The sequence below is a fragment of the Paracoccus sp. NIOT.M2S5SZ12 genome, assembly GCF_057748165.1.
The window spans coordinates 1-40,882 of the sequence record NZ_JBYLFR010000024.1 but is presented as its reverse complement, the minus strand read 5'-3'; the positions used below and the strand labels follow the sequence as shown (position 1 = coordinate 40,882).

Genomic DNA, 40,882 nt, shown 5'->3' with positions numbered 1-40,882 from the left:
TGCGGTAGCGGGCGGGCTTGGGCTTGCTCATGCTGCCCATCTAACCGCATGGATTCACCAAGTGAATCCTTCACGGGGAGAGTTCTGCAACAACGCCCCGTTAAAGCACGGTCCCCAGCACGATCACCGTGATCAGCGCGATGACCGGGATCAGCACCGCGACCACGAAGATGTCGGGATAGCTTTTCCTGTGGGTCAGCCCGGTGATGGCCAGCAGCGTGATGACCGCGCCGTTATGCGGCAGCGCGTCGAACCCGCCCGAGGACAGCGCGGTGACGCGGTGCATCAGTTCCATGCTGATCCCCTGGTCGCGGCCCATCGTGGCGAACTGTTCGCCGAGCGTATTCAGCGCGATGGACATGCCGCCCGAGGCCGATCCGGTGATGCCGGCCAGCACGTTCACCGCCACCGACAGCGACGCCACAGGGTTGTTCGGGAACAGGCCCAGCACCCCGTCGCGGATCAGCGCAAAGGCCGGCAGCGATGCGATGACGGCGCCATAGCCCACCTCGGACGCGGTGTTGAAGATCGGCAGCAGTGAGCCCATCGTGCCTGCGTTCACGCTTTCACGCAGATCTGCGAAGCGGCGCCAGTTGAGCGCGATGGCCAGCAGGATCGAGGCGACCAGCGACACGATGATCGCCCAGATGCCCGCGACCGAGGATAGCGTCGTCTCTCCATATTGGGGTTCGGCCAGATAGTCGGCGCTGATGTTCGGGAAGACGAACCAGGTCAGGACCGCGTTCAGCACGATCACCGACACGACGGGCAGGATGGCCAGCGCGAAGGGCGGCAGGTCCGCATCCTCGGGCAGGGTCGCGTCGGCGGCGGTGACGGGGTGGTCGCCGTAACCCTCGGCCCCGGCGGCGCGGGCGCGGCGGTTCAGCCACATCGTGCCGCCCGCCAGCATGATGATCCCTGCCAGCGTGCCCAGGACCGGCGCGGCGAAGACGTTCGTGCCGAAGAACGGCATCGGAATGGCGTTCTGGATCGCGGGCGTGCCTGGAAAGGCGGTCATGGTGAAGGTGAAGGAGCCAAGCGCGATGGCGGCGGGCAGCAGCCGCTTGGGGATGTCGGCGCGGCGGAACAGCGCATTCGCAATCGGATAGACGGCGAAGGCCACCACGAAGAGCGACACGCCCCCATAGGTCAGCACCCCGCAGGACAGGACCACCGCCAGCACGGCGCGGTCCGCGCCCAGCCTGTCCACGATCCATTCCGCGATCGAACGCGCGGCGCCGCTGTCGGCCATCACCTTGCCGAAGATCGCGCCCAGCAGGAACAGCGGGAAATAGGTGATGACGTAGCCGCCGAGCGAGGCCATGAAGACCTGCGTATAGGTCGCAAGGATCGGCAGATCGCCCGACATCAGCACGGCCAGCAGCGCCAGCGCCGGCGCCAGGATCAGCACGTTGATGCCCCGATAGGCCAAATACATCAGCAGGATCAGTGACAGAAGGATACCGATCAGACCCATGGCACACGCCTCCCCGTTGTGGACGGCGCCATGGTTTCAGGCCAGGCGGGCGGGCGCAAGATGCTGCGGTGCAGAAAATTTGTGAGGGTGGTGGTACCGCCTCCCCGGCTTGAACGGGGGACCTCTAGATCCACAATCTAGCGCTCTAACCAACTGAGCTAAGGCGGCACAGGGCGGTTCTTTAGACCCGGTCGGCACGCGATGCAAGCCCCGCTTGCCGCGAAATCGTCATCGGGCTAGAGAAAGTTTCACAGCAAAAGGATCACGCCATGGGCATCAACAGCGAAAGCGACATTACCGCGAACATCCAGATCGGCCCGACCGACCTGGGCATGGTCCGCATCTATGTCCAGGGCGAGGGTGTGGACCTGCCGATGGACTTCGACCCCGAGGAGGCCATCGAGATCGCCGAGGAGCTGATGGCCGCGGCGGAGGCCGCCCGCGGCATGGGCGCCAAGCCTAAGAAGCCCCGGCGATAAGCGCCTCGGAGTCGCAGATGACCTGAAGGCGCAGGGCCGCCGCGCGGGCGAAGTCGCGCTGCACCTTGGTGCGGCGCGGCCCGGACAGGCGGTGTTCGGGCGCCATGCGGGTGATCTCGGCGCCGAAGGCGTCGGCATGGATCAGGCCCGTGTCCTCGGGCAGCAGCTCCACCGGGAAATCCCCGTCCACAGCCCAGAAATAGCGGTCGCACCAGTCCAGATAGCCCTGCCACTTCCGGTCGGCGCGGAAATCGGCGCGGCCGCTCTTGCATTCCACGACCCACAGCTCGCCCTTGGGGCCGAGGCTGATCAGGTCGACCCGCAGGCCCCGGACCGGCGTGAACTCGGTCAGCACCGCGTGATCGAGGCTACGCAGCAGGCGCCCCGTGCCGCGCGCAAGGCGCTGGCCGGGCATGGCGGGCAAGGGGCTGAGGTCGGACATGCGCGCAGGATAGAACGCAAGCGGAACGTCCGCAACCCGCCTTGCCGCCCCCGCCCCCCGCGTATAGCGTCGCCGCGCATATCGCCAAAGGAGAGCAACATGAGCGACATCAAGCGCCTGGAAACTGGCCCCCGCATGAGCCAGGCGGTCATCGCCAACGGCTTCGTCTTCCTGGCCGGACAGGTCGGAGAGCCGGGCACCCCGGTCGCGGACCAGACGCGCGCCGTGCTGTCGCAGATCGACGCGCTGCTGGCGCAGGCCGGGACCGACAAGACGCGCATCGTCTCGGCCCAGATCTGGATGGCCGACATGGCCGATTTCGCCGAGATGAACGCGGTCTGGGATGCATGGGTGCCCCAAGGCCACACCCCCGCCCGCGCCACTGGCGAATCGGCGCTGGCGACTCCGGACTACAAGGTCGAGATCATCGTCACCGCGGTGCTGTGATCGCCTGAACGACCGAGCGCGCCGCGCGCAGGCCCGGCGCCTCTCCCCCCTTCCCCAAGCGGTCCATGGTCACGTCCATCGCGTCCAGCTGCGCCCCGCGATGGGCGCCGTTCTCCAGCGCGTCCTGCAGCGCCGCGGCCAGCGGACCGGGCTGGCAGCGCGACCCCAGGAATTCGGGCACCGCGCGCGTGTCGCTGACCAGGTTGACCAGCGTCACCGTATCGGTGCGCAGCAGCATGCCCACGATCAGCCGCGACAGGGGTGCCATGTCATAGCCGATGACCATGGGGATGCGGTTCGCGGCCAGCTCCAGGCTGACCGTGCCCGATGCCGCCAGCGCCAGGTCGGCCGCCGCAAAGGCCGCGCGCTTCTCGTCCGGCTCCTCGATCACGATGGGGGCGGTGGGCCAGCGGCGGGTCATGTCGCGGATCATCCCCGACACGCCCGGCACGGTGGGCAGCACGACCCGGACCTCGGGGACGCGGTCGCGCAGGCGGATCAGCGCCTCGTCGAAGCGCGGCCCAAGACGCGCGACCTCGCCCCGGCGCGATCCGGGCAGGCACAGGACGACCGGCGCGTCGGAGGCGATGCCATGCGCATTGCGGAACAGCTGCGCCTCGTCGGGCCCCGCGACATCGGCGGTGGCGACCGGGTGGCCCACGAAATCGCAGGTCATGCCCGCCGCCTCCATCAGTGGCGGCTCGAAGGGCAGGATGGCCAGGACGTGGTCGATCACCTGCGCCATCTTCAGTGCGCGGCCCGGACGCCAGGCCCAGACCGAGGGGGCCACGTAATGCACCGTCCGCAGATCGGGCCGCTGCGCGCGCACCAGCCGCGCCACGCGCAGGCCGAAATCGGGGCTGTCGATGGTGATCAGCACGTCGGGGGCCGCGTCGATCACCGCCTGCGCGGTCTGGGCGATGCGGCGCTTCAGCTGGCGGTACTTGGGCAGCACCTCCCAGATGCCCATGACGGACAGCTCGTCCATGGGGAACAGGCTCTCCAGCCCCCGCGGCGTCATGGCAGGGCCGCCGACGCCCAGAAACCGCGCCTCGGGGTCGAGCCTGCGCAGCCCGTCCATCAGCGCCGCGCCCAGCTGGTCGCCGGACGCCTCGCCCGCGATCAGGAAATACCGCATGCCGTTCCTCTGTGTTGTGGCCCCGTCATGGTGCGTGTCCCGCCCGATCCGGGCAAGCCCATTCGCCCGCGCGCGCCCGCTCAGGCGCCGGCTGCCCAGAGGAACAGCCCGGCCGCCTCGGCGCGCCGCACCGCCTCCTCGCGGTCCAGCAGGATGACCTGCCCCGCGGCCCAGGCAATGCCCGCCAGACCCGCCGCCGCGGCCTGATCGACGCTGTCCGGCCCCAGGGTCGGCAGGTCGATGCGAAGGTCCTGTCCCGGTTTCGGCGCCTTGTAGAGAACGCCCCGCGCGCCGTCCGGATTCGGGCGCAGCCCTGCGTGGCGACTGGCAAAGTCCAGCATGGCCTGCGTGCCGGGCAGCGTCTCCAGCGCCAGGCACAGGCCCTGCGCGACGACCGCGCCCTGACCCAGATCCAGCGGCCCGGTCGCCGCCAGGATCTCGGCGGCACGCGCCACGTCGCGCTTGTCATGGGCGGAAGGTGCGCCGGTCAGGATGCCCTCTCCGGGCACCAGATCGGGCGCGATTTCCGTTACAGAACAAATGTTAAGGTCGTTTTCCTCGAAGATGTCGAGGACCGCGCGCAGGGCCGCGTCATCGCCGGACTGCATCGCCATGAGAATGCGCGGCACCAGCTGCGCGGTGCGCGCATCGAAGGCCTCGGGGTCCAGACGCGGACGGCGGATCGCCCCGGCGAACACGACACGGGTCACGCCTTGGTCGTGCAGCTCGTTCAGGAAGGGGATCAGGCGCTCAAGCCGGAACGGCGTCGCCTCCACGCCCTCGGGGGCGAACCCTTCCAGCGCAAAGAGCAGCGGTTCGTCCACGCTGGCGGCCACGGCAGGGGCCAGCGCGCCGCGCCCGGCGATGATGGCGATGCGGCTCATTCCGGTCGCGGCGCCAGAAAGCTGCGGTCGGACGGGCCGAGGATGAAGTCTAGCACGTCGCGTTCCATCGTGGTGACCGAACCGTCGGCACGCTGCCGGGCGGTGTCGCGGAACGAGCCGTGCCCCAAGGCACCCAGCAGGTCGCGCAGCGCCGCGATGTCGGCGCGGCTGGCCCCCCGGCGGCGCAGGCCGACCAGGTTCAGCCCGTCCAGATGCCCGCGCGGCCCCTGCACCAGGCCATAGGGGATCACGTCCGCCGTGACCATCGTCACCGCCCCGATCATGGCGCCGCGCCCGATGCGCACCCATTGATGCACCCCGGAGAGGCCGCCCACGATCACGTCGTCCTCCAGCACGCAATGGCCGGCGATGGCCACGCTGTTGGCCAGGATCACCCGGTCGCCGATGCGGCAGTCATGCCCCACATGGCTGGAGGCCATGAACAACCCGTCATCGCCCACGCGGGTCAGCCCGCCTCCCCCGGCCGTGCCGGGGTTCATCGTCACGTATTCGCGGATGCGGTTGCGCGCGCCGATCTCCAGCCGCACGTCCTCGCCCCTGAATTTCAGGTCCTGCGGGACCTCGCCGATGCTGGCAAAGGGAAAGACGGTCGTTCCCTCTCCGATGACCGTGTCGCCCGAGACGACGACATGCGATTTCAGCTCCACCCCGTCATCCAGCCGGACGCGCGGTCCGACCACGCAGAACGGCCCGATGCGGACCCCGGCGCCGATCGTGGCGCCCGGTTCGATCACGGCCGAGGGGTGGATCAGCGCATCAGCCATCCTTGCGGGCCATCATCGCGGTGTATTCCGCCGAGGCACACAGCTGTCCGTCGACCATGGCGCGGCCCTCGAACTTCCAGATCTTGCCGCCGCCGCGGATGGCGCGGCAATGCAGCTCCAGCACGTCGCCCGGCACGACCATGCGGCGGAACTTGCAATTGTCGATGCCCATGAAATAGGTCAGCATCTCCTCGTCGATGACGTTCATGCTGATGCCCACGACGACCGCCGCGGTCTGGGCCATCGCCTCGATGATGGTGACGCCCGGCATCACCGGCTGGTTCGGGAAATGCCCCTGGAAATGCGGCTCGTTCGCGGTGACGTTCTTGATGCCCACGGCGCTTTCGAACGGCACGATGTCGCGCACCTTGTCGATGAACAGGAAAGGATAGCGGTGCGGGATGATCCGCTTGATCAGCGACAGGTCGGCCTCGTTATAGGGGGCGGGATTGCGCGTGTCGTCAGCCATTTGCGTTCCTTGAGACGGTTTGGTTGGGGTTACCAACCAGGGGGCCGGATGGCAAGCGGACAGGCGGGCCCGCGGGCGGGCGGTCAGGCGGGACGCCGCCGCCCCTCGGCCAGCCAGCCGGTCAGGATCAGCCCCGCGACCAGCGCCAGCCACGCCCAGCCCGGCAGCAGCGGCCGGCGGTCCAGCCCGGTCACGGTCGCGGCATCGCGCGGCGTCACGCCGATCCACGGCCCCGACAGCGTGGTGCCGCTGGCGGCGCGTCCGGCGCGGATCTGGCGCAGGTCGGGCACGCCCTCCGACAGGCGCAGGACCGATCCGCCCGACGCCTCGGCCAAGGGCGCGATAAGGGGTGCGTCGGCGACCGTCTCCTCGAACTCGCGCGGCGCGGCGGGGCCGAGCGCCATGACGCGGGCCATGTCCCCGTCGGCCAGCCGGTAGAGGCCCGGCTCGGGCGCCGTCCAATCGGCAACGAAGCGGCCCGGGCCATCCGCCACCAGCGGCAGTTCGGTCACGCCTCCATCGGGCGCGGTGATGCGCAGCGGCCCGGCTGCGTCGCGCATGGTGCGCCGGACGAAGCGCACGTCCAGACCGTCGCGGATCTCGGTCAGCAGCGCCTCCTCCTCCAGCTCCGGCTCCTTCATCGACCAATGCGCGATGCGGCGCAGCAGCTCCAGCTGCGGCCCGCCCCCCTCGAAGCCGCGCCCCCAGAGCCAGACCTGGTCCGAGGTCATCAGCGCCACCCGCCCCTCGCCCACCCGGTCCAGGATCAGAAGCGGCTGATCCTGCGCGCCGGTCATCGCCACCTGCGCGTCGCCCGTGGGCGTCACCTGCGCCATGCGCAGCCAGCGCCCCCAATCGGGGTTGTCGGGGTCCGGACCGCCCAGGCCCGCAGTGACGGGGTGGCGCTGCCCCTCCTCGGTCAGGCGGGGCAGGAACGGCTCCTCGATCACGCGGCCGGTGGGGCGGCCCGGCAGGACCGGGCCCAGGGGCGACAGGCTGAGGCTCTCGACCGAGGCCAGCTCGGGTCCGGCCGAGACCAGGATCGCGCCGCCCTCCTCCACATATCGGGCGATGTTCATGTAATAGTCGGGCGGCAGGATGCCCTGCACGCTGTAGCGGTCGAAGATGATCAGATCGAAATCGTCGATCCGTTCCAAGAACAGCTCCTGCGTGGGAAAGGCGATCAGCGACAGCTCGTTCACCGGCACGCCGTCGAACTTGGCGGGCGGGCGCAGGATGGTGAAGTGGATCAGGTCCACCGCCGCGTCGGATTTCAGCAGGTTGCGCCAGGTGCGCTCTCCGGCATGCGGCTCTCCGGAGACCAGCAGCACCCGCAGCCGGTCGCGCACCCCGTTGATGCTGACGGCGGCGGCGTTGTTGCGGTCGGTCAGCTCTGCGGGCGCGTCGTCCAGCGCGATCCGCACGACGTTCTGGCCGGCATGGGTCAGGGTGACCGGCAGGGTCAGGCTGGTGTTCAGCGGCACGGCCACGACCTGCTCGGTCTCGCCGTCCACGGACAGGCGCAGGGTCACGCTGCCCGTGGCGACGGCTTCGGGAACGGCGCCCTGATCCTCGATGCGCAGGCGGATCTGCACCTCCTGGTCGATCAGGCCGAAGGCCGGGGCCTCCTCGATCACCAGGCGGCGGTCCCAGTCCTGCGGCTGCCCGGTCAGCAGGACATGCAGCGGCGCGGGCAGGCCCTGCGGCAGCAGGGCGGGGTCGTGCAGCCGCCCGTCGGTCAGCGCGATCACCCCGGCCAGCCGCGCCTCGGGCTCGGCCGCGACGGCGCGGGCCAGGGCGGCGCCCAGCTGGGTGCCGTCCTCGGAATCGCCCAAGGTGACGCGGCGCAGGTCGGTGCCCGGCAGCGCCTCGACCGCGGCGGTCAGCTCGGCCACCGCGCTGTCTGTCTGTTCGGCGCGGCCGGGCAGGTCCTGGCTGGCCGAGCGGTCGTCCAGCAGGATCACGATGTCCGACAGCGCCGTGCGGCTGCCCAGTTCCAGCGCGGGTCCCGCCAGCGCCAGCGCCGCCGCCAGCCCCGCCAGCCCGCGCCACGCCCAGCCCCGCAGCCCGCGCCACAGCGCAAAGCCCCCGACCGCCACCGCCAGCGCCGCCAGTGCCGCGATGGCCCACCACGGCAGGGCCGGATCGAAACGGATCTGGGTCATCGGGCCAGCATCTCCTCGGTCGCCAGCCGGTCCAGCAGGGCGGGGACATGGACCTGGTCGGATTTGTAGTTCCCGGTCAGCACATACATGACCAGGTTGACGCCGAAGCGGGTCGCCATCTCGCGCTGCCGCTCGCCCTCCCAGCCCCGGCCGATGGGAAAGACCGGATAGCCGTCGCCGTCCACGGCCCAGGCCTCGGCCCAGGAATTGCCGCCGATGATGACCGGGCTGACCCCGTCGTTCAGCTGGCGGAAGGGCATGCCGTCCTCGGTCGCGGCGCCGACCGGCGGAGCCTCGACCCAGACCGGATTGCCCTGCCAGCGGCCCGGAAAGTCCTGCAGCAGATAGAAGGTCCGCGTCAGGACGTGATCCTCCGGCACCGGGGCCAGGGGCGGCACGTCCAGGGGTGCCGCCAGCCGGCGCAAGGCCTGCGACATGTCCGGCCCACCCACGCCCGCGATGTCGCCGTCGCGCGTGTCGAAGAGGATCATGCCGCCCGAACGGAGGAAGGCGTTCAACCGCAGATAGGCCTGCGGACCGGGCGGCACCTGCGCCTCGGTCACCGGCCAGTAGAGGAAGGTCAGCAGCGACAGGTCGTCCTGTTCCAGGTCGATGCCGATCGGCTTGCCCGGCTCGACCGAGGTGCGCGCCCTGAGCGCGGTGGACAGCCCCTGCAGCCCCTGCGCCGAGGCCCGGTCCACCGCCGCGTCGCCCGTGACCACATAGGCCAGCGCGACCTCGGCCGCGGCCCGCATCAGGTCGGGGTCCAGGTCCTGCGCATGGGCGCGCGGCGCAGGCCAGAGCGTCAGCGCCAGCAGCACCACCGCCACCACCCCGCGCCGCCGTCCGCGCGCCAGCGCCGCCGATCCCACCGCATCCAGCGCCAGCAGCAGCAGCGCCGCCGCCAGCAGCGCGCCCTTCAGATCGCGCCCGGAGGAGGCCGCCACGGCCTCGATCCGCGCGCCGGGCCAGTCGGCCGCGCCCGTCACGGGCCGCACCGGGCCGCCCGCGTTCAGTGCCTGACGCCGTTCCCCGGCGACATAGACCCCGGCCGGTCGCCCCGGCCCCGGCCCCTGCGCCAGATCGGCGGCGGGCACGGGCGACAGGCCGTCCAGGGGTGCGGGGCGGCCGAACCCGTCCAGAACCGTCTCGGGCGTCCAGAAGGGCTGCGCCTGGTCGTCGGCGGCGGCCTCGGCGGGCGACAGGCGGGCGGTGGCGACCAGCCGCTCCATCATGCGCACGAACAGGCCCGACAGCGGCAGGTTCGACCATTCCGCATTGGCGGTGACATGGACCAGCACCACCTGCCCCTCGCCCAGGCCGTCGCGGGTGACCAGGGGCGTGTTGTCGCTGAGCGAGGCCAGCGTCCGCGCCGCCAGATCGGGCGCGGGCTGCGCCATCAGCTGCGCGCGCACGGTCACGTCCTGCGGCACCTCCAGCCCCGCAAAGGGCCCGTCGGCGGGAAAGGGCGCCAGCCCGCGCGGATCGCCCCAGGACAGCGCGCCGCCGATGTCGCGCCCGCCCTGGCGCAGCGCGACGGGCAGCAGCGGCTCCTCCAGCAGGCGGTCGAACCCGGCCATGCGCGGCCCGGCAAAGCGGATCAGCAGGCCGCCGTCGCGCACCCATTCGGTCAGCTCGGCCGTCTCGGCCAGCTGCACCTGATCGGCCAGCACGATCACGTCGGGCGCGGCGGCCAGCACGTCGCCAAGCGCCCCCTCGACCAGATCGGTCGTGGGGGCCAGGGCCTGGCGCAGGTAATGGGTCTGGGCCAGAAGCTGCTGCCCCTCGGCCAGCGGATCGCCGACCAGCGCGACCTTGCGGCGGCGCACCCGGTCATCGGCCAGCACGACGGCACCGGCATGTGATTCCGCCTCGATCTGGAAGCGGGTGATGCGGTTGCGCAGCTCGGGTGGCAGGTCGATGGCCACGGGCCGGACGGAGAGGCCGTCGCGCGGCGCCCCCTCGCCCGGCGTCAGGCTGGCCAGCGGACGCTCGATCCCCTGGGGGTCGGGGCCGATGGCCTGGATCGCCGGGGCGGCGTCGTCGGTGGCATAGAGCGTCAGCGCGGGGGCCGGTCCGTCCTCCAGCGCCAGAAGGCGCAGCGGACGCGCGGGCGGCAACACGGTGACGGGGCCGCGCGCGGCCAGCGCGTCCAGCCAGGCGGCACGGTTCGCATGATCGGTGCCATCCGACAGCCACAGCGTCGCCAGATCCCCCTCCGGCGCATCGGCCAGCGCGGCCGCGGGGTCGTCGGGCAGGCGCGTCGACCAGGCCGCCGGCTGCGCCCCGCGCAGCGCGGCCAGCCATTCCGAGGCCGGACGGAAGGCCAGCGGCCCCGGATCGCCCTGCCCGTCCGCCAGGATCAGCGCGGCGGGGCGACCGGCGGCGGCGGCCTGGGTCAGCGCGGCCTCCGCGCGGCCCTGCCGGGCGGCCCAATCGGGCGCGGCGGCAAAGCCCGCATCCATCACCACCACCAGCGGGCCGTCCGGCGCGGCCTGCACCACCGGCCGCCAGATCGGACCGGCAAAGGCCAGGATCAGCGCCGCAACCGCCGCCAGCCGGATCAGCAGCAGCCACCAGGGCGTGCGCGTCGCGACGGGCGCGCGATCCGTCAGCCCGGCCAGCAGCGCGATGCCCGGAAAGACCACCCGGCGCGGCGCGGGCGGCATGGCGCGCAGGATCACCCACAGGACCGGCAGCGCAATGAGCGCCGCCAGCACCCAGGGCGCGGCAAATCCCAGGGGGCCGAGGACCAGCATCAGCGCCCTCCCCCGCCCGGCGCCCGGCCCAGTCCCTGCCACGCCCAGCCAAGCGCCTCGGCCGGGTCGGCATCGGTCCGGTGGGTGGCGAACAGCCAGCCCGCGCGGTCGGCCTGCCGGCGCAGCCAGTCCTGCCGTTCGGCCAGCCGCGCCAGATAGGCCGCGCGCAGACCGCCCGCATCGCGGCTGTCATGGCGCAGCGCGCCCGAGGCGCTGCGGAAATCCACCGCGCCGTCGAAGGGGAACTGCACCTCGTCTGGGTCCAGGACCTGCAGCAGCAGACCGCCGACGCCAAGGGCGGCGGCGCGGTCCAGGAATGTCGCCAGCCAGGACGGATCGGCCAGGAAATCTCCGATCAGCACCGCGCGCGTGTTCGGGCGCAGCGCCCCTGCAGGGGCCTGGTCGTCGTCGCCCGCGGTCGGGGGCGCGGCCGCCAGCGCCTCGGCCAGGCGGTCGGCCTGCAGCCTGCCGGCGCGCGGCGGCTGGCCCAAAAGGCCCACCCGCTCGCCGCCCCGCAGCAGCAGCATCCCAAGCGCCAGCGTCAGGACCTGCCCGCGTTCGGCTTTGGCCGGCCGGTCGGGGCCGCCGGTGAAGGCCATGCCCTGCCCGCGCGACAGCCACAGTGCCGCGGCCTGCGCGGTCTGCGCCTCGCGGTCGCGCACGAACTGCTGGTCCGAGCGGCCCGAGCGGCGCCAGTCGATGCTGCGCGCCCCGTCGCCCGCCCCGGCCGGGCGATACTGCCAGAAATCCTCTCCGGGACCGGCGCGGCGCTGCCCGTGCGCGCCCGGCGCGACCATCGCGGCCAGCCGTTCCGCCGACAGGACCAGACCCGGCAGATGGGCCGCGGCCCCTTCGGCGCGTGCGCGCAGGTTCGCGGGGGTCAGGCTCATGCGGCGCGGCGGGGCGCCAGACGGTCGTCCAGCAGGCGGTCGATCACCGCATCCACCGTCTCGCCCCGCGCGCGGGCGGCGAAGGACAGCGCCATGCGGTGCCGCAGCACGGGCGCGGCCATCGCCGCCACATCGTCCAGCGTCGGCGCAAAGCGGCCGTTGAGAACCGCCCGAGCCCGCGTAACCAGCATCAGCGCCTGCGCCGCGCGCGGACCCGGCCCCCAGGTCAGCGTGTCGGTGACGAAGCCCGCCGCCTCGGGCGCGCCGGGACGGGCCGCGCGGACCAGGTCCAGGATCGCCTCGACCACGCTGTCGCCCACCGGCATCTGCCGGATCAGCCGCTGCGCCGCGATCAGCTGATCGGGGGTGAAGGCGCCGTGGGGCGCGTCCTCCTCCAGCCCGGTCGTGGCCAGCAGGATCTGCCGCTCGGTGTCGCGGTCGGGATAGTCGACGTCGATCTGCAGCAGGAAGCGGTCCAGCTGCGCCTCGGGCAGCGGATAGGTACCCTCCTGCTCGATCGGGTTCTGGGTGGCCAGGACATGGAACGGGCGGCCCAGGGGGCGGTGCTGGCCGCTGATGGTGACCTCGCGCTCCTGCATGGCCTGCAGCAGGGCGGATTGGGTGCGGGGGCTGGCGCGGTTGATCTCGTCGGCCATCAGGAGTTGCGTGAAGACCGGCCCCTCGATGAAGCGGAAGGCGCGGCTGCCGTCGGGGCGCGCGTCCAGCACCTCCGAACCCAGGATGTCGGCGGGCATCAGGTCCGGCGTGAACTGGATGCGCGCGCTGTCCAGCCCCACCACGGTCGAGAGCGTGTCGACCAGCATCGTCTTGCCCAGGCCCGGCTGCCCGACCAGCAGCGCATGCCCACCGGCCAGGATCGCGGCCAGCACCTGTTCGACCACCGCATGCTGTCCGACGAAGCGGCGTTCGGTGCTGGCGCGCGCATCGCCAAGCCGGGCGGCCAGCTCCTGAACCTGCTGCACCAGAATTTCGTCCGACGTCATGACAACACCCTTCCGCTGCTTTAAGGAAAGCATAGGCAGTCCTTTCAGAGGCGACCAGATCGAATGGCGGAAAACGGTGACAAAAGCGTGAACCCCGAGGGCCTCGCCCGCGCCGCAGCCGAGGCCGCAGGCCGGGGTCCGGCGCCCGTGCATCTGTGGAACCCGCCCTATTGCGGAGAGATGGACCTGGTGATCCGCGCCGACGGGACTTGGGTGCATGAGGGCACCCCCATCGGGCGGCCCGGCCTGGTGCGCCTGTTTGCGGGCATCCTGAAGCGCGAGGGAGAGCGGTTCTTCCTGGTCTCTCCGGTCGAGAAGATCGGCATCCGGGTCGAGGACGCGCCCTTCCTGGCCGAGGATGCGCAGATCGCGCCCGATGCGGTCACGTTCACCACGACGGTCGGAGACCGGGTGACCGCGGGGCCGGATCATGCCATCACGGTGCGGGGGACGGCCGACGCGCCGCGGCCCTATGTCCATGTCCGTCGGGGCTTGGAGGCGCTGATCGACCGCAAGACCTTCTACCGGCTGGCGGACGCGGCGCGGATCGGTGCCGACGGGCGGGCCGTGATCCGGTCAGGGGGCCGGGACTTCGCATTGGAGCCGTGATGCCGCGCTTTGCCGCCAACCTGACGACGCTGTTCACCGAACTGCCCATGACCGACCGCTTTGCCGCAGCCGCCGACGCGGGCTTCGAGGGGGTAGAGATCCTCTTCCCCTACGACATCGCCGCGCAGGAGCTGCGTCGCGCATCGCTGGCCTCGGGGCTGGAGATCGTGCTGATCAACGCGCCCCCGCCGAACTGGGCCGGCGGCCCGCGCGGCTTTGCCGCCGTGCCGGGGCTGGAGGAGCGGTTCAGGCGCGACTTCGAACGCGCGCTGCGCGTCGCGCAGGCGCTGCGCGTGCGCCACATCCACGTCATGGCCGGCCGCGCCGAGGGCGAGCGGGCGCGCGAGACCTTCGTGGCGAACCTGGCCTGGGCCGCCCACCGCGCGCCCCATGCCAGCCTGACCATCGAGCCGGTGAACCGGACCGACATGCCAGGCTGCTTCCTCTCGGACTACGATCTGGCGGTCGAGATGATCGAGCGCGTGGGCGCCCCGAACCTGGGTCTGCAACTGGACACCTATCATGCCCAGCAGATCACCGACGACGTGCCGGGCTGCTGGCGCAAGGTCGCACCGCTGGTGCGTCACGTGCAGATCGGCGGCCATCCCGGCCGGCACGAACCCGACAGCGGCCCGCTGGACTTCGCGGCCTTCGTGGCCGAGCTGGAGGCCTGGGGCTATCGCGGCTGGATCGGCGCGGAATACGCCCCCGCCCGCACCACCCAGCTGGGTCTGGGCTGGCTGAAGCGTCTGCACGCCGCCTGCGGCTGAGGCCACCGCGCGACAGTGGCGGCGTTTTCAACGGCCTGCGGGAACCGCCGCCACATCTGACCCGTTGGCTGGCAGATGCGTCGTCCTGCCGCGCCCCTGCTGCCGGACGGTGCCCAAGCGAGAAGGGAAATGCCATGAATTCGATCATCTACATCGTCGGCCTGGTCGTCGTCGTCCTGTTCATCCTGTCGTTCCTCGGCCTGCGCTGAAAGGGATCACCATGACTGAGAACCTCAACGCCGCCGGAAGCACGCCGCGCGGTCACGTCGATTGGGCCTCGATCTTGGCGGGTGCCGCGATCGCGACGGGCGCGTCGGTCGTCTTCACCGGCTTTACTGCGGCCATCGGCCTGGGTTCGGTCTCGGCCGAGCAGGGTGAGGGTTTGGGCACCTTCGCCCTGATCTTGGTGGGGCTGTTCGCCTTCGTATCGATGATCGCGGTCTATGGCCTTGGCGGCTATGTTGCCGGGCGGATGCGGGCGCGCGGCAGCGCCACCGAGGACGAGACCGAGGCCCGTGACGGCGTTCACGGCCTGACGGTCTGGGCGATCGGGATGATCCTGACCGGGATCGTCGCGGCCGGCGCCGTCTCTAGCGGCGTGCGCGCGGCCGGGAACGCGGCGACCACCGCGGTCGAGGCGACCGGCGCGGCCGTCGGCGGAGCCCTGCAGGGCACAGGCCAGCTGGCTGGCGGCATCGTCGGCGGCGTGGGCCAGGTCGCGGGCGGCGCCATCAGCGGCGTGGGCCAGTTGGCCGGCGGCGCGATCAGCGGCGCGGGCGAGGCTGCGGGCGGCGCGGACCAGATGGGCGGCAACCCGCTGGATTATGTGACCGACCGTCTGCTGCGCTCAGAGGCCGCGGCCCCCGACCAGTTCTCGAACGAGGCGATCCGCAGCGAGGTGGGCAACATCCTGTCCAGCATCCTGCGCACCGGCGAGGTCGATGACAGCGATCTGGACTATCTGCGCGACGCGCTGGCCGCGCGCACCGACCTCACCCCGGCGCAGATCGACGCCCGCGTCGAGCAGGCCGTGACCGGCGCCCAGGATCTGCGCGCCGAGGCCGAGGCCCGCATCGAGGAGGCCCGGACCCAGGCCGAACAGGCGCTGGCCCAGGCCGAACAGCGCGCCCAAGAGGTCAAGGCCGAGGCCGAGCAGCGCCTGCAGGAGGCGCAGGACGCCGCGATCGCGGCCGCCGAGAGCGCGCGTCGCGGTGCCGTCTGGTCGGCCCTGTTCCTGGCGGTGTCGTCGCTGATCGCGGGCCTTGCGGCCTGGATGGGCGCCATCAAGGGCGGCAGCGACCGCGACGCGGGCCGCGTCTGGTCGGGTCTGACCCGCCGCCGCTGATCCGCACCTGACACCACGTCACGGGACCCCCGGCCTGCATGGCCGGGGGTCCTTGGCCATTTGCGGGCTTTCAATCGCGGCCCTTATCCGCTACGGCAGCCGCGAAACCGAAAGAAGGCCGTCATGGACATCCGCAATATCGCCATCATCGCCCACGTCGACCACGGCAAGACCACCCTGGTGGATCAGCTGCTGCGTCAGTCTGGGTCGTTCCGCGAAAACCAGGCCGTCGCGGAACGCGCGATGGACAGCAACGACATCGAACGCGAACGGGGCATCACCATCCTTGCCAAGGCCACCTCGGTGGAATGGAAGGGCACCCGCATCAACATCGTGGACACGCCGGGCCACGCCGATTTCGGCGGCGAGGTCGAGCGCATCCTGTCGATGGTCGACGGGGTCTGCCTGCTGGTCGACGCCGCCGAAGGCCCGATGCCGCAGACCAAGTTCGTGACCTCCAAGGCGCTGGCCCTGGGGCTGCGGCCCATCGTGGTGCTGAACAAGGTCGACAAGCCCGCGGCCGAACCCGACCAGGCGCTGGATTCGGTCTTCGACCTCTTCGCCAACCTGGGCGCCAGCGACGAGCAGCTGGACTTTCCCCATGTCTATGCCTCGGGCATCGGCGGTTGGGCTGATGAGACCCTGGACGGCCCGCGCCAGGACATGTCGGCGCTGTTCGACCTGATCTTGCGCCACGTCCAGCCGCCCAAGCAGATCGAACGCGCCGCCGAGCCGTTCCAGATGCTGGCCACCACGCTTGGCGCCGACCCCTTCCTGGGCCGCCTGCTGACCGGCCGCGTCGAGGCCGGCACCGCCAAGGCCGGCGACACGCTGAAGGCGCTGTCGCGCGACGGCGAGCGGATCGAGCAGTTCCGCATCAGCAAGGTCCTGGCCTTCCGCGGCCTGACCCAGACCCCGATCGACATGGCCGAGGCCGGCGACATCGTGACCATCGCGGGCATGGCCAAGGCCACCGTGGCCGACACGCTCTGCGCCCCCGAGGTCGAGACAGCCCTGCCCTCGCAGCCGATCGATCCGCCGACCATCAGCGTGACCTTCGGCATCAACGACAGCCCGCTGGCCGGACAGGACGGCAAGAAGGTCCAGAGCCGCGTGATCCGCGAGCGCCTGATGCGCGAGGCCGAGGTCAACGTGGCCATCAAGGTCGAGGACACGCCGGGCGGCGACGCCTTCATCGTGTCGGGCCGGGGCGAACTGCAGATGGGCGTGCTGATCGAGAACATGCGCCGCGAGGGATTCGAGTTGTCCATCAGCCGCCCGCGCGTGATCTTCCGCGAGGAGGACGGCCAGCGCCTGGAGCCGATCGAGGAGGCCATCATCGACGTGGACGACGAATATACCGGCGTCGTCATCGAGAAGCTGACCGGCGACCGCAAGGGCGACCTGGTTGAGATGAAGCCCGCCGGCGTCGGCAAGACGCGCATCGTGGCCCATGTCCCCTCTCGCGGCCTGATCGGCTATCAGGGCGAGTTCATGACCGACACGCGCGGCAACGGCGTGCTGAACCGCATCTTCCATGACTGGGCGCCCTACAAGGGTCCGATCCAGGGCCGCCGCCAGGGCGTGCTGATCAGCATGGAGAACGGCGTCAGCGTCGCCTATGCCCTGTGGAACCTGGAAGAGCGCGGCAAGATGTTCATCGGCGCGCAGGAACAGCTGTATACCGGCATGATCATCGGCGAGCACTCGCGCGACAACGACCTCGAGGTGAACCCGCTGAAGGGTAAGAAGCTGACCAACGTCCGCGCCTCGGGCACGGACGAGGCGGTCCGCCTGACGCCCCCCGTCCGCCAGTCGCTGGAAGAGGCCATCGCCTATATCAACGACGACGAACTGGTCGAGGTCACGCCCAAGAACATCCGCCTGCGCAAGCGTCACCTGGACCCGCACGAGCGCAAGCGCGCCTCGCGCAGCGACGGCTGAACCGCCCGACAGATCGGCAGGTCCGCCCCTGATCCAGGGGCGGACCTATCTATTTGGATATGTCGCGCAGGCGACACAACGTGCTAGGCTGAACTCATTCGTTCTAACTCTGGACTCATTTTGCTTCCGTCCGGAACCTGACACTGAACCGTGCGTTTCACTACCGGTTTCCCTTGCGGTGTATTGAATCAAATTGGCTTTCGTTCTGACGTCCTTCACAACGGATCGGATCACCATGAGACACCCAACTTCCAATAGAGACCCGCGCGGTCTGCATGAACGGGCCATCAGCACCGTCATGATGCTCCTGGAGGAGCAGCAGAGCAGCATTCCCACGATTGAGCGGATCGCCGGTATGCTGGGCGAGCCCGAGGACAGGATGCGTGCGCTCTATCCGCAGGATCGCGATCTGCTTATCGTGGGCGTCGAAGGCGCGCTGGTGGTGCTGATCGACACCTGCACCAAGGCCGTCGTTCAGGTCGATCCGCGCGACCCCATCGCGCAGTTTGTGGCCTTGGGGCATGCCTATCTGGACTGGGCCGACCGCTATCCAATGCCCTTCCGACTGCTTCAGGACAGCGCACCCTTGGACGCGATGTCCGTGCCCACGCTGCGCCGCTATCTGGATTCGCTGCACGAACTGATGCTGCGCATGATGACGCGGGCGCGGGACGATGGGCGGCTGCACCCGGCCGAGAACATCGAGTCCCTGACGCTCTCGGCGCGCTGCTTCATCGCGGGTGCGGCGCGGATGGTGGTAGACGGGCGGCTGCGCCAATGGGCGCCGGGGGCTGATCCGCTTACCATGGCCAAGGCGCTGACCGCCGATTTCGTGCGTCGCATGGCCCGCAGTAGCCAGCCCCAAGGGCGTCACAAGCCTGTGGCGGTTTAGCCTCTTTCGGTCAGGGGGGGCTTGCGCTATCCCGGTTGCAACCCGAGAATGACCGAAAGAGCAGCCGTGACCGATTACATCATCAAGGACATCGCGCTGGCCGATTACGGCCGCAAGGAACTGGACATCGCCGAGACCGAAATGCCCGGTCTGATGGCGCTGCGCGCCGAATACGGCGGGACGAAGCCCCTGGCCGGTGCCCGCATCGTGGGCAGCCTGCACATGACCATCCAGACCGCCGTGCTGATCGAGACGCTGGTCGATCTGGGCGCGGATGTCCGTTGGGCCTCCTGCAACATCTATTCGACCCAGGACCATGCCGCGGCGGCCATCGCCAAGTCGGGCGTGCCGGTCTTTGCCATCAAGGGTCAGAGCCTTGAGGAGCACTGGGATTACCTGGACCGCTCGTTCCAGTTCCCCGAGGGGCCGAACCTGATCCTGGACGATGGCGGCGACGCGACGCTGTACATTCTGCTGGGCGCGCGCGCCGAGGCGGGCGAGGAGATCATCCCCGTCCCGCAATCGGACGAGGAGGCCGTGATCAAGGCGCAGATTGCCAAGCGTCAGGCCCAGTCCCCCGGCTGGTTCACGAAGATGCGCGACCAGATCGTCGGCGTCTCGGAGGAGACCACGACCGGCGTGCATCGCCTGTATGACCTGATGAAGAACGGCCAGCTGCCCTTCCCGGCCATCAATGTCAACGACAGCGTCACCAAGTCGAAATTCGACAACAAATACGGCTGCAAGGAATCGCTGGTCGACGGCATCCGCCGCGCCACCGACGTGATGATGGCGGGCAAGGTCGCGGTCGTCTGCGGCTATGGCGACGTGGGCAAGGGCTCGGCCGCCAGCCTTCGGGGCGCCGGCGCCCGCGTGAAGGTGACCGAGGTCGATCCGATCTGCGCGCTGCAAGCCGCGATGGACGGGTTCGAGGTCGTGACGCTGGAGGATGTGGCCGACAGCGCCGACATCTTCATCACCACCACCGGCAACCGCGACGTGATCCGGCTGGAGCATATGCGCGCCATGAAGGACATGGCGATCGTCGGCAATATCGGCCATTTCGATAACGAGATCCAGGTGGCGGCGCTGCGCAACCATAAATGGACCAACGTCAAGGACCAGGTGGACATGATCGAGATGCCCTCGGGCAACCGCATCATCCTGCTGAGCCAAGGCCGCCTGCTGAACCTGGGCAATGCGACGGGCCACCCGTCCTTCGTGATGTCGGCCAGCTTCACCAACCAGGTTCTGGCCCAGATCGAGCTGTGGACCAAGGGCGACGAGTACAAGCCCGGCGTCTACATCCTGCCCAAGCACCTGGACGAGAAGGTCGCCCGCCTGCATCTGGAGAAGGTCGGCGCGAAACTGTCCACCCTGTCGCCGGAACAGGCGGCCTATATCGGCGTTACGCCCGAAGGCCCCTTCAAATCAGATCATTACCGGTATTGAGCGCATGAGCGAGTATTCGACCTTCACCTCGGAATCCGTGTCCGAGGGCCATCCCGACAAGATTGCCGACCAGATCAGCGACGCGATTCTGGACGCGATCCTGGCCGAGGACCCGCGGGCGCGCGTCGCCTGCGAGACGATGGTCAAGACCGGCGTGGCCATCATCTCGGGAGAGATCACGACCAGCGCATGGGTGGATCTGGAATCCATCGTGCGCGGCGTGATCAACGACATCGGCTATACCAGCAGCGATGTGGGCTTCGATGGGGCGACCTGTTCGGTGATCAACATCATCGGCAAGCAGTCCCCCGAGATCAACCAGGGCGTCGACCGCGAGAGCCTCGAGGAGCAGGGCGCGGGCGACCAGGGCCTGATGTTCGGCTATGCCTCGGACGAGACCGACGTGCTGATGCCCGCGCCGATCACCTATGCCCACCGCCTGGTCGAGCGTCAGGCGGCGGTGCGGCGCGACGGCACGCTGCCCTGGCTGCGCCCGGACGCGAAATCGCAGCTGACCATGCGCTATGGCGCGGACGGCCGCCCCGAGGCGATCGACGCGGTCGTGCTGTCGACCCAGCACAACCCCGAGATCGGCCTGGCCGAGCTGCGCGAGGCTGTGATCGAGGAGATCATCAAGCCCGTCCTGCCGGCCGAATGGCTGTCCGACGCGACCAAGTTCTTCATCAACCCCACCGGCAAGTTCGTGATCGGCGGCCCGGTCGGCGATTGCGGCCTGACGGGACGCAAGATCATCGTGGACAGCTATGGCGGCATGGCGCGCCACGGGGGCGGCGCGTTCTCGGGCAAGGACCCGTCCAAGGTGGACCGTTCGGCCGCCTATGCGGGCCGTTGGGTCGCCAAGACCATCGTCGCGGCCGGTCTGGCCAGGCGCTGCGAGATCCAGGTCAGCTATGCCATCGGCGTGGCCGAGCCGACCTCGATCAGCCTGAACTGCTTCGGGACCGAGACCGTGCCGGTGGAGCGCATCATCGCCGCGGTGCGCGAGGTCTTCGACCTGCGCCCCTTCGCGATCATCCGCGAGTTGGACCTGCTGCACCCAATCTATCGTCCGACGGCCAGCTATGGCCATTTCGGGCGCGAGCCCTATGCGCTGAACGGTGCCACCGCCTTCAGCTGGGAGCGGACCGACCGCGCCGACGCCCTGCGCGCGGCGATCGGCTGAACCGACAGGGCCGCCCCAAGGGGCGGCCCTTTCACGTCACGCCTGCGTGCCCGTGCCGTAAAGCCTGCGGGCCCGGTCCTCGAAGGCGCGGACGATGCGCGACATCGCCTCCTGAAAGACCACGCCGATCAGGCGTTGCAGGATGGCGTTCTTGAACTCGAAATCGACGAAGAAATCGACATGGCAGCCGCCTTCCGGACGGTCGGTGAAGGTCCAGCCGCTGCGCATGTACTTGAATGGCCCGTCCAGATAATCGGTGTCGATCTGCCAGACGCCGTCTCGTTCGGGCCAGAGGACCACCCAGCTGCCGAAGCGTTCGCGGAACACCTTGAAGCTGATGACCAGATCCGCCGCCACCTCCTCGGCCCCGTCGGGACGCGTCTCGCGCGAGCGGATGCGGGCGGCGCTGTTCCACGGCAGGAACTGCGGATAGCTTTCGATATCGGCGACCAGACGGTACATCTGGCTGGCGGAATAGGGAAGGTTTCGGCTGTCGCGGTGTTTGGGCACGGGCTCTGGCTCTTGGTGGTTCGTCGCGGCGTCGGTTCGATTCGGGGACGCCCCTGGGGGCGGGACTTAACAGACGGGGTCCGTGATGAACATGATCTGGCTGCTGCGTGCGGCAAAATGGGCCCGACGCCCGCCCAGTGCGCGCATGGTCGCGCTGGTCCTGGGGATCATCGCGTCGGGGCTGCTGCTGGCCGGGCTGGAATGGCTGGGCCTCTGGCCGGACTGGGCCACCATAGAGACGCGCCCGCCCCGACTGCCGCGCTGACGACCGTTTCGGCGGATCAGTCCTTGCGGGCGACCGGCACGGAGCGCGGCTTTGGCGCGCCAAGCGCGAGGGTGATGGCGAAGGCCGTCAGCAGGCCGGCGAATGTCAGGATCAGGGTCATCATGTCCTCCGAAATCGGAAGGTCATCTCAAAGCGCGGTGGCGGAAAAGGTGTCGCATTGGCCCATGTCGCCGGTTTCAAATCCGCGCATCAGCCATTCCTGGCGTTGCGCCGCGCTGCCATGGGTGAAGCTGTCGGGAACCGGCGTCCGCCCCGCGCCCGCCTGGATCACATCGTCGCCCACCGCTTCGGCTGCGCGCATGGCCTCCTCCAGGTCGCCGGCCTCCAGCGTGCCGAACCGCTCCTGCGCCTGGCGCGCCCAGATCCCGGCATAGCAGTCGGCCTGCAGCTCGGTCGCGACCGAGACGCGGTTCGCGTCGGCCTCCGACAGGCGGGCGCGCAGGCCGTTCACCTCACCAAGCGTGCCGGTGAGGTTCTGGACGTGGTGGCCCACCTCATGCGCGATGACATAGGCGGCCGCGAAGTCGCCGCTGGCCCCCATGCGCTCGCTCATCATGTCGAAAAAATCGGTGTCCAGATAGACGCGCTGATCGCCGGGGCAGTAGAACGGCCCCATCGCTGATGACGCGCCGCCGCAGGCCGACTGGACCGCACCGCGGAACAGGACCAGACGCGGCTCCTGATAGGCGATGCCCGCCTGTTCGCTCAGGACCGGCTGCCACACCTCCTCGGTATCGGCCAGCACCACGGAGACGAACTGTCCCCATTCCTCGTCGCGCTGGCTGAGTTCGGTCGGCTGTCCGCCGCCTTGGTCCAGCTCGCGGACGATCGGGCTGACGTCGACGCCGAAGAAATAGCCCACGGCCAGCACGATCAGCGTGCCGGCGATGCCCAGTCCGCCCGCGGCGGCACCCATGCCACGGCGATCCTCAACGTTCCTGCTGCCCCGTCTGCCGCGCCATTGCATGTGTCGTCTCCGCCCTCTGTCGCGCCGAACGTCCGGATCGCTGCGAGGTTCCCATCCATGGTCACAGAACCGCGACGAGGCCGCATCGCGCTTGACGCCACGGTCACCGGAGGGGATGCACGGGAGATCATCGAAGGGACCGGAATGCTGCGCGGATTGTACGACTGGACCATGGGACTGGCGGCGCCCCGTCGTGCACGGGCATCGCTGTTCACCGTGAGCTTTGTCGAGAGTTCGGTCTTTCCGATCCCGCCGGACGTGCTGATGATCCCCATGGTGCTGGCGCGGCGCCGCCAGGCTTGGGCCATCGCCTTCATCGCGACGGTCGGGTCGGTGCTGGGCGCGCTGCTGGGATACTGGATCGGCGTGGCGCTGATGGACAGCCTGGGGCAATGGGTGCTGAGCGCCTATGGCAAGCAGGACGCCTTCGACCAGCTGGCCGCGCGCTTTGCGGAGCATGGGGGCTGGGCGGTGCTGTTCGCGGCGCTGACACCCTTTCCGTTCAAGGTCATCACGATCTTCTCGGGCGCGGCGGGGCTGTCGCTGCCGGTCTTCATCGCCATGTCGATCCTGGGCCGCGGGCTGCGGTTCTATGTGGTGGCGGCGCTTCTGTGGCGGTTCGGCGCCACGATCCGCGATTTCATCGAAAGACGCTTGGGAATGCTGTTCACCCTGTTCATGATCGCCCTGAGTGGCGGCTTTGCGGCAGTGAGGTTCCTGTGACGGGCAAGAGACTGAGTTTCATCGCGGGCGCGGGATCGGCATTCCTGCTGATCGCCGCACTGGGCTTTCAGGCGGCGGGATATGCGCCCTGCGAATTGTGCATCCTGCAGCGCTGGCCGCATGTGGCGGCGGTGGCGGTGGCCGTGCTGGTCTGGGTGACCGGGCGCGTGCGCGCGCTGGCGGTGCTGGGCATGGCGGCGGCGGGGGTTGCTGCGGGGCTGGCGCTCTATCATGTCGGCGTCGAGATGACCTGGTGGGCTGGACCGTCGCATTGTTCGGGCGGGGTCGGCGATCTGTCGACCATGTCCACGCAGGATCTGATGGCGCGGCTGCAATCGGCCCCGGTGGTGCGCTGCGACGAGATCGCGTGGCAGTTCCTGGGCCTGTCGATGGCCGGCTGGAACGCGGTCCTGTCGGCGGGTCTTGCGGTCCTCTGGGCCATGGCGACGCGGCGCGGCGAAAGGGCCTGATTCCGGTCGGGAACGGCGGGATTTCGGCCGGTTGCGGGCGGGGCGCGATTGCCCCTCGCGACCGGCTCGGCTATACCGAACCCCAACTAGATGTTGAGGAATACCCGTGGCCGACACCCCAGAAGACGATCTGCCCGAAACCCCCGACGAGGGGACCGAAACCCGCGTCGTGATGCATCACGACGGCCCGGTGATCGACATCTCCGCGGAGATGCGGACATCCTATCTGGACTATGCCATGTCGGTGATCGTCAGCCGCGCGATCCCCGATCTGCGCGACGGGCTGAAGCCGGTGCATCGCCGCATCCTCTATGCGATGAACGAGGGCGGCAACACCGCCGACAAGCCCTATCGCAAATCGGCCCGCGCGGTCGGCGACGTGATGGGCAAGTATCACCCCCATGGCGACAGCGCGATCTATGACGCGCTGGTGCGGATGGCGCAGGACTTCTCGATGTCGCTGCCGCTCTTGGACGGTCAGGGCAACTTCGGCTCGATGGACGGCGATGCCGCCGCCGCCATGCGCTACACCGAGGTGCGCATGGACAAGGTCGCGAACTCTCTGCTGATGGACATCGACAAGGACACCGTCGATTTCCAGGACAACTATGACGGCAAGGACCGCGAGCCGACCGTCCTGCCGGCGCGCTTCCCGAACATGCTGGTCAACGGCGCGGGCGGCATCGCGGTCGGCATGGCCACCAACATCCCGCCGCACAACCTGGGCGAGGTGATCGACGCGACGCTGGAGCTGATCGCGGACCCCGACCTGCCGACCGAGCGTCTGCTGGAGATCATCCCCGGCCCGGATTTTCCGACCGGGGCCACGATCCTGGGCCGGTCCGGGGCGCGCAAGGCCTATCTGGAGGGGCGCGGCAGCGTGATGATCCGCGCCAGGACCCATATCGAGGAGCCGCGCCGCGACCGCTTCGCCATCGTCATCGACGAGATCCCCTATCAGGTGAACAAGTCCGTCCTGATCGAGCGGATCGCCGAACTGGCCAAGGAAAAGAAGGTCGAGGGCATCGCCTCGGTCCAGGACGAATCCGACCGGCACGGCGTCCGCGTGGTGATCGAGCTGAAGCGTGACGCGACCCCCGACGTGGTGCTGAACCAGCTGTTCCGCTTCACCCAGCTGCAGACGACTTTCGGCTGCAACATGCTGGCGCTGAACGGCGGCAAGCCCGAGCAGCTGGCGCTGCGCGACTTTTTGACCCATTTCATCACCTTCCGCGAGGAGGTCGTCGCCCGCCGCACCGCCTATGAGCTGCGCCGCGCCCGCGAGCGCAGCCATGTCCTGTGCGGCCTGGCCGTCGCGGTCAGCAATGTCGACGAGGTCGTAGCCACCATCCGCAGCAGCGCCGACGCCGCCGAGGCGCGCGAGCGCCTAATGCAGCGGCGCTGGCCCGCCCATGACATCGCCGAATACCTGCGCCTGATCGACGACCCGCTGCACCCGGTGAACGAGGACGGGACCTACAACCTGTCCGAGACCCAGGCCCGCGCCATCCTGGAACTGCGCCTGCAGCGTCTGACCCAGCTGGGCGTCAAGGAGATCACCGACGAGCTGCAGTCGCTGGCTGACAGCATCCGCGACTATCTGGCGATCCTGGCCTCGCGCGAGCGGATCATGGGCATCATCGCGGACGAGCTGCGCGAGGTGCGCGAGACCTTCGCCGTGCCGCGCCGCACCGAGATCGTGGACTGGTCCGGCGACATGATGGACGAGGACCTGATCGAGCGCGAGGACATGGTCGTGACCATCACCTCGGGCGGCTATATCAAGCGCACCGCCCTGGCCGAGTTCCGCGCGCAGCGGCGCGGCGGCAAGGGTCTGTCCAGCATGGCCACCAAGGAGGACGACGTCGTCACGACGCTGTTCGTGGCCAACACGCATACGGAACTGCTGTTCTTCACCACCGACGGCATGGTCTATCGGCTGAAGACCTGGCGGCTGCCCTTGGCGGGGCGCATCTCGCGCGGCAAGGCCATCGTCAACATCCTGCCGATCGAGACCGGCGTCAGCATCGCGGCGCTGCTGCCGATGGACGCGCCCGAGACGGAATGGGAAAGCTATCAGGTCGTCTTCGCCACCGACGACGGCGATGTGCGCCGCAATGCGCTGTCCGATTTCACCAACGTCCGCGCGAACGGCAAAATCGCTATGAAGATGCCCGACGGCGTCAGCCTGATCGGCGCGCGTCTGGCCACCGAGCAGGACGACGTGATGCTGGTCACCGCCCAGGGCCGGGCGATCCGCTTCCCGACCACCGCGGTGCGGGTGTTCAAGGGCCGCGATTCGACCGGGGTGCGCGGCATCCGCCTGGCCGAGGGCGACAGCGTCGTCAGCATGTCGGTCATCCGCCACTTCGAGGCCGACCCGTCCGAGCGCGTCGCCTATCTGAAGATGCGCCGCGCGGTGGCGGGTGCGCTGGACGACGGGGCCGAGGCCGACGAGGATGACGACACCCCCGAGGGCACCGTCACCCAGGAACGCTATATCGAGATGTCGGCGGCCGAGGACCTGATCCTGACCATCACCGCCAAGGGCGCGGGCAAGATCAGCTCCAGCCACGACTATCCGGTGCGCGGGCGCGGCGGTCAGGGCGTGATGGCCATGGACCGCGCGATGCGGGGCGGCGCGCTGGTCGCCAGCTTCCCGGTGCAGGGCGACGACCAGATCATGCTGGCGACCTCGACCGGACAGTCGATCCGGGTGCCGGTGGACCAGATCAGCTTCCGCTCGCGCAGCGCGGGCGGGGTGCGGGTCTTCAACACCGCCGCGGGCGAGGTCGTGGTCTCGGTCGCGCGGATCGCCGAACAGGGCGACGCCGCGGGGCTGGAGCCGGGCGACGAGGCGCCGCCCGCCGGTTCCGACGCGACCGAGGCGTGACATCAGCCGCCCGATCCCGCCTGCCGGGGTCGGGCGTTTTTCCAGCTGCGAGGGGGTGACGGATGGACGGTTCCAATGAATCGCTGCTGAGAGAGCGGCTGCAGACCGGGTTCCTGGGGCTGATCGCCTTCTCGCTGCTGCTGTTCATGCTGGTCCAGGCCAAGTTCATCCTGATCTCTCTGGCCATCGCGATCATCCTGTTCTCGCTGACCTCGGATGCGATCCACGCGATCTCGACCCGGCTCAGGGTCCCGAACTGGCTGGCGACGACGCTGGCGCTGATCGGCATCGCGCTTGGGCTGCTGTGGATCTCGACCACCATCGTGGCGCAGGTGAACGAGGTCGTGTTCCTGGCCATCTCCTATGCCGAACGGGCGCAGGCGGCCCTGCCCGCCTTGGCCGAACGGCTTGGTCCCGAGGCGCAGGAGCGGATCATCACCGCCGTCACCAACTTCAACATCACCGGCTGGATCCGGTCGCTGGCCGGCCAGGCCTCGGGGCTGCTGTCGGGCAGCGTGCTGGTGATCCTGTTCGTGGGCTTCATGTTCGCCGAACAGGTCTGGTTCCCGCAAAAGATCGAGCGCCTGGCGCAGAGCCCCGAGAAGGCGCGTCAGATCCGCCGCATCATCGCCTCGATCATGCACCGGGTGAACCGATATCTGGTGGTCAAGACAGCCGTCAGCGCAGTGACGGCCGCCATCGTGTGGCTGATCTTCTGGTCGATGGGGCTGGAGCTGGCGACGGCGGTCGCGCTGCTAACCTTCATCCTGAACTTCATCCCGTCGGTCGGGTCGATCGTCGCGACCGTCATCGCGGCGATGCTGGCCTTCGTGCTGACGGGCGACACGACGGCGACGCTGATCGTGGGGGCGCTTTGCACGCTGACGCAGTTCGTGATCGGCAACGTGCTGGACCCGATGCTGCTGGGTCAGACGCTGCGCCTGTCCAGCTTTGGCATCATCCTGTCGCTGGCCTTCTGGGGGGCGATCTGGGGTGTGCCGGGGATGTTCCTGGCGGTGCCGATCATGGTCGCGCTGATGATCATCTGCGCGCATATCCCTTGGCTGCGAGGCTTGGCGGTGTTGCTGTCACGCGAGGGCCTGCCCGATGATGGGGCGGGCGACGAGGCCACGCCGGACCGCGCCGCCGCCTGAGGGGGCCGGGCCCGGACGTGCGGTCCCGACATCGGGTTCGGGGCGGACCCGAGGACCTGCGAGGGATTTCAGCGCGCGTCGCCGTCGGGTTCGTCCGGCACGCCGCCCGCATCCTCAATATCATCGCGGATCAGCATGTCGTCGGGCTGGTTGGTGCTGGCCTCGATCGCCTTGGGCGCGCCGGACGCCGCGACCGGTTCGATCCGCGGTGTCTGGCCAGGCAGCGCCTCGGGATTTCGCAGCCAGATGTCGCGTTGGGCGAAGGGAATCTCGACCCCCTCCGCGGCAAAGCGCGCGACGATGCTGTGCAGCAGATCCGAGGTGACCCCCAGGCCCGTGCCAACATCCGCCAGGATCGCCCGGATCTCGAAGTTCAGCGCATCGGCGCCCAGGCCGCGGAACAGGATCGCCGGGGCCGGGTCGATGGCGACCAGCGGGTGATCCTCGGTGATCTCGCGCAGGATGCGCTCGACCTTGCGGGTGTCGCTGCCATAGCCCACGCCGATCGGGATGATGATCCGCCCGATCTTGTTGTGGCGCGTCCAGTTGGTGACCGGCTGGCTGATGAAGTCGCTGTTGGGGACGATCACCTCGGTCTTGTCGAAGGTCTCGACCATGGTCGAGCGGACCGAGATCTTCTTGACGATGCCCTGCTGGCCGCCGGCGCTGACCCAATCGCCCACGCTGACCGGCCGTTCGATCAGCAGGATGATCCCGCTGACGAAGTTCGACACGATGTTCTGCAGGCCGAAGCCGATGCCGACCGACAGCGCACCCGCGACGATGGCAAAGGAGGAGAGGTCGATCCCGGCCGAGGTGATGGCCATCAGCGCCGCCAGGAAGATCCCGACATAGCCCAGGCCCGACACGACCGCGTTCTGGCCCCCCGCATCCAGCCGCGTCTTGGGGAGAATCGAGTTGCGCAGCATCCCCTGCACGCTGCGGGTCAGCGCATAGCCGATGGCGAAGATGATCAGGAAGGTCAGCAGCGCACGGGGCGACAGGTTGACCCCGCCCAAGCTAAAGCCCTGCCGGAAGCGGACCCAGTATTCGGCCAGTTCCGACGCGGTCGCGCCCCAGATCATCATGAAGACCGGGATGGAGGCCAGCACCAGCGCGAAGCCGGTCAGAAGGGGTGCCAGACCCTCGCGCGCGCCCTCGGCGCCGCGCTGAAGCATGTTGAACAGGTCGGCGATGAAGTCCTGAAGCAGGATCAGCAGTCCAACCAGCGCCAGCGAAAAGAGCCACGGCCAGACCAGCATGTTCCCGAGGTTCACATAGCCCGCCGCTGTCAGCAGCACCGCAATGGGCGCGATGATGCGGGTCAGCCGCCCGGCCCAAGCCGCGATCCAGTGGCGATAGGACAGGTCCTGCGTCACGGAATCCCGCGTCAGGCGGCGCAGAATGTTGCCAAGCCGGAACATGGCCAAGGCGGCCAGCGTGATCAGCACCAGGTGCCAGACCCCGGCCGAGGCGTCGGAGAACTGCACGGGCACCCGCCCGACCTGCGCCTCGCCCCGTTCATAGAGGCCCGAGAGCGGCAGCATCGCGCGCGTCAGGATGTGATGCACCGCCATCAGCAGCGCCAGCACCTGCACCATCCGCCCGGCCGAGACGCGGCGGCTCTCGCTCATCTGCAGCGAGGTATAGGCGATGGCCTGACGGGGGAACAGCGCGCGCGCCATCCAGATGCCACCAAACAGGATCACCGCCGCGGTGGGCAGCGCATTGAGGAAGGGCGTGGTCCACGGGCCCGGCAGGCCGGTCGCCTGAATAGCGCTGATGCCCAGATATACGCCCGCCATGGGGATGGCGATCTGGCCGAGCGACACGACGAAAGCCAGCACCGCGCGGGAGTATTCGGAGGCGCGCGACGACAGCCGCGTGGGCAGGTTGGTGATCCAGGCCCTGCCCCACGTCAGGATGACCAGCGCTACGAGCAGATAGGCCGCTACCTGCGGCAGACGCGGGCGCAGATCGGCCCAGGCCTGCGGCGAGGCGTTTCGGCCGGTCACCTCCTCGGCGACGCCGCCCAGCAGGGTCAGCCCGTCGCCCGCCGCGGCACCCCAAGACCCCGGCAGCACCGGGGACGGGGTCTGCTTTGTCAGCTCGACGGCCTGACGCTGGCGGACGATCTCGTCGATCTGGTCGATGATGGAGTTCGCGCGGCTGGTGGCCTCGGTCGCGGCAAGGCGCGGGGCCTGCGCGGTGGAGAGCTGCTGGTTCAGCTCCGCACGTCTGGCGGCCAGATCCTCATCCTCGGTGGCGCCTTCGGCAGGTGCGGGGCCCAGGGCGGCGATCTGGTTCTCCAGCGTAGTGATCCGGTCGCCGTTCACGCTCTGCCCGGCCTGCAGCCGGTCGCGCCAGTCGACGATCCGGGCGCGGGTGCGCGCCAGCGCGTCGTTGGTAGCCTGGGGGTCGGCGCTCAGCGCCTCGGCGCGTTCGGCAACCTGCTCCCAGGTCTGATAGTCGATGTTCTGGGCCATCACGGGCGCTGCCGCCAGGGCCAGCAGCGCCACGAGTATCGTCGCAATCAGATGTCGCATGAAACCTTTCAGTCTTCGTAAACCTGCGGCAGGTCGGGCGCCGGGCGGGTCAGCCAGTCTGGAACCGGCAGCCCCTTGGCGCGGAGGAAGTCGGGGTTGAACAGCTTTGTCTGATAGCGGGTTCCGTAATCACACAGGATGGTGACGATGGTATGACCCGGCCCCATCTCGCGCGCCATGCGGATCGCGCCCGCGATGTTGATGCCCGACGATCCGCCCAGGCACAGCCCCTCGTCGCGCAGCAGGTCGAACACGATGGGCAGGGCCTCCTCGTCGGGGATGCGCCAGCTGCAATCGGGGGTGAATCCCTCCAGGTTCGCGGTGATGCGCCCCTGCCCAATGCCCTCTGTGATGGACGATCCGGGGCTGTCGAATTCGCCGGTGGTGTAGAAGGAATGCAGCGCCGCGCCTTCGGGATCGGCCAGACCGATCTTCACGCCCTTGGGCTGCAGCGCGTCGGCGACCCCGGCCAGCGTGCCGCCCGACCCCACCGCGCAGATGAAGCCGTCGACCTTGCCGCCGGTCTGCTCCCAGATCTCGGGGCCGGTGGTCTCGACATGGGCCTGACGGTTGGCGGTGTTGTCGAACTGGTTGGCCCAGATCGCGCCGTTCGGCTCTGTCCGCGCCAAGGTCTCGGCCAGGCGGCCCGAGTAGCGGACATAGTTGTTCGGATTCTTGTAGGGTGCGGCCGGAACCTCCACCAGGGTCGCACCGGCCAGGCGCAACATGTCCTTCTTCTCTTGGCTCTGCGTCTCGGGGATGACGATCACCGACTTGAACCCCATCGACGCGCCGACTAGCGCCAGCCCGATGCCCGTGTTGCCCGCCGTGCCCTCCACGATCGTGCCGCCCGGACGCAGCGCGCCGCGCGCGACGGCATCCTTTATGATGTAGAGCGCGGCGCGGTCCTTGACGGACTGGCCGGGGTTCATGAATTCGGCCTTGCCGAGGATCTCGCAGCCGGTCTCGTCGCTGGCGCGGTTCAGGCGGATCAGGGGCGTGTTGCCGATCGCGTCGGCCAGATCAGAACAGATTCGCATGGCGATCGACCTTTTTTCCCAGTTCGTTCAACGTCCGGCCTTCCTACACGTCCGCGGCTTGCCGGGGCAAGCCCGCCCTCCCAACGGGTCAGCCGCGCGGGGGTTCCCCCCGCAGCCGGTCGGCCCGCGCGTCCAGCCACAGCGACAGCATGGCCAGCGGGCCGTTGGTGATCCGGCCCGCATCTACCATTGCCGAAAGGTCCGCTCGCGCCATCAGATGGCCGCGGATATCCTCGGCCTCGCCGTCCAGACCGTGAATTCCGGCGCGCCCGTCGGGCAGATCGGCAATGCCCACATACTGATACAGGAACTCGCAGACCGCGCCGGGACTGGGATAGGCATGAAAGGCCGGGATCAGCCGGTCGATCGTCAGGTCGGCCTCCTCATGCGCCTCGCGCAGGATGGCCGCCTCGGGCGTCTCGCCGGCATCGACGCGCCCGGCGATCGGCTCCAGAAGCCAGGGCTGCGGATCGCCGCGCAGCGCCGGCGCCAAGCGGAACTGCTCGATCACGAGGACGCGGTCGCGGACCGGGTCCCACGGCAGCAGCACCGCCGCGTCGCCCATCAGAAAGGCCTCGCGCGTCATCGGCCCGCTCTGGCCGCCCTGGTGCAGCGCATGGGTCAGCTCCAGGCGTTCGACCGCGAAATACCCCGCGAAAGGCTGATCGCGCCTGAGCGTCCGGACCGCCCCGGCGTCGCGCAGCGGAACGACCCCCTGCCCCGAAGCAGGCATCGCGCACGCCCGCAGCCGGCTGGCCGCCCAGATGCCGATCATCGGAAGCCGCCAGGCCAGCAGCTCCGCCTCCAAGTCCGGCGCGGCGTCCAGAATTTCCGCCGCGATCTGCGCCGCCAGCGCCGGTTGCGCGGGCGCGTCCGTCGCGCCAGTCCCGTGCAGGCCGACCCCCAGCAGCGACATCCCCTCCCACGCGACAGGTTCCAGCCCCATCACGTCGGCATAGCGTCTCAGCGCGGGCGTCATCGCGGTGGCGATGCCCGCGATCTGCCCCGTCCCATCCTGAGGGGTGGGCCAGCCGTCGCGGTCCAGCCCGGCGCGCGCGCCGCCCGACAGACGGCCCGCCACCGTGACGGCCGTCCCGGTGACACCCAACGCCGCCAGCATCGCAGGATCAGCCAGCACCCCCACCAGAACGATCACAGCGCCTGCCCCGTGCCGCGCAGGGCCGCGGCGACGCCCATGTCGTAGGAGGTCTGCACGAAGACCCGGTCGAACCCGGCAAAGAGCAGTTCGGACAGCGCCCGGCCCTCGGGCGACAGGGCGTGGTCGCGATAGGCGGCCAGCTCCGCGTCCGCCAGCGGCGCATAGGCCATCAGAAGGAACGCCTCCAGCCAGGCCGTCGCGTCCGCCTCGATCTGCGCGCGCTGCACCCAGGCATCGCGGCCCATCTGCTCGGGGTCCGGCGCCATGTCATAGCCGCCGCCATCGGCATAGCCGCGGCTGAAGGCCAAGGCCGCGTTGAGGCCGCCCGCCACGTTCGGTGCGACCAGATCGGCGTCCCGGATCAGCCCGCGGATGCGCTGCGCCCGCGGATCGCCTGCCGCGACGGCCTCAGCAAAGGCCGCCCGCGCCGCATCGTCGATGCCGGGCTCGGCCAGCGCCCGGCGAGCCGAGACCTCCAGATCGACGATCCGCCGCCCCAGTTCCGATTTGTGAAACCGCAGGGCCCGGTCGATCAGCTGCGGATCGGCCCGACCGATGCGCTGCGCAACACCGTCGCGAAACAGCCGCCCCATGCGGTGGGGGTCGTGGATGGTTGCCACCACATCGCCCCATGGCCGCCCCGCCCCGGCGATCAGCCCCTGCGCCTCCAGGCGCACGGCCTCGTCCACGGCCTCGTCGCGAAGTACGGGCATCAGATCCGCCAGAGCCAGCGCGCGCCACAGCCGCTGCTGCCCGTCCTGCGACAACTGGATCGTGATGACCGGTGCGGCCGGGGTCATCGCAGGCGCCGGCGCGACCAGCGCGAGCAGCAGTCCCAAGGCGGTCAACATGTCACGACCCTTTCGCGCGGGAAATTTTGAAGCCATGACGATTTTTTCGCCGATACCCCCTTGCGCTTCAACCCCCGTCCCCGTAATTCCGCGACACCACACCAGAAAGCGCGGAGAGGTGCCGGAGTGGTCGAACGGGGCGGTCTCGAAAACCGTTGAGCCTGCAAGGGTTCCGTGGGTTCGAATCCCACCCTCTCCGCCAATTTATCCCCTAATGATATGACTTCATTGACTTTTGCGTTGGTAAATTTTCACTACCCATCATCCAGCCCAACATCACCCAAGCGCCTGGTTGCTACCTGCTGCGACAGCGCCTCGATGATCTCAACAGGCCGCAAACAATAGTGGTACAAGGTCGCCGGTCTCCCGGAAGATCAACCGCCCGCTAAATCAACGCGGTCCAAGGCCGGGTCCTTCACCCCATCGCCTGCCGCTGTGCGCGTTTGAAGAAGTGCCGTGTGGCCTGTTCCCGCGCGTCCCTGTCCGTCATGACGATGTTGCGCATCTCGTTGTCCTGCTGGAACATCTTCACCATGCCTTGGAAGAACGCCTGCGAGAACGCGCTGTAGACCACGTCCGCGGGGTTGTTGCGCACCATCTCGGTCATGTCCTCGTCCATGATGTCACGGGTGACACGCTCGAACCGCAGGAAGTCCTCGCGCGAGAACCTGGTCCCGTGCCGTTCGTTGAACGAATCGATGATCTCGGAGAGGGACCGCTCCTCTTCCTCCGTGTACGCGTTTGCGCCAAATTCAGTGATCGGGTCGAGTGTCTGAGTATCGCCCGCAGAGAGCGAGGCGCTGCCTTCCTCACCCTTTTGCAGCTTGAATGCGGACAGGGTCAGCATGTCATCGGAAATCGTGATATCGGCCGGGACATCGCGCGACGGTAGCAGGCGTGACAGCCAAGAGGTATAGGCATAGAGCTTTTCAAGCCAGGGGTCCTTCAGGGCAATGACCTGCGCGACGAAGGCGTAGAACCGCTGATAGCTCTTCAACAGCTGCCTGAACTCTTCCTTCTGCGCCTTGTCCTCGTCCAGATCGAACCGCTCGACGGCAAGACGAACCGTGCCCTCCAAGGCCAGACGGTCCTGCGTCGACAGATCACCCCGGAAGAACCGCTCGGCGAAGCGTTCAACCTCGTCCGAGATGATGTAGGTTGTTCCTGAAATCCGTTGCTCGAGGTCGTAAATCTGGTTCAGGTCTGTCCGCTCTTCGAGTGCCGTAGCCTCGAAATAAGGGGCAAAGGCGTCCCTGATCTCGTCCATCGTGTTCTGGAAATCGAGCACAAAGGTCCGCTCCTTGCCTGCCCGCGTCCGGTTCAGGCGGGCAAGGGTCTGGACGGCCTGCAATCCCGCCAGTTTCTTGTCGACATACATCGCGACCAGCTTCGGCTGGTCGAAGCCGGTCTGATACTTCTCGGCCACGACCAGAACATGGTATTCGTCCGTGTCGAACCGGCGCGGCAATTCGGTTTCTGCAAAGCCGTTGGCCGTCGCCTCGGTCCAGATGTTGCCATCGATGTTCAGATCGCCCGAGAAGGCGACCAGCGCCTTCAGATCGGCATATCCCTTGCCGGCAATGTACTCACCCAAGCGTTGCCAATAGCGCAGGGCATGTTCACGGCTCTGCGTCACGATCATCGCTTTGGCCTGCCCGTCCAATTCCTTCGCGACGTGGCGGCGGAAGTGCTCGACGATCACCTCGACCTTCTGATCGATGGCGGTCGGATGCAGCGAGGCGTAGCGCGCGACCCGTGACTGCGCACGGCGCCCCTTGAAGGCCGGGTCGTCCTCGATGGTCTTCTCGAGCTGGTAATAGGCCTTGTAGGTCATGTAGTTCTGGAGGACATCCAGAATGAACCCCTCCTCGATCGCCTGGCGCATCGAATAGAGGTGGAACGGATGCGGCTTGCCGTCCGACCCGATCCGCCCGAACCGTTCCAGCGTCACATTGCGCGGCGTCGCCGTGAAGGCGAGGAACGAGATGTTCCTCTGCGGCCCGCGTGCCTTCTGGAAGGCAAGGACCATGTCCTCGACGTCATCCGAACCCGTCGTATCGCGGGTCAGCGCATCCGTCATCGCCTGCGCCGACTTGCCTGATTGCGACGAATGCGCCTCGTCGATGATCACCGCGAAGTTGCGCCCGCCTTGCCCAGAGATCGTCGCCAAGTGCTCCGTGCCGAACTTCTGGATGGTGGTGATGATGATCCGCGCGCCTTTCTGGATCGCGTCCTTCAGATCGCGCGACGTGCCGTCGATCTTTCTGACCACACCGTCGGTCTGCGCAAAGCCGCCGATCGTGTTCTGCAGCTGCCGGTCCAGCACCAGGCGGTCGGTCACGATGATCGCGGTGTCGAACAGCGGGCGGTCGTCATTGTCATGCAGGTTGATGATCTGGTGCGCCGTCCAGGCGATGGTGTTCGACTTTCCCGACCCGGCGCTGTGCTGGATCAGATAATTCTGCCCCGCGCCCCTGTCCCGCGCATCCGCCAGCAGGGCCCGCACCGCGTCAAATTGCTGGAACCGGGGGAAGATCAGCGCCTCCTTGCCATCGTTGCGTTCGAGGTGGATGAACCTCCCGATCAGATCCAGCAGCACTTCGCGCGAGAGAACCGCGCGTCCCTCGGGCAAATCCTTGTAGAGATAGGCAACGCGGTTCTCGCCCTGCACATCGGGGTTGCCCGCGCCGCCTTCCCGGCCGCGATTGAAGGGCAGGAAGCGCGTCTTGCCGTTCATCAGGCGCGTGGTCATCGACACATTGTCCTGGTCGACCGCGAAATGAACGATGGCGCCGCGCTTGAAGGTCAAGAGCGGCTCGCCGGCGGGCGAGCGGTCCTTGCGATACTGCGCTTCGGCATGGCGGATGTTCTGCCCGGTCAGCAGGTTCTTCACCTCCATCGTGGCGACGGGGATGCCGTTGACGAAGGTCACGATGTCGAGGGCGTTTCGGTTCTTCGCGGAATAGGTGACCTGCCGCATCACCGACAGGATGTTCGCCTGATAAAGCCGCGTCAGGTCCGGGTTCAGGTTCGACGCGGGTTTGAAATAGCACAGGGCAAAACGGATGTTCGGCACCAGCTTGATGCCCTCGCGCAGCACGACATGGGTCGGATTGTCCTTCAGCGCCTTGTCGAGCCGTTTCAGAACCTCGGCCTCGGCCTGCGTGCTGTAATGGTCCTCGAGGCTTTGCCAGGCCTCGGGCTGGGTCATGCGCAGGAAGCGGAACAACAGCTCGGTGTCCAGCGCCGTGGCGACGTCGTAATGCGCCGCGCAGTCGCGTTCGATATAGCCCTGGTCCGTGGTCAGGCAGGCGACGATATGCGCCTCGAAGACCTTTTCGCGGTGGATGTCTGCGGTGGTGAGGGTGTCGCTCATGCGCCCATCTCCTCTTGAATGGCGTCGAGGCGGCGGTCGGTGGTGCCGGATCGTGCATAGGTCGTCACGTCGATCTGACCCGTGACAGCGGCGGTGATCAGGGCGGAGCGGTATTCCTTGAGGCGGTCGATGGAAGTGTTGATCGGCGCTTCCAACGCGTTGAGTTGGTCGATTTTTCGCCTGACGAACGCGACAATCTGCGATTGCTCCTCTTTTGGCGGCACCAACCCCGAAAGATGAGCGAGGCGTTCGCTCTTGATACCGGCAGCGGTCGACCCGGACGAATAGAGTTGCAGCGACCGCTGGAACGTTGCTGTCATCATGAACTCTGCCAGAAAGTCATTACTGACCAAGACGTCGTTCGCCCGAAACTTCATGATCCTTTGTGCAAACGCGACGTCCGTTCGGTCAACTTGTGCGATCTGACCCAACGGTGCCTCAGTGGTAAAGATAACATCGCCAAGGCGCGGTTTGCCTCGTGCGCTTAGTTTTTCCCAATCCTCGGCGGTCGTGTATTCTTCGGATCGCAGGTAATCGATCTTTCCGTCACGGATGTTGCGTGCAGTCACCAAGAACACGCCCTCATCGACCTTCTCTGGTGTTCGACCGCGATAGTCGACCTTTGAGGCAACAAGGCGGTTGAAGCGACAGACGGTCCAATGTGCGGGAACTTCGCCGAACCAATCGACGCCGCTGTTTTTCATGTCTGCGGCACCTGATAGACCCTTACAAAGAGCAGTGTCTCGCAGGGTTTCTTTCTTTCCCCCCAGCAACGCCACCAAGCGCTGCTTTTTCTCGATCAGCAGGTCTATTCTTGCGGTCTCACGGTCCAGAAAGTCGGCAATCCGGCGTTGGGTCGCGAGGTCGGGCACTCGCAACCGAATGTTCTTCATGTCGGCATAACGGGTCGTCCAGAGATCAGCGACGATGCCGTGGCCCCAACGATAATACTCTTCTTGAAATGCTGGTGAACGCAGCAGGTGGTGTGCGTAGCGAGATTCAATAGTGTCTCGCGGTTCAAGCACAATGCTGATCAGCGAGACAGACCCTTCGTAGTCGGATATGCCGCCAGACCCTTTCCGGTCTGACCGACTGTTGATCACATAGTCGCCAATTCGAACTACTTTTCGATTGTCGCCGTCATCTGTCTTGGCGGCCGTTTCGAGTTGCGGAACAATGCCGTTCATGGTGACAGATAGTGGCGGAAAGTCCTTATCGCTACCTTTGGCCTTGCGTTCGCGGAACAGTTGTCCAAGCCGATACAGTTGCCAGTTTGACGGACTGGCGAGCGTCATTATGTCCGTCACTCAACCACCTCCTGCAACAGACGCGCAATCTCCGCCTCCAGCGCCTTCAACTCGGCATCGATCTCGGCCAGCGGACGGGGCGGGACGTATTTGTAGAAATAGCGGTTGAAGTTGATCTCATACCCGACCCGCCCGACGCCGCCATCCGCCGCGTCGGCATGGGTCTCATCGACCCAGGCATCTGGAACGAAGGGCAGCACCTCGCGCCGGACATAGTCGCGCCAATCCTGATCCAGCGGCACAAGCTCATGATCACGCAGATCGGTATCGGGTTCCGGTTTGCCCTTGGCATCGCGGCAGATCTCCGCGTCCTCGTCACGTTCCGAAAGGGCCGACAGGATCGCCTTGCGCAGAGGCGCGCCCAGCTTGACCCCCGCGCGACGCAAGGCAGCGGCCAGCGCCTTGTCAAACGCATCGCGGTCGAGCCAGCGTTCGCCCTGCGGCAGATGGACCAGAACAGCGTTCATGACCCCAAGGCGTTCATCCTCGTCCAGCTTTTCAAAAGGCTTGCTGTCGCGCAGCGCCTCCAACCCCTCCTTCGTCACCGAGAAGGCCAGTTTCAGCGGGCGTTCGACACGGATCTCGCGATAGCCGAAATCGGACGTGGCAAAGATCTTCGACACGTCGCCCCATTCGCCCTGACCGTTCAGCATCTGGGCATAGAGGCGGGCGATCTCGTCGCAGGCCTCGGGCGTGATCTCGCGGCGCTTGGAGCCGAGCGACTTGCGCATGGATTTCCAGAACCGCTCTCCGCTGGCGTCGATCAGCTGCACCTTGCCGCGCCGGGCCGGGTCCTTGCGGTTCGTCAGCAGCCAGACATAGGTCTGGATGCCGGTGTTGTAGAAAAGGTCCGTGGGCAGCGCGATGATCGCCTCGACCCAATCGTTTTCCAGCATCCAGCGGCGGATCTCGCTTTCGCCGGACCCCGCGCCGCCGGTGAAGAGGGGCGATCCGTTCATGACGATGCCGATGCGCGAGCCCTGTTCGTCGTTGCGCATCTTGGAAATCATGTGCTGCAGGAACAGCAACTGCCCGTCCGAGATGCGGGGAAGGCCCGCGCCAAAGCGGCCATTCTTGCCCAGGGTGTCGGCCTCGTCCTTGATGGGGTCGGCGTATTTCTTCCAGTCGACGCCATAAGGCGGGTTCGACAGCATGTAGTGGAACCGCTTGCCGCGATGGGCGTCCTGCGTCAGCGTGTTGCCATAGGCGATGTTCTCCGGGTTGTGGCCGGTGACCAGCATGTCGGACTTGCAGATGGCGAAGGATTCGGGGTTCAGTTCCTGGCCGAAAAGTTCAACCCGGATGCGCGGGTTCAGGGCCTTCATCTCCATCTCGGCGATGGACAGCATGCCGCCCGTCCCCGCCGCGGGGTCATAGACCTGGCGGATCACCCCTGAGCCCGTCAGTGCGTCGCGATCGTTGATCAGCAGCAGGGAGACGATCAACCGGATCACCTCGCGCGGGGTGTAATGTTCGCCCGCGGTCTCGTTCGAAATTTCCGAGAAGCGCCGGATCAGCTCCTCGAAGAGATAGCCCATCTCGAGGTTCGAGATCGCGTCCGGGTGCAGGTCGATCTGGCTGAACTGGTCAAAGACGCGGAACAGCAGACCCGCGTCGTTCAGGCGCTTCAGCTGATCGGTGAACAGGAACTTGTCGAGGAAGATGTCCCGCACATTGGGCGAGAACTTGGTGATGTAGTCGATCAGGTTCTTGTGGATGTCCTTCGGGTCCTGCCCCTTGAGCGAGGCGAAGGTGAACCGCGAGAGGTTGTAGAGCCGCATGTTCTGCCCGACGACGCCCGCTAGAAGTATATCGCGCGCCTCGTCGTCCATGTCCGCCGGCAATGATAATGCCATATCGAGCACGGCGGGTTTGGTCGCTTCGAGGATGCAGTCGAGCCGGCGCAGGACCACGAAGGGCAGAACCACCTTGCCATATTCGGACTGCTTGAAGTCGCCGCGCAGGGTCTCAGCGATAGACCAAACAAATGCACTCAGGGTCTTGATATCGCTGCTCATCCAGGTCCGCCTCATTGCCATACGCCGGCGCACCTTGGGCGAAACGGCAGATGCGGTCAACGCTGGTCTGATGGTGCTCCTGAAGGCCTCAGGCGGGAACCCCAGTACTGGCAGGTATTGTCTGCGCCGGTCAGGTGAAGATCGGCTAACGACATCGCAAACTCGGCCGCCGTACAGACCGTGACCGCAGGTTGCATTTGGACATCTTCATGAGAATAAGCGGGGCCAGAGGCTTTTCAACCTCCACGACCCAGGAACTTCCTGCGCTTCGGCATTTGAAGGCGACCCCGCTCTGGCTAGCTTAGGTGAGCGGGCGGCACCGTCAACAGGCGTTGTTGCAGAACTCTCCCCGTTAAGGATTCACTTGGTGAATCCATGCGGTTAGATGGGCAGCATGAGCAAGCCCAAGCCCGCCCGCTACCGCACCACCAACTGGTCTGCCTTCAAC

34 protein-coding genes and 2 tRNA genes are annotated in these 40,882 nt (G+C 67.8%); 16 read left to right on the top strand and 20 right to left on the bottom strand.

The window, feature by feature from the left end; all coding sequences use genetic code 11:
- Positions 1 to 100: 100 nt before the first annotated feature.
- Entirely contained in the window at positions 101 to 1,477 is a 1,377-nt protein-coding gene (locus AC2SGK_RS16465; protein ID WP_488324551.1) for a GntP family permease, read from the bottom strand.
- A 91-nt stretch (positions 1,478 to 1,568) separates the two neighbouring features.
- Positions 1,569 to 1,645: transfer RNA gene (locus AC2SGK_RS16460), tRNA-His, on the bottom strand.
- A gap of 101 nt (positions 1,646 to 1,746) precedes the next feature.
- On the opposite strand from AC2SGK_RS16460, the gene AC2SGK_RS16455 reads away from it, so the two are divergent.
- Positions 1,747 to 1,956 (top strand): DUF6324 family protein, encoded by a 210-nt coding sequence (locus AC2SGK_RS16455; RefSeq protein WP_411836664.1) that lies wholly within the window; start codon positions 1,747 to 1,749, stop codon positions 1,954 to 1,956.
- Here the strand turns inward: AC2SGK_RS16455 and AC2SGK_RS16450 are convergent.
- The gene (locus tag AC2SGK_RS16450) at positions 1,937 to 2,398 is read right to left on the bottom strand and encodes an MmcB family DNA repair protein (protein ID WP_488324550.1); all 462 of its coding nucleotides are present in this window, start codon (positions 2,396 to 2,398) and stop codon (positions 1,937 to 1,939) included. The two genes, AC2SGK_RS16455 and AC2SGK_RS16450, sit on opposite strands and share 20 nt — an antisense overlap.
- 99 nt (positions 2,399 to 2,497) lie before the next feature.
- Here AC2SGK_RS16450 and AC2SGK_RS16445 point away from each other — a divergent pair, with 99 nt between their 5' ends.
- Complete coding sequence (locus AC2SGK_RS16445; RefSeq protein WP_411836666.1) at positions 2,498 to 2,845, top strand: RidA family protein; 348 nt, start codon at positions 2,498 to 2,500, stop codon at positions 2,843 to 2,845.
- Here the strand turns inward: AC2SGK_RS16445 and lpxB are convergent.
- The 8 genes from lpxB to AC2SGK_RS16405 all read right to left on the bottom strand — a co-directional run bounded on the left by lpxB (position 2,829) and on the right by AC2SGK_RS16405 (position 12,939).
- Entirely contained in the window at positions 2,829 to 3,983 is a 1,155-nt protein-coding gene (lpxB, locus tag AC2SGK_RS16440; RefSeq protein WP_488324549.1) for a lipid-A-disaccharide synthase, read from the bottom strand. The two genes, AC2SGK_RS16445 and lpxB, sit on opposite strands and share 17 nt — an antisense overlap.
- Positions 3,984 to 4,063: 80 nt before the next feature.
- Positions 4,064 to 4,867: an LpxI family protein gene (locus AC2SGK_RS16435; protein WP_488324548.1), complete on the bottom strand. Its 804-nt coding sequence runs from the start codon at positions 4,865 to 4,867 to the stop codon at positions 4,064 to 4,066.
- On the bottom strand, positions 4,864 to 5,652 hold the full coding sequence (gene lpxA / locus AC2SGK_RS16430; RefSeq protein WP_488324547.1) for an acyl-ACP--UDP-N-acetylglucosamine O-acyltransferase: 789 nt from the start codon (positions 5,650 to 5,652) through the stop codon (positions 4,864 to 4,866). Before lpxA ends, AC2SGK_RS16435 begins: the two co-directional genes overlap by 4 nt.
- Positions 5,645 to 6,121 carry a 3-hydroxyacyl-ACP dehydratase FabZ gene (fabZ, locus tag AC2SGK_RS16425; protein WP_488324546.1) on the bottom strand — a complete coding sequence of 159 codons (477 nt, stop codon included), beginning with the start codon at positions 6,119 to 6,121 and terminating at the stop codon, positions 5,645 to 5,647. Before fabZ ends, lpxA begins: the two co-directional genes overlap by 8 nt.
- 83 nt (positions 6,122 to 6,204) lie before the next feature.
- Entirely contained in the window at positions 6,205 to 8,286 is a 2,082-nt protein-coding gene (locus AC2SGK_RS16420; RefSeq protein ID WP_488324545.1) for a hypothetical protein, read from the bottom strand.
- Entirely contained in the window at positions 8,283 to 11,045 is a 2,763-nt protein-coding gene (locus AC2SGK_RS16415) for a DUF4159 domain-containing protein (RefSeq protein ID WP_488324544.1), read from the bottom strand. The genes AC2SGK_RS16420 and AC2SGK_RS16415 overlap by 4 nt, the downstream gene beginning before the upstream one ends.
- Entirely contained in the window at positions 11,045 to 11,935 is an 891-nt protein-coding gene (locus AC2SGK_RS16410) for a DUF58 domain-containing protein (RefSeq protein ID WP_488324543.1), read from the bottom strand. Before AC2SGK_RS16410 ends, AC2SGK_RS16415 begins: the two co-directional genes overlap by 1 nt.
- Positions 11,932 to 12,939 carry an AAA family ATPase gene (locus AC2SGK_RS16405; protein ID WP_488324542.1) on the bottom strand — a complete coding sequence of 336 codons (1,008 nt, stop codon included), beginning with the start codon at positions 12,937 to 12,939 and terminating at the stop codon, positions 11,932 to 11,934. The genes AC2SGK_RS16410 and AC2SGK_RS16405 overlap by 4 nt, the downstream gene beginning before the upstream one ends.
- Before the next feature lie 63 nt (positions 12,940 to 13,002).
- Here AC2SGK_RS16405 and AC2SGK_RS16400 point away from each other — a divergent pair, with 63 nt between their 5' ends.
- The 7 genes from AC2SGK_RS16400 to metK all read left to right on the top strand — a co-directional run bounded on the left by AC2SGK_RS16400 (position 13,003) and on the right by metK (position 21,134).
- Positions 13,003 to 13,548: a DUF1285 domain-containing protein gene (locus tag AC2SGK_RS16400; RefSeq protein WP_488324541.1), complete on the top strand. Its 546-nt coding sequence runs from the start codon at positions 13,003 to 13,005 to the stop codon at positions 13,546 to 13,548.
- Positions 13,548 to 14,318 carry a hydroxypyruvate isomerase family protein gene (locus AC2SGK_RS16395; RefSeq protein ID WP_488324540.1) on the top strand — a complete coding sequence of 257 codons (771 nt, stop codon included), beginning with the start codon at positions 13,548 to 13,550 and terminating at the stop codon, positions 14,316 to 14,318. The genes AC2SGK_RS16400 and AC2SGK_RS16395 overlap by 1 nt, the downstream gene beginning before the upstream one ends.
- A gap of 220 nt (positions 14,319 to 14,538) precedes the next feature.
- Positions 14,539 to 15,663, top strand: coding sequence for a hypothetical protein (locus AC2SGK_RS16390; protein WP_488324539.1), 1,125 nt, complete (start codon positions 14,539 to 14,541; stop codon positions 15,661 to 15,663).
- A 123-nt stretch (positions 15,664 to 15,786) separates the two neighbouring features.
- The gene (gene typA, locus AC2SGK_RS16385) at positions 15,787 to 17,607 is read left to right on the top strand and encodes a translational GTPase TypA (protein WP_488324538.1); all 1,821 of its coding nucleotides are present in this window, start codon (positions 15,787 to 15,789) and stop codon (positions 17,605 to 17,607) included.
- A gap of 298 nt (positions 17,608 to 17,905) precedes the next feature.
- The gene (locus AC2SGK_RS16380) at positions 17,906 to 18,499 is read left to right on the top strand and encodes a WHG domain-containing protein (protein WP_488324537.1); all 594 of its coding nucleotides are present in this window, start codon (positions 17,906 to 17,908) and stop codon (positions 18,497 to 18,499) included.
- A gap of 66 nt (positions 18,500 to 18,565) precedes the next feature.
- Positions 18,566 to 19,951: an adenosylhomocysteinase gene (gene ahcY, locus AC2SGK_RS16375; RefSeq protein WP_488324536.1), complete on the top strand. Its 1,386-nt coding sequence runs from the start codon at positions 18,566 to 18,568 to the stop codon at positions 19,949 to 19,951.
- Between the two features lie 4 nt (positions 19,952 to 19,955).
- Entirely contained in the window at positions 19,956 to 21,134 is a 1,179-nt protein-coding gene (metK, locus tag AC2SGK_RS16370; protein ID WP_488324535.1) for a methionine adenosyltransferase, read from the top strand.
- A 36-nt stretch (positions 21,135 to 21,170) separates the two neighbouring features.
- Here the strand turns inward: metK and AC2SGK_RS16365 are convergent, their stop codons facing one another.
- Positions 21,171 to 21,644: a type II toxin-antitoxin system RatA family toxin gene (locus AC2SGK_RS16365; RefSeq protein WP_488324534.1), complete on the bottom strand. Its 474-nt coding sequence runs from the start codon at positions 21,642 to 21,644 to the stop codon at positions 21,171 to 21,173.
- Positions 21,645 to 21,729: 85 nt separating this feature from the next.
- Here AC2SGK_RS16365 and AC2SGK_RS16360 point away from each other — a divergent pair, with 85 nt between their 5' ends.
- Positions 21,730 to 21,909, top strand: coding sequence for a hypothetical protein (locus AC2SGK_RS16360; protein ID WP_488324533.1), 180 nt, complete (start codon positions 21,730 to 21,732; stop codon positions 21,907 to 21,909).
- 148 nt (positions 21,910 to 22,057) lie between these two features.
- On the opposite strand, the gene ypfJ is transcribed toward AC2SGK_RS16360, so the two are convergent.
- Positions 22,058 to 22,897, bottom strand: a complete 840-nt coding sequence (ypfJ, locus tag AC2SGK_RS16355; RefSeq protein WP_488324532.1) for a KPN_02809 family neutral zinc metallopeptidase — start codon at positions 22,895 to 22,897, stop codon at positions 22,058 to 22,060.
- 144 nt (positions 22,898 to 23,041) lie between these two features.
- Between ypfJ and AC2SGK_RS16350 the strand changes: the two genes are divergently transcribed.
- From AC2SGK_RS16350 to AC2SGK_RS16335, 4 genes are all read left to right on the top strand, one after another.
- Positions 23,042 to 23,620 (top strand): YqaA family protein, encoded by a 579-nt coding sequence (locus tag AC2SGK_RS16350; RefSeq protein ID WP_488324531.1) that lies wholly within the window; start codon positions 23,042 to 23,044, stop codon positions 23,618 to 23,620.
- Positions 23,617 to 24,090, top strand: coding sequence for a disulfide bond formation protein B (locus tag AC2SGK_RS16345; protein WP_488324530.1), 474 nt, complete (start codon positions 23,617 to 23,619; stop codon positions 24,088 to 24,090). The genes AC2SGK_RS16350 and AC2SGK_RS16345 overlap by 4 nt, the downstream gene beginning before the upstream one ends.
- Positions 24,091 to 24,196: 106 nt before the next feature.
- Positions 24,197 to 26,983, top strand: coding sequence for a DNA gyrase subunit A (gene gyrA / locus AC2SGK_RS16340; protein WP_488324529.1), 2,787 nt, complete (start codon positions 24,197 to 24,199; stop codon positions 26,981 to 26,983).
- A 62-nt stretch (positions 26,984 to 27,045) separates the two neighbouring features.
- The gene (locus AC2SGK_RS16335; RefSeq protein ID WP_488324528.1) at positions 27,046 to 28,137 is read left to right on the top strand and encodes an AI-2E family transporter; all 1,092 of its coding nucleotides are present in this window, start codon (positions 27,046 to 27,048) and stop codon (positions 28,135 to 28,137) included.
- Positions 28,138 to 28,205: 68 nt separating this feature from the next.
- Here AC2SGK_RS16335 and AC2SGK_RS16330 read toward each other — a convergent pair whose 3' ends face one another.
- From AC2SGK_RS16330 to AC2SGK_RS16315, 4 genes are all read right to left on the bottom strand, one after another.
- The gene (locus tag AC2SGK_RS16330; RefSeq protein ID WP_488324527.1) at positions 28,206 to 30,683 is read right to left on the bottom strand and encodes a DUF3772 domain-containing protein; all 2,478 of its coding nucleotides are present in this window, start codon (positions 30,681 to 30,683) and stop codon (positions 28,206 to 28,208) included.
- A gap of 8 nt (positions 30,684 to 30,691) precedes the next feature.
- Positions 30,692 to 31,723 (bottom strand): cysteine synthase A, encoded by a 1,032-nt coding sequence (locus tag AC2SGK_RS16325; RefSeq protein WP_488324526.1) that lies wholly within the window; start codon positions 31,721 to 31,723, stop codon positions 30,692 to 30,694.
- An 88-nt stretch (positions 31,724 to 31,811) separates the two neighbouring features.
- The gene (locus AC2SGK_RS16320) at positions 31,812 to 32,879 is read right to left on the bottom strand and encodes an NUDIX domain-containing protein (protein WP_488324525.1); all 1,068 of its coding nucleotides are present in this window, start codon (positions 32,877 to 32,879) and stop codon (positions 31,812 to 31,814) included.
- Positions 32,876 to 33,733, bottom strand: coding sequence for a hypothetical protein (locus tag AC2SGK_RS16315; protein WP_488324524.1), 858 nt, complete (start codon positions 33,731 to 33,733; stop codon positions 32,876 to 32,878). The genes AC2SGK_RS16320 and AC2SGK_RS16315 overlap by 4 nt, the downstream gene beginning before the upstream one ends.
- A 112-nt stretch (positions 33,734 to 33,845) precedes the next feature.
- Between AC2SGK_RS16315 and AC2SGK_RS16310 the strand changes: the two genes are divergently transcribed.
- Positions 33,846 to 33,935: transfer RNA gene (locus tag AC2SGK_RS16310), tRNA-Ser, on the top strand.
- Between the two features lie 213 nt (positions 33,936 to 34,148).
- Here the strand turns inward: AC2SGK_RS16310 and AC2SGK_RS16305 are convergent.
- Entirely contained in the window at positions 34,149 to 36,833 is a 2,685-nt protein-coding gene (locus tag AC2SGK_RS16305; protein WP_488324523.1) for a type I restriction endonuclease subunit R, read from the bottom strand.
- 3 nt (positions 36,834 to 36,836) lie between these two features.
- Between AC2SGK_RS16305 and AC2SGK_RS16300 the strand changes: the two genes are divergently transcribed.
- On the top strand, positions 36,837 to 37,127 hold the full coding sequence (locus AC2SGK_RS16300) for a hypothetical protein (protein ID WP_488324522.1): 291 nt from the start codon (positions 36,837 to 36,839) through the stop codon (positions 37,125 to 37,127).
- Here AC2SGK_RS16300 and AC2SGK_RS16295 read toward each other — a convergent pair.
- Together AC2SGK_RS16295 and AC2SGK_RS16290 are read right to left on the bottom strand one after the other, a co-directional pair.
- Entirely contained in the window at positions 37,106 to 38,404 is a 1,299-nt protein-coding gene (locus AC2SGK_RS16295) for a restriction endonuclease subunit S (RefSeq protein WP_488324521.1), read from the bottom strand. The two genes, AC2SGK_RS16300 and AC2SGK_RS16295, sit on opposite strands and share 22 nt — an antisense overlap.
- Before the next feature lie 8 nt (positions 38,405 to 38,412).
- Positions 38,413 to 40,434, bottom strand: a complete 2,022-nt coding sequence (locus tag AC2SGK_RS16290) for a type I restriction-modification system subunit M (protein WP_488324520.1) — start codon at positions 40,432 to 40,434, stop codon at positions 38,413 to 38,415.
- Between the last annotated feature and the right edge of the window lie 448 nt (positions 40,435 to 40,882).

Bases quoted from the DNA above. Each gene is read 5' to 3' on its own strand.
- AC2SGK_RS16465 (WP_488324551.1), bottom strand. From the start codon at position 1,477: ATGGGTCTGATCGGTATCCTTCTGTCACTGATCCTGCTGATGTATTTG.
- AC2SGK_RS16455 (WP_411836664.1), top strand. From the start codon at position 1,747: ATGGGCATCAACAGCGAAAGCGACATTACCGCGAACATCCAGATCGGC.
- AC2SGK_RS16450 (WP_488324550.1), bottom strand. From the start codon at position 2,398: ATGTCCGACCTCAGCCCCTTGCCCGCCATGCCCGGCCAGCGCCTTGCG.
- AC2SGK_RS16445 (WP_411836666.1), top strand. From the start codon at position 2,498: ATGAGCGACATCAAGCGCCTGGAAACTGGCCCCCGCATGAGCCAGGCG.
- lpxB (WP_488324549.1), bottom strand. From the start codon at position 3,983: ATGCGGTATTTCCTGATCGCGGGCGAGGCGTCCGGCGACCAGCTGGGC.
- AC2SGK_RS16435 (WP_488324548.1), bottom strand. From the start codon at position 4,867: ATGAGCCGCATCGCCATCATCGCCGGGCGCGGCGCGCTGGCCCCTGCC.
- lpxA (WP_488324547.1), bottom strand. From the start codon at position 5,652: ATGGCTGATGCGCTGATCCACCCCTCGGCCGTGATCGAACCGGGCGCC.
- fabZ (WP_488324546.1), bottom strand. From the start codon at position 6,121: ATGGCTGACGACACGCGCAATCCCGCCCCCTATAACGAGGCCGACCTG.
- AC2SGK_RS16420 (WP_488324545.1), bottom strand. From the start codon at position 8,286: ATGACCCAGATCCGTTTCGATCCGGCCCTGCCGTGGTGGGCCATCGCG.
- AC2SGK_RS16415 (WP_488324544.1), bottom strand. From the start codon at position 11,045: ATGCTGGTCCTCGGCCCCCTGGGATTTGCCGCGCCCTGGGTGCTGGCG.
- AC2SGK_RS16410 (WP_488324543.1), bottom strand. From the start codon at position 11,935: ATGAGCCTGACCCCCGCGAACCTGCGCGCACGCGCCGAAGGGGCCGCG.
- AC2SGK_RS16405 (WP_488324542.1), bottom strand. From the start codon at position 12,939: ATGACGTCGGACGAAATTCTGGTGCAGCAGGTTCAGGAGCTGGCCGCC.
- AC2SGK_RS16400 (WP_488324541.1), top strand. From the start codon at position 13,003: ATGGCGGAAAACGGTGACAAAAGCGTGAACCCCGAGGGCCTCGCCCGC.
- AC2SGK_RS16395 (WP_488324540.1), top strand. From the start codon at position 13,548: ATGCCGCGCTTTGCCGCCAACCTGACGACGCTGTTCACCGAACTGCCC.
- AC2SGK_RS16390 (WP_488324539.1), top strand. From the start codon at position 14,539: ATGACTGAGAACCTCAACGCCGCCGGAAGCACGCCGCGCGGTCACGTC.
- typA (WP_488324538.1), top strand. From the start codon at position 15,787: ATGGACATCCGCAATATCGCCATCATCGCCCACGTCGACCACGGCAAG.
- AC2SGK_RS16380 (WP_488324537.1), top strand. From the start codon at position 17,906: ATGATGCTCCTGGAGGAGCAGCAGAGCAGCATTCCCACGATTGAGCGG.
- metK (WP_488324535.1), top strand. From the start codon at position 19,956: ATGAGCGAGTATTCGACCTTCACCTCGGAATCCGTGTCCGAGGGCCAT.
- AC2SGK_RS16360 (WP_488324533.1), top strand. From the start codon at position 21,730: ATGAACATGATCTGGCTGCTGCGTGCGGCAAAATGGGCCCGACGCCCG.
- ypfJ (WP_488324532.1), bottom strand. From the start codon at position 22,897: ATGCAATGGCGCGGCAGACGGGGCAGCAGGAACGTTGAGGATCGCCGT.
- AC2SGK_RS16350 (WP_488324531.1), top strand. From the start codon at position 23,042: ATGCTGCGCGGATTGTACGACTGGACCATGGGACTGGCGGCGCCCCGT.
- AC2SGK_RS16335 (WP_488324528.1), top strand. From the start codon at position 27,046: ATGGACGGTTCCAATGAATCGCTGCTGAGAGAGCGGCTGCAGACCGGG.
- AC2SGK_RS16330 (WP_488324527.1), bottom strand. From the start codon at position 30,683: ATGCGACATCTGATTGCGACGATACTCGTGGCGCTGCTGGCCCTGGCG.
- AC2SGK_RS16325 (WP_488324526.1), bottom strand. From the start codon at position 31,723: ATGCGAATCTGTTCTGATCTGGCCGACGCGATCGGCAACACGCCCCTG.
- AC2SGK_RS16315 (WP_488324524.1), bottom strand. From the start codon at position 33,733: ATGTTGACCGCCTTGGGACTGCTGCTCGCGCTGGTCGCGCCGGCGCCT.
- AC2SGK_RS16300 (WP_488324522.1), top strand. From the start codon at position 36,837: ATGGGTCGGATTGTCCTTCAGCGCCTTGTCGAGCCGTTTCAGAACCTC.
- AC2SGK_RS16295 (WP_488324521.1), bottom strand. From the start codon at position 38,404: ATGACGCTCGCCAGTCCGTCAAACTGGCAACTGTATCGGCTTGGACAA.
- AC2SGK_RS16290 (WP_488324520.1), bottom strand. From the start codon at position 40,434: ATGAGCAGCGATATCAAGACCCTGAGTGCATTTGTTTGGTCTATCGCT.